45 protein-coding genes and 2 tRNA genes (1 of these 47 running past the window's edge) are annotated in these 57671 nt (G+C 41.3%); 19 read left to right on the top strand and 28 right to left on the bottom strand.

Annotated features, from left to right (window positions below; translation table 11 throughout):
- The 4 genes from ACLD5M_RS04000 to clpB all read right to left on the bottom strand — a co-directional run.
- A protein-coding gene (locus ACLD5M_RS04000) for a hypothetical protein (RefSeq protein ID WP_329503344.1) crosses the window boundary here: on the bottom strand, positions 1–600 show its 5' end (the start). Its footprint begins 957 nt before the window's first position; 600 of the gene's 1557 nt are visible here — the first part of the coding sequence; it begins with the start codon at positions 598–600; the stop codon falls past the left edge of the window.
- A gap of 71 nt (positions 601–671) precedes the next feature.
- On the bottom strand, positions 672–1439 hold the full coding sequence (locus ACLD5M_RS03995; protein ID WP_004136514.1) for an ABC transporter ATP-binding protein: 768 nt from the start codon (positions 1437–1439) through the stop codon (positions 672–674).
- A gap of 26 nt (positions 1440–1465) precedes the next feature.
- Positions 1466–1654 (bottom strand): hypothetical protein, encoded by a 189-nt coding sequence (locus ACLD5M_RS03990; protein ID WP_064622025.1) that lies wholly within the window; start codon positions 1652–1654, stop codon positions 1466–1468.
- 267 nt (positions 1655–1921) lie between these two features.
- The gene (clpB, locus tag ACLD5M_RS03985) at positions 1922–4516 is read right to left on the bottom strand and encodes an ATP-dependent chaperone ClpB (protein ID WP_004136517.1); all 2595 of its coding nucleotides are present in this window, start codon (positions 4514–4516) and stop codon (positions 1922–1924) included.
- Between the two features lie 315 nt (positions 4517–4831).
- Here clpB and ACLD5M_RS03980 point away from each other — a divergent pair, with 315 nt between their 5' ends.
- Positions 4832–5647 carry a fumarylacetoacetate hydrolase family protein gene (locus ACLD5M_RS03980; protein WP_119522357.1) on the top strand — a complete coding sequence of 272 codons (816 nt, stop codon included), beginning with the start codon at positions 4832–4834 and terminating at the stop codon, positions 5645–5647.
- Positions 5648–5685: 38 nt separating this feature from the next.
- Here ACLD5M_RS03980 and ACLD5M_RS03975 read toward each other — a convergent pair whose 3' ends face one another.
- The 3 genes from ACLD5M_RS03975 to ACLD5M_RS03965 all read right to left on the bottom strand — a co-directional run bounded on the left by ACLD5M_RS03975 (position 5686) and on the right by ACLD5M_RS03965 (position 8535).
- Positions 5686–6498 (bottom strand): YggS family pyridoxal phosphate-dependent enzyme, encoded by an 813-nt coding sequence (locus tag ACLD5M_RS03975; RefSeq protein WP_410314656.1) that lies wholly within the window; start codon positions 6496–6498, stop codon positions 5686–5688.
- 34 nt (positions 6499–6532) lie between these two features.
- Positions 6533–7582: a glutamyl-Q tRNA(Asp) synthetase gene (locus ACLD5M_RS03970; protein ID WP_032841656.1), complete on the bottom strand. Its 1050-nt coding sequence runs from the start codon at positions 7580–7582 to the stop codon at positions 6533–6535.
- A gap of 221 nt (positions 7583–7803) precedes the next feature.
- Positions 7804–8535 carry an MIP/aquaporin family protein gene (locus ACLD5M_RS03965; RefSeq protein ID WP_004136524.1) on the bottom strand — a complete coding sequence of 244 codons (732 nt, stop codon included), beginning with the start codon at positions 8533–8535 and terminating at the stop codon, positions 7804–7806.
- Between the two features lie 610 nt (positions 8536–9145).
- Here ACLD5M_RS03965 and ACLD5M_RS03960 point away from each other — a divergent pair.
- Complete coding sequence (locus tag ACLD5M_RS03960; RefSeq protein ID WP_004119572.1) at positions 9146–11383, top strand: RNA degradosome polyphosphate kinase; 2238 nt, start codon at positions 9146–9148, stop codon at positions 11381–11383.
- A gap of 153 nt (positions 11384–11536) precedes the next feature.
- Here ACLD5M_RS03960 and ACLD5M_RS03955 read toward each other — a convergent pair whose 3' ends face one another.
- Positions 11537–12904: an ATP-binding protein gene (locus ACLD5M_RS03955; protein ID WP_410314655.1), complete on the bottom strand. Its 1368-nt coding sequence runs from the start codon at positions 12902–12904 to the stop codon at positions 11537–11539.
- Between the two features lie 255 nt (positions 12905–13159).
- Here ACLD5M_RS03955 and ACLD5M_RS03950 point away from each other — a divergent pair, with 255 nt between their 5' ends.
- The 3 genes from ACLD5M_RS03950 (at position 13160) to upp (ending at position 15943) form a co-directional block, all read left to right on the top strand.
- On the top strand, positions 13160–14302 hold the full coding sequence (locus tag ACLD5M_RS03950) for an NUDIX hydrolase (RefSeq protein WP_410314654.1): 1143 nt from the start codon (positions 13160–13162) through the stop codon (positions 14300–14302).
- Between the two features lie 46 nt (positions 14303–14348).
- Positions 14349–15002 (top strand): thymidine phosphorylase, encoded by a 654-nt coding sequence (locus tag ACLD5M_RS03945; RefSeq protein WP_410314680.1) that lies wholly within the window; start codon positions 14349–14351, stop codon positions 15000–15002.
- A gap of 302 nt (positions 15003–15304) precedes the next feature.
- The gene (upp, locus tag ACLD5M_RS03940; RefSeq protein WP_004136544.1) at positions 15305–15943 is read left to right on the top strand and encodes a uracil phosphoribosyltransferase; all 639 of its coding nucleotides are present in this window, start codon (positions 15305–15307) and stop codon (positions 15941–15943) included.
- A gap of 148 nt (positions 15944–16091) precedes the next feature.
- Here upp and ACLD5M_RS03935 read toward each other — a convergent pair whose 3' ends face one another.
- The 7 genes from ACLD5M_RS03935 to ftsY form a co-directional block, all read right to left on the bottom strand.
- Positions 16092–17432 carry an ATP-binding protein gene (locus ACLD5M_RS03935; protein ID WP_410314653.1) on the bottom strand — a complete coding sequence of 447 codons (1341 nt, stop codon included), beginning with the start codon at positions 17430–17432 and terminating at the stop codon, positions 16092–16094.
- A 274-nt stretch (positions 17433–17706) separates the two neighbouring features.
- A complete protein-coding gene (locus tag ACLD5M_RS03930; RefSeq protein ID WP_116794536.1) occupies positions 17707–18501 on the bottom strand; it encodes a type 1 glutamine amidotransferase in 795 nt (264 codons plus the stop codon).
- A 5-nt stretch (positions 18502–18506) separates the two neighbouring features.
- Positions 18507–19925, bottom strand: coding sequence for a MurT ligase domain-containing protein (locus ACLD5M_RS03925; protein ID WP_410314652.1), 1419 nt, complete (start codon positions 19923–19925; stop codon positions 18507–18509).
- A gap of 6 nt (positions 19926–19931) precedes the next feature.
- Positions 19932–21404: a replicative DNA helicase gene (gene dnaB, locus ACLD5M_RS03920; RefSeq protein WP_308582801.1), complete on the bottom strand. Its 1473-nt coding sequence runs from the start codon at positions 21402–21404 to the stop codon at positions 19932–19934.
- 77 nt (positions 21405–21481) lie between these two features.
- Positions 21482–22843 carry an MATE family efflux transporter gene (locus tag ACLD5M_RS03915; RefSeq protein WP_410314651.1) on the bottom strand — a complete coding sequence of 454 codons (1362 nt, stop codon included), beginning with the start codon at positions 22841–22843 and terminating at the stop codon, positions 21482–21484.
- 277 nt (positions 22844–23120) lie between these two features.
- Positions 23121–24902, bottom strand: a complete 1782-nt coding sequence (locus tag ACLD5M_RS03910) for an ammonium transporter (protein ID WP_410314650.1) — start codon at positions 24900–24902, stop codon at positions 23121–23123.
- A gap of 93 nt (positions 24903–24995) precedes the next feature.
- Complete coding sequence (ftsY, locus tag ACLD5M_RS03905) at positions 24996–26102, bottom strand: signal recognition particle-docking protein FtsY (RefSeq protein ID WP_410314649.1); 1107 nt, start codon at positions 26100–26102, stop codon at positions 24996–24998.
- Positions 26103–26309: 207 nt separating this feature from the next.
- On the opposite strand from ftsY, the gene ACLD5M_RS03900 reads away from it, so the two are divergent.
- Entirely contained in the window at positions 26310–26567 is a 258-nt protein-coding gene (locus ACLD5M_RS03900; RefSeq protein WP_004126433.1) for a glutaredoxin domain-containing protein, read from the top strand.
- 72 nt (positions 26568–26639) lie between these two features.
- A tRNA-Lys gene (locus tag ACLD5M_RS03895) sits at positions 26640–26712 on the top strand.
- Between the two features lie 70 nt (positions 26713–26782).
- Here the strand turns inward: ACLD5M_RS03895 and ACLD5M_RS03890 are convergent.
- The 4 genes from ACLD5M_RS03890 to ACLD5M_RS03875 form a co-directional block, all read right to left on the bottom strand.
- Positions 26783–28198: a DUF4032 domain-containing protein gene (locus ACLD5M_RS03890; protein ID WP_032841644.1), complete on the bottom strand. Its 1416-nt coding sequence runs from the start codon at positions 28196–28198 to the stop codon at positions 26783–26785.
- Positions 28199–28500: 302 nt separating this feature from the next.
- On the bottom strand, positions 28501–29628 hold the full coding sequence (locus ACLD5M_RS03885; protein ID WP_004136571.1) for an ABC transporter ATP-binding protein: 1128 nt from the start codon (positions 29626–29628) through the stop codon (positions 28501–28503).
- Between the two features lie 376 nt (positions 29629–30004).
- Complete coding sequence (locus ACLD5M_RS03880; RefSeq protein ID WP_410314648.1) at positions 30005–30991, bottom strand: DsbA family protein; 987 nt, start codon at positions 30989–30991, stop codon at positions 30005–30007.
- Between the two features lie 97 nt (positions 30992–31088).
- Entirely contained in the window at positions 31089–32744 is a 1656-nt protein-coding gene (locus ACLD5M_RS03875) for a serine/threonine-protein kinase (RefSeq protein ID WP_375169188.1), read from the bottom strand.
- Positions 32745–32910: 166 nt separating this feature from the next.
- On the opposite strand from ACLD5M_RS03875, the gene ACLD5M_RS03870 reads away from it, so the two are divergent.
- The 4 genes from ACLD5M_RS03870 to ACLD5M_RS03855 all read left to right on the top strand — a co-directional run bounded on the left by ACLD5M_RS03870 (position 32911) and on the right by ACLD5M_RS03855 (position 36656).
- Positions 32911–32987, top strand: a tRNA-Thr gene (locus ACLD5M_RS03870).
- A gap of 440 nt (positions 32988–33427) precedes the next feature.
- Positions 33428–34903, top strand: coding sequence for a G5 domain-containing protein (locus tag ACLD5M_RS03865; RefSeq protein WP_410314647.1), 1476 nt, complete (start codon positions 33428–33430; stop codon positions 34901–34903).
- A 66-nt stretch (positions 34904–34969) separates the two neighbouring features.
- A complete protein-coding gene (gene rsmA / locus ACLD5M_RS03860) occupies positions 34970–35860 on the top strand; it encodes a 16S rRNA (adenine(1518)-N(6)/adenine(1519)-N(6))-dimethyltransferase RsmA (RefSeq protein ID WP_047923030.1) in 891 nt (296 codons plus the stop codon).
- A gap of 169 nt (positions 35861–36029) precedes the next feature.
- Positions 36030–36656, top strand: a complete 627-nt coding sequence (locus ACLD5M_RS03855; protein ID WP_004136581.1) for a LytR C-terminal domain-containing protein — start codon at positions 36030–36032, stop codon at positions 36654–36656.
- A gap of 1 nt (position 36657) precedes the next feature.
- On the opposite strand, the gene ACLD5M_RS03850 is transcribed toward ACLD5M_RS03855, so the two are convergent.
- Complete coding sequence (locus ACLD5M_RS03850) at positions 36658–38130, bottom strand: CCA tRNA nucleotidyltransferase (RefSeq protein WP_047923033.1); 1473 nt, start codon at positions 38128–38130, stop codon at positions 36658–36660.
- A 42-nt stretch (positions 38131–38172) separates the two neighbouring features.
- On the opposite strand from ACLD5M_RS03850, the gene ACLD5M_RS03845 reads away from it, so the two are divergent.
- The 5 genes from ACLD5M_RS03845 (at position 38173) to trxB (ending at position 46580) form a co-directional block, all read left to right on the top strand.
- Positions 38173–38949 carry an NUDIX hydrolase gene (locus tag ACLD5M_RS03845; protein WP_004136585.1) on the top strand — a complete coding sequence of 259 codons (777 nt, stop codon included), beginning with the start codon at positions 38173–38175 and terminating at the stop codon, positions 38947–38949.
- Positions 38950–39004: 55 nt separating this feature from the next.
- Entirely contained in the window at positions 39005–41371 is a 2367-nt protein-coding gene (locus ACLD5M_RS03840; RefSeq protein WP_410314646.1) for a DUF6049 family protein, read from the top strand.
- Positions 41368–43140 carry a murein biosynthesis integral membrane protein MurJ gene (gene murJ, locus ACLD5M_RS03835; RefSeq protein ID WP_047923039.1) on the top strand — a complete coding sequence of 591 codons (1773 nt, stop codon included), beginning with the start codon at positions 41368–41370 and terminating at the stop codon, positions 43138–43140. Before ACLD5M_RS03840 ends, murJ begins: the two co-directional genes overlap by 4 nt.
- Before the next feature lie 191 nt (positions 43141–43331).
- Positions 43332–45563 (top strand): kinase, encoded by a 2232-nt coding sequence (locus ACLD5M_RS03830; protein ID WP_410314645.1) that lies wholly within the window; start codon positions 43332–43334, stop codon positions 45561–45563.
- Between the two features lie 75 nt (positions 45564–45638).
- Positions 45639–46580, top strand: coding sequence for a thioredoxin-disulfide reductase (trxB, locus tag ACLD5M_RS03825; protein WP_308581560.1), 942 nt, complete (start codon positions 45639–45641; stop codon positions 46578–46580).
- Here trxB and ACLD5M_RS03820 read toward each other — a convergent pair.
- The 8 genes from ACLD5M_RS03820 to rpmH all read right to left on the bottom strand — a co-directional run bounded on the left by ACLD5M_RS03820 (position 46561) and on the right by rpmH (position 53297).
- Complete coding sequence (locus ACLD5M_RS03820) at positions 46561–47916, bottom strand: ParB/RepB/Spo0J family partition protein (protein ID WP_410314644.1); 1356 nt, start codon at positions 47914–47916, stop codon at positions 46561–46563. The two genes, trxB and ACLD5M_RS03820, sit on opposite strands and share 20 nt — an antisense overlap.
- Positions 47917–47937: 21 nt before the next feature.
- Positions 47938–48885: a ParA family protein gene (locus ACLD5M_RS03815; RefSeq protein ID WP_410314643.1), complete on the bottom strand. Its 948-nt coding sequence runs from the start codon at positions 48883–48885 to the stop codon at positions 47938–47940.
- Between the two features lie 788 nt (positions 48886–49673).
- A complete protein-coding gene (rsmG, locus tag ACLD5M_RS03810) occupies positions 49674–50384 on the bottom strand; it encodes a 16S rRNA (guanine(527)-N(7))-methyltransferase RsmG (RefSeq protein WP_004133914.1) in 711 nt (236 codons plus the stop codon).
- A gap of 190 nt (positions 50385–50574) precedes the next feature.
- Complete coding sequence (locus tag ACLD5M_RS03805; RefSeq protein ID WP_004133911.1) at positions 50575–51135, bottom strand: protein jag; 561 nt, start codon at positions 51133–51135, stop codon at positions 50575–50577.
- A gap of 135 nt (positions 51136–51270) precedes the next feature.
- Entirely contained in the window at positions 51271–52284 is a 1014-nt protein-coding gene (yidC, locus tag ACLD5M_RS03800; protein WP_004133910.1) for a membrane protein insertase YidC, read from the bottom strand.
- Positions 52284–52604: a membrane protein insertion efficiency factor YidD gene (gene yidD / locus ACLD5M_RS03795; RefSeq protein ID WP_004133909.1), complete on the bottom strand. Its 321-nt coding sequence runs from the start codon at positions 52602–52604 to the stop codon at positions 52284–52286. Before yidD ends, yidC begins: the two co-directional genes overlap by 1 nt.
- Before the next feature lie 42 nt (positions 52605–52646).
- Positions 52647–53141: a ribonuclease P protein component gene (gene rnpA / locus ACLD5M_RS03790; protein WP_004133908.1), complete on the bottom strand. Its 495-nt coding sequence runs from the start codon at positions 53139–53141 to the stop codon at positions 52647–52649.
- Between the two features lie 21 nt (positions 53142–53162).
- Positions 53163–53297 carry a 50S ribosomal protein L34 gene (rpmH, locus tag ACLD5M_RS03785; RefSeq protein ID WP_004114029.1) on the bottom strand — a complete coding sequence of 45 codons (135 nt, stop codon included), beginning with the start codon at positions 53295–53297 and terminating at the stop codon, positions 53163–53165.
- A gap of 421 nt (positions 53298–53718) precedes the next feature.
- Here rpmH and dnaA point away from each other — a divergent pair, with 421 nt between their 5' ends.
- From dnaA to ACLD5M_RS03770, 3 genes are all read left to right on the top strand, one after another.
- On the top strand, positions 53719–55341 hold the full coding sequence (gene dnaA, locus ACLD5M_RS03780; RefSeq protein WP_410314679.1) for a chromosomal replication initiator protein DnaA: 1623 nt from the start codon (positions 53719–53721) through the stop codon (positions 55339–55341).
- A 432-nt stretch (positions 55342–55773) separates the two neighbouring features.
- Positions 55774–56898, top strand: coding sequence for a DNA polymerase III subunit beta (gene dnaN, locus ACLD5M_RS03775; protein ID WP_004126500.1), 1125 nt, complete (start codon positions 55774–55776; stop codon positions 56896–56898).
- 108 nt (positions 56899–57006) lie between these two features.
- Positions 57007–57671: DNA replication/repair protein RecF (locus ACLD5M_RS03770; protein ID WP_410314642.1), on the top strand; the 665-nt coding region annotated here is incomplete at its 3' end.

Here is a 57671-nt window from a genome sequence, read left to right as displayed (position 1 = left end):
ATTATGCATTATAATGACACCATAAATACAGCACCAAATTATTGCAAAAGATAATAAAGCTGAGAATACAATTGCCCAACGATTGCCAATAATTACTCCTAAAGCAAAACCAATTGCAAAAAATGCACTTGGCGTCACGCCTCCACATAATAGTGGAAAATACGGAAAATTTGTAATATTTACATCACTCTGAATTACTGTTGGCAATATACTTACGCAATATAACAAACTGCACAGTATAGCGCCTTTTAGTATAGGAATAGCGTAACGACTGGCTGATTTTCCTGCACACCACGCAGAATTAACCAAACATCTAGGCGAGCAAGCTTTACATGAACACCATGCGCCAAAAATGCAAGCAACAATATCAGACAAACAATGCATCCACGTGACATCAATTCTTAACCAAAGCGCATAATTATTATTATGCGCTAAAAAATTTGCCACACCCAAAAAAATAGGATATGCAATCAAAAATAAGCTAAAAATACAACTGCTTATTAGAGATAATGGGTACATAATACGTGAAATAATTGTGCACTTCTTATGACTTTTCGTAAAAAATCTGAATTCAGTTAAAAAGTTAGAATATTGACGCATATTTAATCACATCCCTACTTGCTACCACATTAACGAAATAAGAAACTATACATATCTAGTTACTGCTACTACTAATTTTTATGAAATTTAGATAGCAAATGCCTATACCCTGATTCCCATGGAGTTACCATAAGATCTTCACGATTAGCATATTGAAGAAGATTATCCATTTTCCCATCAAGCAATATAATTCCTTCATTAAGAACTATAACCCGATCCGCAATTACTGCTAAATCTTCTACTAAATGTGTACTGACAATAACAGTATGCTTTTGCGAATAAGACTTAAGAAAATTACGAATATCAATACGCTGCTCAGGATCTAAACCAACAGTAGGCTCATCAAGTATTAGTACTGCAGGCTGACTAGCAATCACACAAGCAATACCAGCACGCTGACGCTGACCTCCTGATATTTTTGCAACTATGCGATGTGCTTGTTTTTCCAAGCCAACCTGTTTGAGAGCATTCCAAGCAGCTTGATACGCAGCACTCCACGATAGACCTCGCGCCCATGCGGCATATTGAACATTTTTTAACACACTCGATGCATTCATAAGTTCAAATGATTGTGGCAAATAACCAATATTTGACCGAGCTTTAGCCCTTTCCGCACGATCAGTTACGTCAAAGCCATGAACAAAAAGTTTCCCACTAGAGGGAGCATAAATCGTCGCTATAACGTTAAGCAGAGTAGTTTTCCCAGCACCATTTGGCCCCAAAAGACCACATATGCCAAAAGATAAATCTATAGAAAGATTATGCAAAATTTGTTTTTTCCCATACGAAAAATTCACATTAACAAGTTGCACATCTGAGCACGTATATGATTCTTGCATATCTCACCACTTAATAACTAGACTACTTACCTACAACTTCGTATATTTTCTCTGTCTATTCCAACTACAGAACCACTCATCTGAGCATAAGCTGACATTGGCATAGCATAAGCAATAGTAGAACGCGCAACTATTGCAAATCCTTCCTTTGCGAACATATTCGTATCTCCATTTTCAATCTGCTTCATAACGTATTCAGCCTTGAATACATACACGCATTTTATAATAATTCAATATAAAAAAAATAGATTTTTACAAAAACCAATTAAAATTTTAAAAGATACGCATATTCGATAATGCCAATTATCAGCAATAACTCGAAAAATTAAGGGGGAATTCCACCTTTTTATTTCAAGTTCATTCTACAAATATTTTTTATTTAGATAAAAAAATAGCGTGCTGTCTACTGGGGAATAATCCAACAAACAGCACGCTTTGTTTTATTTGACTACATTATTTGACTACATTAAAGAATGCAGGCACTACGCAATCTTTAGGGTCACATGGTCGCTAGTATTCTCACAATCTGCAACTACGCGAGCGCCATCATGCACCTTTCCAGAAAGCAACAATCGCGCAAGCTGGTCGCCAATTTCCGTTTGAACCAATCTGCGCAAAGGACGAGCACCATAAACTGGATCGTAGCCATGCTCCGCAAGCCAAGTGCGAGCAGAGTCACTCACATCCAAGCTAATGCGGCGGTCGCTCAAGCGCGCAGCCACTTGACGAACTTGAATATCCACAATTCCACCAAGCTCTTCACGAGTAAGCGGATGGAACATAACAAGTTCATCCAAACGGTTGATGAACTCTGGCTTAAACTCAGCGTGAACAGCGTTCATAACAGCTTTACGTTTAGCAGCATCGTCCAAGCCTTCTTGCACAAGGAATTGCGAACCCAAGTTTGACGTCATAATCAAAATCGTATTCGTAAAATCAACCGTTCTACCCTGACCGTCAGTCAAACGACCATCATCCAAAACCTGCAACAAAACGTCGAATACTTCCGGATGTGCCTTCTCAACTTCGTCAAAAAGCACTACAGAATACGGGCGCCTACGCACGGCTTCAGTAAGTTGGCCGCCTTCCTCGTAGCCAATGTAACCAGGAGCAGCACCGATTAGACGCGAAACGGAAGCCTTTTCCATGTACTCGCTCATATCAATGCGAACCATTGCACGCTCGTCGTCAAACAAAAAGTCAGCAAGAGCCTTCGCAAGCTCCGTCTTACCAACGCCAGTAGGACCCAAGAATAGGAACGAACCAGTTGGGCGATTAGGGTCTGCAATTCCAGCGCGGCTTCTGCGCACAGCATCCGCTATAGCCTGAATTGCTTCACTTTGACCAACCACACGCTTAGAAAGCTCCTTTTCCATGTTGAGCAGCTTCTCATTTTCGCCTTGCATCAAGCGACCAACAGGAATGCCCGTCCATTCGCTAACGACTCCTGCAATAGAATCAGCATCAACCTGATCCGGAACCATTGGCTCTTTCGCTTCACTCTTAGCGTTAGCAGCCTGCGATTCCGCTTCTTCCAAAGCTTTTTGAATGCTTGGAATTTCGCCATACAAAATACGGCTTGCTTGCTCCAAATTGCCTTCACGCGTGAATTTGTCGGCTTCTACGCGCTTAGCATCGAGCTGCGCTCGCAAATCACCAACCTTGTTATGGCCAGCCTTTTCCGCATCCCAACGCGCTTTCAATCCAGAAAGCTTTTCGCGCGAGTTTGCCAATTCTTCCTGCAACTTTTCTAAGCGTTCGCGCGCAGCAGCATCTTCCGCTTTCTTTAATTGCATTTCTTCCATTTCAAGACGCGTAACTTTGCGCTGCAATTCGTCAATTTCTTCTGGCTGTGAATCAAGCTCCATACGCAAGTGAGCTGCCGCTTCATCCACCAAATCAATCGCCTTATCTGGAAGCTGGCGACCGGTAATATAGCGGTTTGAAAGCGTTGCTGCGGCTACGATTGCATCGTCACTAATTGTCACCTTGTGGTGCGCTTCGTAACGTTGCTTAAGTCCGCGCAAAATCGTCACAGTATCTTCAACAGACGGCTCGCCAACAAACACTTGCTGGAATCTGCGTTCAAGCGCCGAATCCTTTTCAATATGCTCACGATACTCGTTAAGCGTAGTTGCACCAACCAAGCGCAGCTCACCGCGCGCAAGCATTGGCTTAAGCATATTGCCAGCATCCATTGAACCTTCTGCAGATCCTGCGCCAACAACAGTGTGAATTTCGTCAATAAACGTAATAATTTGACCGTCCGATTGCTGAATTTCCTTCAACACTGCCTTTAAGCGTTCCTCAAACTCGCCGCGATACTTCGAACCTGCAACCATCGAAGCCAAATCGAGACTGATAAGACGCTTGTTTTGCAAAGTTGTAGGCACATCTCCTGCAACGATTCGCTGAGCCAAGCCTTCCACAACTGCCGTTTTACCAACGCCCGGCTCGCCAATTAGCACAGGATTGTTCTTCGTGCGGCGAGAAAGGATCTGAATCACGCGGCGAATCTCCTGGTCTCGTCCAATTACTGGGTCGAGCTTTCCTTCGCGAGCGCGCGCAGTCATATCAACAGAATACTTTTCGAGCGCTTTGTAGTTGCCTTCAGCATCCGGACTCGTAACTTTCGCGCCACCGCGCACAGTTGGCACAGCCTTACGCAACGCGTCTGCGGAAACGTTGTGCTTTTTGAAAATATCCGCAACAGCGTTTGGTTCGCTTGCAACTATGCCAATAAGCATGTGTTCCGTAGAAACGTATTCGTCTCCCATTGCGCGCATTTCTTTTTCTGCCTGGCTTAGCGCAGCCAAAAGCTGACGACTTGCATCTGGCTTAGTTGTAGTTGAGCCAGTAGATGAAGGCAATGCCACTAATGCGTTACGAATTTCAGCACCGATTTGTTGCGCGTCCGCCCCCGCCTGAGCAATAAGCGCGCGAACGACGCCTTGCTCTTGGCGAAGTAAAGCATCCGCCAAATGCAGAGTGTCAACTTGCGCGTTGCCAGCAGCCGCTGCACTTTGCACAGCGTCGCTTAATGCGTCTTGCGCTAGGGTTGTAAACTTTTGTTCCATATCTACCTCACTTCCACGAAAGCTGTAGAAACCATTCCAGTTAAGTCAAATCACTGCAACTTTTATTGCAATTTCAAGCTTTTTGACGATACTTTCGAGTTCTAACGAGCTTTCAGTTTCATGTATCTGATACGTATAACAGATTTTCCTATAACTTTATTCCTAAAACTTGAGTGTACTAGACTCAAGTTTTGTTTTCAAGAACTTTCAATCGCAAATAATTTACGCAAATAATTTAATTAAGCAGCAAGCAAAGTTTAGTTAAGTATCGAGCAATGCTTAATTAAGTAGCAAATATGTCGTAATCTTAAAAGCATGAGAATTGCACGTTTTTCGTATAATGAAGTTCCGCAATACGCTTTCGTTCAAAAAGACGAAACCGACGGTAAAGATTATTTAGTAGCGCTTGAAGGGCATCCTTTAAGCCCGCAAGGAGTTAAGCCAACTGGTAAACGTTACGCGTTGGATGCGGATGGCGTGCGCTTGCTTGTGCCTGTAATTCCTTCAAAAGTTTACGGATTGGCAAAAAATTACGATACGCGTTCTGATGACGAGCGCGCTACTTCTCCTGCGGCTTCTTCGCATACCGCCGCAGATATGGTTATTTTTACAAAGCCGAGCACTTCTGTAATTGGTCCTGACGATCCGATTGTGATTCCTGCTTGCTCAAACGACATGAATTTTGAGCCTGAAGTGGCAGTTGTTATGGGCAAAATCGCCAAAAATGTGACTGCAGATACCGCAATGAATTACGTTTTTGGCTTTACTTGCGTAAATGACGTAACTTTACGAGATTGCGCAGGAAGCGACCCAATGTGGACGCGCGCAAAAGGTTTCGACACTTCTTGCCCACTTGGACCTTGGATTACAACCGAGCTAAATTGGCGCGATGCACATATTTCATTTACGCTTAATGGTGAAAATGTGCCAGAAGCCGACGGCACTACAGCTCGACTTATTCACAGTATTCCTGAGCAAATTGCTGCGATTTCAAGCTTCTCAACGCTTCTTCCAGGAGATGTGATTTTGACAGGAACTCCATACCCAGCTGGAACTTTACGCGCTGGTGACGAAGCGATTGTGCACGTAGATGGTATTGGCTCGCTGCGCAATGTGATTGTGCACGCGTAACTAAAATCATCAACTTAACTTGAAACTTTGACTTAAAACTACACAAATGCTCGTGGGCCAAAGATTGCCGAACCGATTCTAACCATTGTTGAGCCTTCGGCAATCGCCCACGCAAAATCACCAGACATTCCCATCGAAAGCTCTAATTTTGCAGAGTTTCCATCATAATCTTGCGCGAGTTGTTCACTCACACAATCTCGAATTTCTCGCAATGCTGCAAAACCGCTTCTCACTATTTTTTCATCATCCACGCGCGCTCCAAGCGTCATAAATCCGCGCAAATTAAGCGCCGGAAGACTAGATATAGCGAGCGCTTCGTCAATCGCGCATTCTGGCGCGCACCCCGATTTTGTAGCTTCTCCCGAAACGTTCACTTCCAGCATAACGTCTGTGCAAAGTCCCAAATTTTGCGCGCGAGCAGATATTTTTTGCGCAAGATCAATGCCGTCAACCGACTGAATACCATTTGCAAGTGGCAAGACTTTGTTTATTTTATTGCTTTGCAGCTGACCGATTAAGTAGAGCGGAATTTCGCTATTTATGCAGCCATTTACACCAACGCTTAAACCTTCTCGAGCAGCTTGTGCGCGTAAAATTTCTGCTTTTGCAACAATTTCTTGCGGGCGATTTTCCCCAATTACGCGCACTCCAGCTTTAAGAGCTGCCATAATTTCGCCAACATCTCGCGTTTTAGTTGCGGCAAGTAGCGTAACCGACTCAGCTTTGCGACCATAATGCGATTCGGCTTGAGCAATGGCGTCTTGCACGCTGTGCACGCCGTCGGCAATTTGACGCGCACGAACACAATCAACCTCAGTATTCGCTAAATCTTTTTGCGCCATATATGCCATTTATTGCCCCAATCTATCAATCTAAATACATAGTTTAGTCGAGGAAGGGCACGGATTTGTCGGCTAGGTTTGCGCGAACAGAACCCCACGGCGTGTCAAGGCTTTTAAATAACGCAAGCGCATCGTCGGCACTCATATCTACAGGCTGATTTTGACCAGGCTTTTTGTATCCCAAAAGATACATGCAATAGCCAATCATGCGCTCGGCACTCCAGCCAGATTCACGAAGAGCACCGACGTCTAGCGAGTGCTTACTTTTTGCAAGTCGCTCGCCTTGTGCGTTATCAATCAGCGGTAAATGCGCAAATTGCGGACGCACATAGTGCACGCCATAAGCCGCAAAAAATCCCGATTTTTCAAGCAGCTCACCAATCCAAATTTGAAGCGCTGCCGAACGAAGCAAATCGCGGCCGCGCACAATATCATTTACTCCGCTCAAAACATCGTCAACAACAACCGCAAGCTGATAAGAAAAAACGCCATCCGCGCGGCGAATCACCATATCTCCCAAATCGCGATTAATGTTAAACGATTGCGCGCCAAAAATCGCGTCTTCAAAACTCACATTTGCTTGCAGCGAATCAGCAGACGGCACTGCAAGTCGCAAAGAATGTTGCTGGTTATTTTGCAAACGCCTTTCGATTTGCGCCAAGCCTTCCGCAGTTTTGCACAGATTTCTGCACGTACCCGGGTAGCGTATAAAACCGTCGCCTTCTTGCGGAGCTGCGATTGCACGAATATCGGAACGCGAGCAAAAACACGGGTAAATCAACGAATTTCCGTCAGCATCTTGCAAAGATTCTAACGCATCAAGAGCTTCTTGGTAGATTGCAGTGCGCTTATGCTGATAAGTAGGCTCACCAACCCAATCAAGACCAGCCCACTTCAAATCGTCAATAACTCGCGCGCTAGCATCTTTCGGCATTCGCGCAATATCAAGATCTTCCAAACGCAAAAGCATGTGGCCACCCTGCGATTTTGCAGAAAGCCACGCAGCCAACATTGCTACCATGTTTCCAATATGCATACGCCCGGAAGGAGTCGGCGCAAAACGACCAATTGCAATAGTTGACTTTGAAAACATGATTTCGTCTTTCTTAAAATCTTTCTTAAAATCTTTCTTAAAATCTTTCTTAAAATCTTTCTTAAAATCTTTTCCAATATTTTTCTTAATAAGCACAAGCTTGCAAAGCATAAGCTTGCAAAATAAAAAGCGCGTAACGCATTCATACTAGCATTACGCGCTTCTTACAATCGCAATAAACCGCAATCAACCGCAATCAATCACAATCAAAGGCAACTACTTTATGCAAATAACGACTTATACATAACCACGCCCAATATTGCGCCGGCAATAGGAGCAACAACTGGAATCCACGCTTCACCCCAGCGAGAAGAACCCTTATGCGGAATTGGCAAAATTGCGTGAAGCAAACGCGGCATAAGATCACGCGCAGGATTCAAAGCAGGACCAGTTGGGCCGCCCATAGAAGTCACCAAACCCCAAACAACGAAGCCAACAACGATTGAAGCACCGGCCAAATTCTTCTCACCCCATGGAGACTTAAGGCAACAAAGAGCTGCCAAAACAAGCACAAGCGTGCCAAAGAATTCGTTAAGGAAGTAGTTAATTTTGTTGTTATACGCATCCGTAGTGCAGAAAGTGCCAAGAATAGCTCCCGGCTCCTCAGTTTCGTTGTAGTGCGGCAAATAAGTTACGTACACAATAAGCTGACCGACCAATGCACCCAAAAGCTGAGCGACAATATAAGGAGCTACATCCTTCCACGGGAACATGCCGTTTACTGCTTGCGCAATTGTCATAGCAGGATTGATATGCGCGCCGGAAATTCCACCAAACATGAGAACTGGGAACATCACACCAAAACCGTAACCCATGGCAATATTTAACCAACCGGCATGGTGTCCTTTAGTATTTTTTAATTCAACGTTTGCTACAGCACCGTTTCCGAAAATCATAAGAATAGCAGTGCCAATAAATTCTGCAGCCAACGTTGCCATAAACGAATGTTGCATGGTCCTTCGATCCTTCTTACCTGTTTCAAACTCCACACACGTAATCACGCGTAAATAAATTCACAACTCGCAATTGCGATTAGCACAGCATGGAACACAATACATCCTCATTTTCAAAGAAGCTAAGAAAATGAATTCCAACAATTATTCTTTGATAGTTTCCCTTATGCGCGCGACAGTCTTCGTAAACAGTAAAATCGCCCTCACATCAAAAGAGGCCCGCCACTTTGGCGAGCCTCTCATTTACAAAAACAATATCTGCGGTTTCATCTTCACAACATCCTCGTTGCAACGGTTAAAGTCTTAAATATCCCGTCCAACGTCCACGGATTCTATATCCATACACTTTTGTGGGTTACCGCTATCTCTTTTTTGTTTTTGTAATTATTATTATCATCGTTTTTTGCCTAATAGTAAAGCGCAAAATAGCATTTGTTCACATATTGTAAATACTGTTCAATTGCACTGAAAAAATCGTAACTATTGCACACTTTTGTGAATATGCAAAGGTTATCATGTGCGTTTGCGTTCGAATTAAGCAAATGACGGCGTGTCGAATCACCCGACACTCATTCGCGCACTTCCCTTACAGCGCATACAATTACAGAGTATGGTACAGATTTTTGACGCTCCCTCAAAGGCGATACTGCGCGGTCAAATTGCCGAACACATCGCCGAAGATGAAAAGGCAGAAAAGCGTGAAGCTCGTGAGGGCGAGCTACCGTTACCAAAAGATCGTTTCTTCGACCGCGAATTAAGCTGGCTGAAGTTCAATCGTCGCGTGCTTGAGTTGGCACAAAATACCGATTTGCCGCTACTTGAACGCGCTAATTTTGCTGCTATATTTGCGTCAAATCTCGACGAATTCTTTATGGTTCGAGTTGCAGGATTAAAGCGCAGAATAGATTCTGGAATAGCAGTAACTGCAGCATCCGGATTAAGCCCTCGTCAGCAATTGCGCGCTATTAGTGAGGTCACTCACCGCCGCCAAGATGAGCACGCTCACTATGTTATTGAGCACATTCTTCCTGAGCTTGCAAAGCAGCGCATTGTGTTGCTCAGCTGGGATAAGCTTACAGAATCAGAAAAAGCACGTTTGTCTGATTACTACAAAAAGCAAGTTTTCCCTGTTCTTACGCCTCTTGCAGTGGATCCTGCTCACCCATTCCCATACATTTCCGGCAAGTCTATTAACTTGGCTGTTATCGTCGAAAATCCAAATTCTGGAAAGTCGCATTTTGCGCGCGTAAAAATTCCAGATAATTTGAATCGCCTTGTACCAGTTGACGATTTAACAGACGAAGAAGGTCGCGAAGAGCGCTACGGCTTCATCACTATGGAAAAGCTGATTGCAGCACACTTGGAATCGCTTTTCCCAGGCATGATTATTAAGGAAGCCCGCTCCTTCCGCGTTACACGTAACGAGGATATTGACGTTGAGGAGGACGATGCAGAGAACCTGCTTAACGCTATGGAGAAGGAACTCCTTCGCCGTCGTTTTGGACCGCCTATTCGTTTGGAAATTTCTAACGAGGCCAGCCCATTCCTTTCTCAGCTTCTTGCAAATCAGCTTCGCGTAAGCCCTGAGGAGGTCTATCGCTTGCCTTCGCCGCTTGATATGACGGTATTGTTTGAATTGCAGGCGCTTGACCGCCCAGATTTGAAGTATCGTCCGTTCATTCCTACTACGAACCGTCAGATTGCGGAAGTTGAAACTAGCCACGCGCAAGATATTTTCGCTTCTATTCGCGAGCATGACATTTTGTTGCATCATCCTTACGATTCGTTCTCTACTTCTGTGCAGGCATTCCTTGCTCAGGCTGCTGCGGATCCAAAAGTGCTTGCAATTAAGCAGACTTTGTACCGTACATCTAGCAATTCGCCAATTATTGACGCTCTTGTTGACGCAGCTCACGCCGGCAAGCAAGTACTTGCGTTGGTTGAGATTAAGGCACGATTTGACGAGGACGCAAATATTGCTTGGGCTCGTAAGCTTGAGCGCGCAGGCGTTCACGTTGTGTACGGCATTGTTGGTTTGAAGACTCACTGCAAGCTTTCGCTCGTGGTTCGTCAGGAAGCAGAAGGATTGCGCCGATACTGCCACGTTGGCACGGGTAATTACAATCCTAAGACTGCTCGCCTTTACACGGATTTGGGTTTGCTTACTTGCGATCCTGTAGTCGGTCAGGATTTGACTCGCTTGTTTAATCAGCTTTCTGGTTATGCTCCGAAGTCGAGTTTCCACCGCCTGCTTGTTGCTCCTCGTACAGTTCGCACTGGTATTATTGCGCGAATTCAGCGCGAGGAAGCCGCGGCTCTTGCTGGAAAGGAAGCTTGGATTAAGATTAAGGTCAATTCTGTGGTTGACGAGCAGACTATTGACGCTTTGTATCGCGCTTCTCAAGCTGGAGTAAAGATTGATATTGTTGAGCGTGGAATTTGCTCGCTTAAGCCTGGAATTGAGGGATTGAGCGACAATATTCGCGTCCGCTCTATTCTTGGCCGATTCCTTGAGCACAGCCGCATTTATGCTTTTGCTAACTCTTGCGGTCCTCAGATTGGTGACGGCCCTGCAAGCGGCCCAGAAGTGTGGATTGGTTCGGCTGATTTAATGCACCGTAATCTTGACCGCCGCGTTGAAACTCTGGTTCGAATTAGTGCGCCAGATCAGGTTGAAGCTTTGATTCAGTACATTGATTTGCAAATGGCTGATTCAACTGTTTCGTGGTGGATGGATGGCGACGGCACGTATACATTGCATTCTCGCGATAAGGAAGGTCGTCCGCTCGTTGACAGCCAGGCTTACTTGATTCATACTCACACGCGTAAGCCTCGCGGCGCGAATTAAATAAAATAACTTGGTAGGTAACGTATTGCAAGTGCTGCATTGCAAATAACACGTTGCTTGCCATCCTGAATAAACATCTGAAGCCGGGCTCAAACTGTTTTGGGCTCGGCTTCGGCGATTCTAACACAAATAGACTGTAAGCTGTTATCTCCGTTAAATTTCAAGCGTTCCCGCGGCCAAATCGCCAGCCAAAAACGGCATGAAATAAAATGGCATGGTTGCAATTTTCTGATTTGCGTCATAACCATAATTATTTTTAGAAACTTTTATTGCAAACTCAAACTTATTATGCGTTGCAAACTTATTTAGAGAATTAAGTGTTCCTCTGCCTTTTTTAACATCAATCGGGAAAAGTTTGTTATTTGATTCAACTATAAATTCCAATTCTGAATCTGATTTTCCGCGCCAATAAAACAGTTTTAAACCATTTGCACTAAGTTCGTTCGCAACGTAATTTTCAAAGAAAATACCAGATAGTGTATTGTCTCTTTCGTTTGAAATAAAAGATGCTGCATTCACTCCGCTTTGATACGAAAACATGCCAATATCGCACAAAAATAGTCGGAAATTACTTTCGTTTTCTTGCATAAGCGGCATAGTTATATGCTCTTTGAGTTGGAACGACTGATTAATAATATGAGTCATAAGCAGCCACTGAATGGATGTTGCAAAATCTCTAGTCCTACCGCCTTTTCTAATAAGGCCGGCTGAAAAGTTTTTTGACTCCTTATTAAGCTCTCTAAAAATATTCTCAAATAAAAGTCGAGATCTTAAAATCGATTCGCTGCTTGCCTGATACAACTCCATGTCCGCAAGATAATTGTCATACAGCGAGCGCAAAATCTCACGCGTTTCTAGTAAATCTTCGCGCTCAATATACGCTTCTACTGCTTCTGGCATGCCTCCAATTAGCAGATATTTATACACCTCATTTAACGCAAGATTGTGAATTTCTGTAGGCAGCGCTTGCTTAGAATCATATGCTTCGCGCACCTTTGAATATAGAAGACTGTTGTTGTTTAGTAGGAATTCACCAAAAGTCATTGGATAGATTGTTATCTGGTCAATTTTTCCTACAGGAAAAAGGAATTGGTCTTTTGCTGTTTTGTCAGCATTCTGCTTACGAGATTCGCGATGCAATTTAATACGTACCATTGAGCCCGTTGCAATTACACGAATTTTTCTAAAATCTTGGCAAAAATATTTAAGCGACGAAATAATGTTTGGGCATTCTTGAATCTCGTCAAAAATCAGCAACGTGCTTTCATCTATAGGCTTTGAAAATCGCAAAGACAAGTATTCAATAATCTTTTCAGCATTTGCCGTGCTTTCGCAAAAGTTACGAACCTCATCTTCTTTTTTAAGATCGATGTAAATATAACTATTTTTATAATATTTTTCCGCAAAAAGTTCTTTTACTAGATATGTTTTCCCAACCTGACGTGCACCCCATATAATTAGCGGCTTACGATTCGGCTTGCTATTCCAGGCGATTAATTTTTGTAATGCTAGTCGTTCCATGGCTTACTCTTTTTATTGTTGATATTACAACGATTATAACACCATTTGCCAGTTTTAGGATGTTTTTATAGCAATTATTTGCCAGTTTTGGGATGTTTTTTACGCCACCATTTGCCAGTTTTGGGAAGTTTAAGGATTATAAAACAATAACAGCACTTTTGCTACGCACTTTTATCACAGTAATGACTGTGTACAAAATATAAAACATTAAAGCACAACTAAAATTTGCGAAAGAAAACCGCTAAAATAGTGAATATGAGTGCAGTAACGACGCAATACGTTGAAGCAGCTGGCGGAATAATCTATCGCAAGCGCAATACTACAAACAGCTCAAACGAAGGCGAAGAGGCAAAAATAGGCGGCAATGCAATAAAGCCTAGCGACGACGACTTCGAGCTTTGCCTAGTCTACCGTCCTAAATATGACGATTGGAGCTGGCCAAAAGGAAAGAATGAGCCGAAGGAATCACATCGCCACACAGCCGTGCGCGAAGTTGGAGAAGAAACAGGATATTCAGTCACGCTAGGCCCACACATTGCCAAAATAGAGTATCCGCTTGAGCGCGAAGGTAAAAAATCTTCCAAGAACAGCTCATCAAATAACAGCCAAAATCGCAATTCCCAGCCGGAAGTAATAAAGCGAATCCACTACTGGATGATGCGCTTAATCGACAAACCATCTGCAGCGAAGCGTCTTCCTGCTTTCGGACCAATTAAGCCAGCTAAGCCTACTGAAATTGGCAATGTTTTATGGCTTACTCCTTCTCAAGCGCGCAAAAAGCTTACTCACGACAGCGACCGCGAAGTGCTAGACGCTTTCTTAGAGAAGCTCCACGCAGGTCAAGGAGAATATAGCACGTTACTTCTGGTGCGTCATGGTAAAGCTGAGTCCCGAAAAACTTGGCAAGGAAGTGAAGCAACTCGACCAATCACGCCTCTGGGTGCTGCCGCTTCATACGCTTTAGGCCGCGAACTTGCCTGTTACGCACCGAATAAAATCATATCGTCACCTTGGAAACGTTGCGTAGAAACAGTTGCTGCTTTTTCGCACGATTCTTCACTTCCTATAGAACAGGTTGCGGAACTTACTGAAGATCATCACGAAAATCAACCAAAATCTACGTTATCTGTGCTGATAAACGAAATACAAAATCTTGAGCAAAATGAACAAAATGCGAACACAGTCAACAACGCAACCGTCATGTGCCTGCACCGCCCAGTGATTGGCACTTTCTTCGATTATTTGCGCGAAATAACAAAGCCTCGAGCACACAAACGCATACTCAGCCAAAAATCTCCATACATGCCTACGGGAAGCGCAATAGTTTTGCACATAATTAGTACCCCTAAGGGCGCTCGCATTATTGATATTGAAAAGGTTCTTCCAAGTGTCTACTAGTTTAAATTCGCAATCGAGTTCTATTCATTCAAGCAGATCTGCTTTTATGCCAAGCCCTACAGGAGCCGCCCGCCCAAGCCGACCTGCACAAATGGATCCTGCAATGCTCGCGCAGATTGAAGGGGGCACGGATCCGCAGGTCGTAAACGAAATTAGCCACACTTCCGCCGCCGTCCTACTTAACCGCGTTCATAAAACGCAGTCGCCGGAAATCGTTGAGCGCGTGCTGAATTTGGTTGAAAATGAAGGCATTGAGGTTATTGCAGATTTGTGGAGTCACGCGGAGGCTGAGTCTCTTCCGGGAATGTTGTGGCGACTGTATTTATTGCGTACGTCGCTACGAAAGCAGCGCGAAGCTTACGCCGAGTACTGGAGTCTTGGAGAGCCTGAGGCAACGAGCGCATCAGCTATTACAGGAATTGACGAAGCTCCTACCGGAGAAGATATTGCGCGACTTGCAGATTCTATTCTTTCCGGCGCTTTCACAGGCGATTTTGCCGTAGCGCTTTACCGCGCTTCAGCTTTTACTTCGATTATTGCGCACGGAATGCAAGTTTACGCAAAAAAGTTAGAAGAGCAAGCAAATACAATACACGCGCAGAAAATTGCAAAGGTTTTGCACATATCCGCAAATATGCACGTGCTTTCATTATCTTTTGCTCACGGAGCGAAATTGTGGCGAGCAGGAAAGTTGGAATAAATTATTTTCGATTAGATTATGCGGCGCGTGAAAACAGAAAACAAGGTATACTCAAAATGATGCTGGCTTGTGCTTAAGCCCCGGGCTCCATTTTTTGCCGCTGCGAGCGGCGTTTGCGCCGACAGGCGCTTTCGCAAGTCAGTATCGTTTCTGTTCTGAATTTTAGATTTTAGATTTTAGATCTTAATTTTGTTAGATAAGTTTAAATAAAATATACTTTTACTCACATTTGTTTATATTTCGCGCAAAAATAACGGCACGCCGATAGCTTAACATGCCGCGCTTGCACTAATCTAGAAGGTATGGATCTTCATGTTTTACATCATCCGCTGGTGGACCATAAGCTCACCGTTTTGCGAGATAAGAATACACCTTCTAACATTTTCCGCGAGTTAGTTTCCGAATTGGTAACTCTCGAAGCATACGAAGCAACACGCAATTTGGAAGTTAGCGATCGCGAGATTGAAACTCCTATTTGCAAGATGACTGGCAAGCATTTGAACCGTCCACGCCCAATGGTTGTGCCGGTTTTGCGCGCTGGCCTTGGCATGCTCGATGGCATGACTCGCCTTCTTCCAACCGCTGAGGTTGGATTCCTTGGCATGAAGCGCGACGAGCAGACGCTCGATATTGTGACTTATGCCAACCGTTTGCCAGAAGATTTAACTGGTCGTCAGTGCTTCCTTCTTGACCCAATGCTTGCCACTGGTGGCACTCTTATTGCCGCTACGCACTATTTGGCTGAGCGCGGCGCTAAGGATGTTACTGCTATTAACATTTTGGCAGCCCCAGAAGGCTTAGAGCGCTTGGAGAAGGAGCTTGATCCTTCTATTGACTTTAAGGTTGTTGTTTGCGCTGTAGATGAGCATTTGAACGACAAAGCTTATATTGTTCCAGGCCTTGGAGACGCTGGCGATCGCTTGTACGGCTTGATTGACTAATAGTAACTAGCTAAATCAAACGAAAACTAGAATCAAAAACTACAAAAAGCCTGCTGATTTGCAACACTTTGCAAGTTCAGCAGGCTTTTGTGTTTATCAATCAATAAAAACCTGTTTGTTGTCAGGTTAAAAGGTAACTCACACGTTATTACAGGTTGTTTTCTTTCAGCGCAAGTTCTATAAGCTTATCCGTATAATCAGCCATAAATAACGGAATATTCAACATATCATCATCTAGTTTTAGATTATTCAGCGAGAATCGTATACGTAATTTCGTTTGATTAGGGAATAATTCTTTAAACTTTTTCAAACTTCTACTATTAATATTTGCTTCAGATTTAACCTCAACAGGAAAAATATCATTTTCTAGTTGAATAAGAAAGTCCACTTCATACGGCGGATTTGTTTGAGACCAGTATCTAGGCATCACTTCAAATTGAGTAAGTAGCGCTTGCAAAACATAATTTTCTGTTAAAGCACCTTTAAACTCAGTAAACAGCCTATTGCCTTCCGCAAATGCAGTAGGAGCAAGTTGTGCTAATCGCCTTAACAAACCAACATCTGCCAGATAAATCTTAAAAGCAGATACATCATCATAAGCAGCAATAGGTAAACTCGGCGCAGTATTTCTATAAATTTTATACACCAATTGTGCCGATACCAACCATTGCAAAGCATCTTCATATTCTCTTGCTCGCGCACCATTTTTAACAACTTTATACAAGAATTTTTTGTTTTCACGCGCAAGTTGAGACGGAATAGAATTCCAAATCATTGATATTTTAGGAAACTCACTAACATTAGGATGTTTCGCAAAATCTCGTTCATAAGCTGTTATAATCTCAAACAACGTTTCTTGCATTGCGTTTACATCTCGCGCTTTAGTCCACATTAAAACTGACTCAGGCATTCCTCCTGTAACATAATACATTTTTAATTTATCGTATAGAGGATTAAAAAATGCGTCTGGAATCGGCTCTATTTTATCGATTTGTTCAATATACTTCGCTAGATTTTCATCTCCATTAGCAAGCAAAAACTCCGTGAAAGTCATTGGGTTTATTTGCATAAAATTAACTTTTCCAACTGGGAATGAAGATGGTTTTGCAAGCGTTATTCCAAGCAATGATCCAGCGCAAGCAACATGATATTGCGGAGCGTTTTCACAAAAATATTTCATCGAGTTTATTACTTCTGGACAGTCCTGAACCTCGTCAAATATAATCAGCGTATTTTCTGGTTCGATTTTTTGACCGCTTGCAAGCATTAGGTTTTGTAAAATTCGCTCCACATTTTTAGTGGTTTCAAAGAATTGCTTATATTCTTTGTTTTCGTCGAAGTTAAAATAAGCAATATTTTTGTAGTAAAGCTTACCAAATTCTTTTAGTATCCAAGTTTTACCAACTTGACGCACGCCTTTTAATATCAACGGTTTACGGTACGGCGAGTTCTTCCATGCTAAAAGTTTGCTCATAATCAGCCTTTTCATGATTACTCACCTTTCATCTTGCGTTACGCTATTAGATATTGCAGCCGTATTAACGCTTCGCTGTTTCTACGCTTAGCTTCTCTGATGTTCCGTTATATTTTGCGTTATCTTTTATCGTGTATCACATTATTATATATGTTTTGGTGCATTTAATCACATAATTATACATATTTTAGTGTTTTTTATCACATAATTCTACGCATTGAGTAACACTCAGCATGAAATAAAACGATCAATAAAATTTCTACTAAATCGCGTATACGCCTATGTTAATTTACCGCGGACGAGTTATGGCTACCTCGCGAGCGCGGTCTGCTAATTCGTCTAGTTTCGCAAGCTCCGTGCGTTGAGAATCAGTCTGCTTTGGCGCAAATTCACCGTAACGATTTTGTGCAGCCGTAAGAATTAAAAAGTCAGCCAGACGCGGATTTTTCGGCAAAACTGAGCCGTGCATATACGTTCCAATAACATTGTATTTGCGCGCTCCTTCCGTGTGATCTTTGCCATTATTACCGCAATTTTCACTATCAACCGAGCCAAGTGGCTGCGTTCCATCTTGCAAGCTTGTGCGTCCAGAATGGTTCTCGTAGCCCACAATATCGCCAAAATCGGCGCTATGCTCTACTAGATTTCCAATCATGCGCACATCTTGACCAACGGTATGCTCGCCAAGTATTCCAATTCCTTTAAGCTTTTGACCCTCAACGGTTTCAAAATACTCTCCAAAAAGCTGGTAAAGTCCGCAAATCATAAGCATTGGAACGCCATTTTCTGCAAGCTCACGAATCGCGTCTGCGCGCGCAAATAAATCTTCAGTAACTCTGCTTTGCCCATGATCTTGACCGCCGCCGCCAAGAATCATATCCACACGCTCTGGCCAATCGTCGCCAACGTTGTACTCGTGGAGCACGGGATTGTAACCGTATAATTCCGCTCGGCGCATAATCGTAAGCACATTGCCGTAGTCGCCGTAAATATTCATGTCTTTTGGATATAGCGACACAATATCTAGCACGCGATTTTCTTCACAAGTAGCATTTGCTTTACTAATATCACTGGAACCATTCATGACTATTACTTTCCGACTCCAACGTCTTTAACTTCCGCAAGTTGCGCTAAAGCCGCGCGCACGCGAAGCATGGCAGTATACGTGCAATATATACGCTTGGCGGTTTTAGCATTGCCACTAAAATCGCCGTTTACGAAAGATTTAACGTCTTCTTCCAAATCCGTATTCACATTGCGAGATGAGACCTTATCATATTGCAGACGCAAAGCCATATCCCACGCTCGAGTTCCAGAAACGCACGAAACTCCCGCGCTTCTAAAGCTTGCAAAATCAACGTCCCACAGCCAGCTCATGTCTCTACCGTCAGCGTATTCGTCGCAAATTGCAATCATGGTATCGTGATTTTGCGGATGATCCGAAGCAATCGCAAGCCTAAAACCAATAGGATTCTTCACTAAAACAAGTTCAACAGGAGCGCCATTAACTTCAATTACTTCGCCTCTACCAAAAGCAGGAGTTACGTGCGAAATCGCTTCCATAAGCGCATCGTCGTCGAATTTTTGCAGCGCAGAATTTTGTTTTGCAGCATCCGCTAAGATAGCGCGAACTACTGTTGCTGCAGCAGCAGCGTTGAAAATATTGTAAGCGCCGTCAAGTTTTACAGATGTGGTTTTACGCTTGCCATCAAGTATAAACTCAGCCTCATGGTCTCCAACTTTTGAAAGCACAACGTCTGCTTTAGGAAGATTGTTAGCCTTGCTTTCTGCAGCATCTTCGCAATTTTCGCTTTTTTCGGAACTATTGTGCAAATCATCATCCGTCGGGAACATGCTTTTTACAGCATCATCTAAACCAAAATATTGCACGCGAGCGCCGGAAGGAACAAAGCTTGCGAGCGCACAAATACGTGGATCCTCACGGTTTAGCACTACTGTTCCTTCGGTTGTGGCAGCTACGTTGCTTAATAGTTTTGCAGTTGTATCTATTTCGCCGAATCGGTCGAGCTGGTCTCGCATAACGTTTAGCAATAAAGAGTAGCGTGGCTTGATTTGATTTACAAAATGCACTGCATACGCTTCATCTAGCTCTAAAACTGCAATATCAGCGTCTAGCTTTGTACCAAAAGCAGGCATTGTTTTTGCAAGAGCTGCCACTACTCCTCTAGTAAAGTTTGAACCGGTTGGATTAGTAAATACGTTAAGCCCCGCCTCGCGCAGCATAGAAGTTACCATACGCGTTGTGGTAGTTTTGCCATTGGTTCCAGAAACAAGCACTATTCCGTATGGCAATGTGGAAAGAGTACGCGCTAAAAAGCCTGAATCGAGGCTCTCAATAACTTTACCAGGCAATGCGCTTCCACCATGATGAAGCAGCCTAGAAAGCGCGCAAACAAGTTTACCAACAGCAGGCATGGCAAAGCTGTACCAATGCTTATGCAAATCTTTGTGAAACTTTTTACGCGATTCATGGTCGCCGCTTGACATACTAAATCACACTCCCGCCTGCTGGTAATCTTGCGGCATATCCATGAACTTGGAAGTTGCACCCAAGAAGGCAAGATTAAACGTGTCAGTAGGACCATTACGATGCTTTGCCATAATAATATCGGCTTCGCCCGGGCGATCTTCCTTATTGTAAAAATCAGGGCGATGCACTAGGAACACAACGTCAGCATCCTGCTCAATAGAACCAGATTCACGCAAATCTGAAAGCTGCGGCTTTTTGTCGTTTCGCATTTCCGGTCCACGATTAAGCTGGCTCAAAGCCACAACTGGCACTTCAAGCTCTTTAGCGAGAAGTTTTAGCGCACGCGAGAATTCCGAGACTTCCTGCTGACGACTTTCTACGCGCTTGCCGGAACTCATAAGCTGAAGGTAATCAATAACTACAAGTTTCAAATCATTCGTCTGCTTGAGCCTTCGGCATTTTGCACGAATTTCCATCAAACTCATATTTGGGCTGTCGTCAATAAAAAGCGGAGCATCCTGCATTTTTGTCCAGAAATTATTGAGAGTATTCCAACGATCTGGAGTAATATCTTCCGCTCTTCGCATAGCAGCGAGTGGGATATTAGTCTCTGCAGCAATAATGCGCTGAGCCAATTCCACTTTGCTCATTTCTAGAGAGAACACAATAGATGTCATATTGTGGTGCAGTGCAGCCGAACGAGCAAAATCAATGCCAAGTGTTGACTTACCCATAGCCGGACGACCAGCAACAACAATCATTTGACCAGGCTGCAAACCCTGCGTAACTTCGTCAATATCTCTAAATCCAGTCGGCACACCTTGTTCAAGTTCGTGATTTTGCATTTTATCTAACTGATCAAGAGTATTTTGCAAAACTGGACCAATGGCAACGTAATCTTGACGCACTTTGCCTGCACTCATCTCATACACTTCTGATTGCGCAAGATTTACAATATCTTCTGCCTGAGCCCCGGATGCAGAATAGCCCATTTGCGCAATTTTTGTTCCAGCAGTAATAACGTTACGAAGAACAGCATTTTGGTGCACAATATCTGCGTAGTACATTGCGTTTGCGGCCGTTGGCACAGAAGCTACTAGGCTGTGCAAATAGTCAGCTCCGCCAACTTTATCGAGATTGCCATCCTTCATTAATTCGTTAGCTACAAGCACAACATCAACAGGCTGAGAGCCTGCAAAAAGCGTAAGAATAGCATCGTAAATAGTTTGATGCTGAGGCTGATAAAAATCTGCTGTTTCTAGCACTTGCGATACTTCACCGATAGCATCTTTGCTCATAAGCATTCCGCCAAGCACTGCCATTTCGGCGTCAACATCGTGCGGAGGCACACGATCAAACAGTGTAGTACCGCTTGTTCCTTCAGCGTTACGAGTAGCTCCAGAACCATATATCGGTGCGCCAACATTGCCGCCACGATTGCTTCCTGCGCGACCAGTATTGCCATTAGTAGACTGCCACATATCATTATCTGCCATAAAAACGAGTATAAACGCGCGCACGTATTTAAGAACAAAAACTTCAAAATATTTGCGCAAGTAATATTACAAAATATTTATAGTTTTAGTGCAGCATTCATCCACAAATCGTTTCTAATGCGCAAACTATTTCCCAGCGCACGACCGCCAATATACACTGAATTTAGCACAATCCACAATGTGATTGTTCTTATTACATCGTTCGCGTTAAAAGCAACGTCAAAACAGCTTGTACAAATAAGTACGCCTAAATACACAACTGCCGTAGCTGAGCATGATTTTGCTAAGTAAGAATGATCACCAGCTCCGATCAATACTCCATCTAGCGCCCACATCCATCCAGCAAGAGGCAAGAACAAGCCAAGAATTGTCATGCCTACAGAAATTAAAAGCTGAATATCTGCGCGCGGACTAAACAGTGACGAACAGCTCCACCCCACTAAAATCATGAATAAACCGACTCCTAAGCTGCTTACAGCACCAACTTGAGCACAAATACGTGTAATAATTCCAGCACGTTTACGTAGGCCTGCTCCTAGCACTGAGGCAACAATAGTTTGTGCCGCAATACCAATAGCATCGAGAATATTCATAACAAAATTCCAGCAAGAATTAGCAACTTGATACGCAGCAAGCGTATTTGTACCAAGACGAGTTGCAGCAACAACCGTAGCAACCATGCACACGCGCAATGCAAGTGTTCGCACGAATAGTGGTATGCCAGTTCCTGCAGAATGTAAAATATGTTGAAAATGAGGTTTAAGACGTGCTCCACTTTGCATAGCCCAAATAACAGCTGGAATACTGAGCACAAGCCCCATATACCATTGAGCAATCATTGTTGCAATTCCAGAGCCGGCAATTCCCATGTTTAACCCAAAAACTGCAATCACATCGAGAATAGTATTAAGCACAGCGCCACTAGCAGCAGCAAATAAAGTTATACGGACTTTTCTAAGCCCTCGAAATATTCCGTTTGCAGCATACACAAGAAGCATTGCTGGAAGGCCTGGCATAACCATTTGAGTGTACACAATAGCATTTTGCAACGTAGAGCCACGCGCGCCTATTGCGTAACATAGCGGCTCAGCGGCGAAAATAAGAAATGCTGTAAGAATTACACCAAGAAATAATGCAAGCCACAAGCCGTCCATTCCAACACTAAAACCTTCTCGATGTTTCCCCGCGCCTAAAAGACGAGCAACTTGAGAAGTTGTGTTGTATGCCAAAAATAAGCAAAGACCTGCAACGGTAAGAAGTACTGTTGAGCCAATAGAAAGTCCAGCCAACGCGTTTTTGCCAATATGACCAATAATAGCAGTGTCAATAAGTACGAACGCAGGTTCAGATATAAGCTGTCCAAAAGTTGGTACAGCAAGTATCCAAATATTGCGAAGTACCTCTTTTTTATTCTGATTATCCAACTCTTGATTCGTCATAATGCTTCATTTCACTGCTATCTAGCGAATCGCAGCAAATGCAATATTGTGCAAATACTACATAAAAATATTCGCGATTGAGCTAACACAAATATGAGTAAAGTGCAAATAAAAATATGATTCCGTAAAGTTATTCGCAATATATCCACATTGTTATCCCCAACATGTGGATAATTTTGTAAGATGTCCACTTAGACACGCCTTAAATGTGGATAACTTATCTTTTTATCCACATTTAATAATTCGTGCGTGTCTTACGGAATCTATTTTTCCAGCTTTACTTACCGTTATCTTCGCGAGATTTACTAGATTTTTTATTGTTTTTATTAGATTCGTGTTCTTCTTCTAATGTTTTTTCGTCTAAATTAACTTCAGATTGACTCTTTTCGGATTCGCCATTAGTTTCAGAATCTGATTCCTTACCAGCTTCCAAAACTGTTTGCTTATCTGCACTAGTCGATTCAGACTCCAGAGAATTGTCATCAACTGCAATATCAACCGAAGTAAGAACGGCCATCTGAGTTTTACTTGACGCATCGTCAGACACTGCAACAACAGCACCTTCATGACTTTGAGCAATGGCAGAGAAATCATAAGCACGTTCGCCTTGATCGGCTAAATCAACGCCCTTACGTTCCTTAGCTTCAGAAATACGCCATCCAAAAAGCTTTTCGAGAGCAAAAGCAACAATAGCTGTTACAGCACCAGAGTAAAGCACTACAATTCCGATTAAGCAAAGTTGCGCAACAAGCTGATGCCAATCTCCAACAGAAAGCAAACCAGAACCATCTGCAAAAAGTCCAACGGAAATTACACCAATAAGAGCTGCAACACCATTTACACTTACAACATGCAAAGCTCCGTCATAACGTGCAAAAGTGCGAGAATGAGTCACAAGTGAAGTAATAACGCCAGAAAGCACACCCAAAACCAAAGCCCACAGCGGCGCAATAACGTCTGCTGCAGCTGCGCTAGCAGATAAACCTGCCATAACGCCGGACGCAGCACCCAACGCCGAGAAGCATCCAGAACGCAAACGTTCGGTCACACCCCAAGCCAACATTGATGCAGATGCGGTTATTGTGGAACTTACCCAAGCATAACCAGCAACACCTGGAACACCGGCGGAAGAGCCAATCATTAAGCCAAGCCATCCGAACCAAATCAAGAAAATTCCAAGCATAACAAATGGGACATTATGCGGATGACGAACAGAACCATTTTCAACAGATGACTGAGAAGAAGTTTCAGCAACTTCAGCCACAGTAGCTACTGAAGAAACAACAGATTCGGTAGAAGAATTATCCTGAGCCTTTGCAACATCAGCCCACAACGCTCGAGATAAACGGCTCTTTGCATTACGAGAATTAGTTTTAGCAGATGCCGAGCCAGCTCCTGTTCCAGCATGAGCAACATTTTTAATATGCAATACCAAACGCTTCAATGGGAAATGAGCATGTCCGCCAATAATCATAACAATTGCAAAAGCTGAAACTGCAGCAGCAATATGTAGTAAAGATCCGCCTGCAAAATCATGCACTTGAATGCCCAAAGCTTGCGAGATAGCTCCATTAGGAGACAGCAATCCGCCGCCACAAACCATATGAGCAAGCGGAGCAAATACTAAAGTAACCCAAACAGCCACGAAAATAAGCCAAATAGAATAGCGCACACGCCCAGCCAGTGCTCCCGTAATTAAAGCAACTGCAACAACTGCGCAAGCTAAACGGAATGCGGCAGGAATGCCTCCAGCTAATCCGGAATTAGCATCCATAGACGTAAATACACCATGGTCTGCAACCATAGAATCGCGGAATAGTAGACCGCTAAATGGGTCGCCAACAACTCCGCCAGCCATATCTTTACCAGCAAAAGCCAGTGACCATCCCCACAAAGTCCATACAAGCGTTGTAACAGCGATAGCGCCAGCGGATAACATCATCATATTTACCATAGAAGTAGCGCGTTCGCGGCCGCCATAAAATAGGGCAATACCCGGCGTGATAATAAACACCAATGCGCCGGCCAACAACGCCCACTGCGGATCCATTGTGGTCATTTTTCACCTCAATTATTTCAAACAGTGCAAGGAATAACCATTGCAGCTGATACATCACTTTCTACCTATTGTAGTCGGAAATTCAAATATATCTTATGCCAACAAACCTTCAACAAAACTTTGCGGATCAAATTGGATTAAATCATCCGGCCCTTCTCCTAATCCAACAAGTTTTACAGGAACACCAAGTTCTTTTTGAACTGCAACAACAATTCCACCTTTAGCAGAACCATCAAGCTTTGTAAGCACAACTCCAGTAATGCCAATCGCTTCAGCAAATATTTTTGCTTGAGCCATTCCATTTTGCCCAGTAGTAGCATCCAGCACAAGCAGTACTTCATCTACCGGCATAGTTTTTTCTACTACCCTACGAATTTTCCCAAGCTCATCCATTAAATTCGCTTTATTTTGTAAACGTCCAGCAGTATCAATAATAAGAACATCAGTTTTATTTTCTTTAGCTTTTTGTGCGGCTGTAAAAGCTACGGACGCAGGATCAGCACCATCTTTATCTGCGCGAACAACTGGCACATTTACTTCAGATGCCCAAGTTTCAAGCTGATCCGCTGCTGCTGCTCTGAATGTATCTGCAGCAGCCATCATTACAGATTGCTTTTGAGCAACAAATAGTCTTGCTAGCTTGCCTGCAGTTGTTGTTTTTCCAGTTCCGTTTACGCCAACCATCATAATAACGCCTGGATGATGCGCATCAGGCTTATTTTCGTTCAAACGACGATCAGTATTTTCACCAACCAGTTCCAAAAGTTTTGCACGCAAAGCCTCACGCACATCTTCTGCACTAGAAGTTCCAGAAATACGAGCATCTTGGCGCAAAGAATCAACTAATTCCTCACTAGCTTTTGCGCCAACATCAGCCATCAATAAAGTATCTTCTACATCTTCCCAGTCTTCCTTAGACAGATGGTCTTTGCTTATGATATTGAAAAGTGTGAGACCGAATGGATTTGCGCTATTAGATAAACGTTTTCGAAGGCGCTGTAAACGAGAAGTTGTTGATTCTGGAATCTTAGATTCGTTCTTGCCTACTTCAACTGAATCATCAACACTTGCTGGAATTTCAGGGCCTCGACTATGGCTGCAAATTCGCAAGATTACTGCAACAGCCACTAGCAACACAGCAATAACTATGGTCGCCACCACAAACCAGATCACCATATTCATATCTAAAACCATGTTCATGAAATTAAGCCTATGAAAATCAAGGGACACTAGCAATAGATTTCACTATTTTTTCTCATCTTCGTCACACTTTAAAATCTAACTACCACAACACAATAGATTCCATTACACTGATAAAAGCAATATATTGCGCAAAAATAAGCAATCTAAATGTTCTAATAATAATTAGTGCTGATTAGAAATAATTAGTAGTTTTAAGGAGATTTTATGGCAGATAAATCTATAGAAGTATATGGTGCTAATTGGTGCGGCGATTGCATAAGAGCAAAAGCTGCACTTAACAAGTACGGCGTAGATTTTATTTGGCACGATATAGAAACTGAAGAAGGCGCTGCCGAAAAAGCCGTAGAGATTAGTGGTCAAAAGCATATTCCGGTAGTTACTTTTGCCGACAATACTTTTATGGTTGAGCCATCCGCTACACAAATTAAGTCAAAGCTGGAAACATTAGGAATACTGCAATAATTTGTTTATAACACGCACAACAGTACACTAGTTTCACTTCGTCTCTTGAATGTAGTATACTGGGCGTTTGTTGCCCCTTTAGCTCAATTGGCAGAGCAGAGTCCTTTTAAGTCTTGGGTTGTGGGTTCGAGTCCCACAGGGGGCACTTTTTTATACCCAAATTTAGACTTATGCTTTAATGCGCTACTTAATAGAACAGTAATTATATTAAAAAATCAACTTGCCCAAACGCTTGCGTCTTGATCATCTTCGTCAATATTAGCGCCAGAATTATTTGCTTGCGAGTAAGTAGATTCATCATCTACTACTCCAGAATCAGCATCCGCATTAATTGCAGCAAGCACGCGTTTGTCCATTTTGTACTGAGGAAGCACATTTTTAATATAGCTTGTCACAGCATCTTGCATAGCAACGTCGTGACCAACTTTTTCTGCCATAAACCAACGATGATCCAAAACCTCATGGAAGAACTGCGCTGGTTCAATTTGCGAACGAAACTCAGGAGGAATCATACGAACTGTTGGCTCGAAAATTTCACGCATCCAATCAGTCGCGACGATTTCAAGCTCTTCACCTTGACGCCATGTAGAAGTGCGGTATGCATCCAAATCGTTTAACAACCTTCGAGCCTGATTTTCTTGCACGTCCAAGCCTGTCAAACGTAGCAACTTGCGCGAAGCATAACCAGCATCCACAACTCGAGGACGAACAAGCACTCTGCGACCATCCTCGGAAGTTTTCATTTCTAACTCGTCAACGTCAAATCCCAATTCATTAAGACGATTAACGCGGCGCTCAATTCGCCACATCTCATCAGGACTGAACTTATCGACGTCTGTAAGCGTGCTCCAAAGTGAATGATAGCGATCCACCAAACGATTGCCTATGCTAATTTCATCTACTTCCGTAGGCAAAAGCTGACCGGAACTCAAATCCATAAGCTCGCCAATAATATTGGTTCTAGCTAAATCAATATCGTATTCTCTCTGTCCTTCTGTTAAACTTCCGTGCAAATCACCAGTTTCTGCGTCAACCAGGAATGCGGAAAACGCATCAGCATCTCGCAAAAATAGTACGTTAGAAAGTGAAACATCGCCCCAATAGAAGCCAGAAAGATGCAGGCGCACCATCAGCACAGCCAAAGCATCAATAAGTCGTTCAGCCGTGTCTGGTCGCAATGTGCGAGCAAATAAAGCACGATACGGCAGAGAGAATTTCAAATGCTTCGTCACAAGTATTGCTTCAAGCATTTCGCCATTAGCGTCTCTGCGGCCTGCAACAACTGCTATAGGCGTTACAGTCGGCAACTCAAGCTTGCGCAATCTACGCAAAAGTTCGTATTCTCGTTCTGCAACTTGACGAGTGATTTCCTTCATGGCATAAACTTCATCGCCAACATGAACAAAACGCACAATATGTCGAGAAATACCACGAGGAAGGTTTACAAACAAATCAGCCGGCCATTGAGAAAGTGGCAGCTCCCATGGCAACGTAAACATCTTAGGATTTGAACTAGCTGCAGTAATCTTAAGCGCAGTAGGCTCCTGAGACAACGCACTCTCGTCCTGTGCAGATACAGAAGTTGCCTGCACAGCACGCGGATCCAATTGAGGAGCGTCATTCCATTCCATAGTTTCCATTTACCAATCAAGCTCGTGCCAACAATACAATCTGCAATAACTATTAATCGCAAATCAACCACTGGCTAATTATTGATAACAACTATACATAATAAAGCATGTTCAGTAATGTACAAACTTTTGCTTGCTTTTATTTTGTTTTAAATTCTGTTTTTGCTTTTATTTTTCTGCAAGTTTTTACCGATTTTTACCGATTTTGCTGGCAAAAACGGGGTTCGCTTTCATTGCGAACCCCGCCATACCTTTATACCGAAAGTTTGCTTATTTTGCTTTTGTAAAGCAAACCTACGCTTTTAGTTCAAACGCAGCTCAGTAGAAGGTGCAAACAGATGCATCTTAGATGGATCAATCTTAATCTTGACAGTATCGCCAACCTTCGGCAAAGCACGTGGATTCACGCGGATTGTCGTAAGCTTGTTCTGATCAGACATCATAGTAGATGCCTCTTCAGGAGAACCATCAGTTATGATATTGCCGTAGATGTAACCATCAGAACCGAGATCTTCTACGTTCATAACCTTCAAGGAGAACGCATTTGGATCATCGAAAGTTGCCAAGCTTGCATCTTCTGGACGGAAGCCAACAATAATCTGTCCGCAATCTTCTACAGTGAGCTTATCAACAGCTTCGCTTGGAAGAACAATAGAATCCTCACCAATCTGAGCACGTCCATTAACCACTGGATGCTGGTTAATGTTCATAGATGGAGAACCAATGAAGCCTGCAACGAACACGTTTGCTGGGCGATCATAAAGCTCGGTTGGAGCACCAACCTGCTGCAAAACGCCAAGCTTAATAACGGCAATACGATCACCCATTGTCAAAGCCTCAGTCTGATCGTGGGTCACGTACAGAGTAGTAACACCAAGCTGACGCTGCAAGGCAGCAATCTGCGTACGAGTCTGCACGCGGAGCTTAGCATCGAGGTTCGAAAGAGGCTCATCCATAAGGAAGACTTTTGGTTCACGCACAATTGCGCGGCCCATAGCAACGCGCTGACGCTGGCCACCAGACAAAGCCTTTGGCTTACGATCCAAATACTCTGTCAAATCCAAAACTTCAGCTGCTTTTTCAACACGCTTGCGGATTTCTTCCTTAGGAACACCAGCAATCTTCAAAGCAAAGCCCATGTTGTCTGCAACTGTCATATGTGGATACAACGCGTAGTTCTGGAAGACCATTGCAATATCGCGATCCTTTGGCTGCATTGTAGTAACATCTTGACCGCCAATGAGGATACGTCCTTTGTTAACCTCTTCAAGGCCTGCCAACATGCGCAAAGTAGTAGACTTACCGCAACCAGATGGACCAACAAGTACGAGGAACTCGCCATCTCTAATAGTCATGCACAAATCGTCAACCGAAGGCTTATCGTTGCCCGGGTATATACGAGTCACATGATCAAATACAACTTCTGCCATGATATGTCCTTTCATCGGCAGGTACGTGCCGAACGATCCGTAGTGAAGGGTGTGCACTCATGACCCCAATTCCTACATCGGCGGGTATCAATCGTCCACAGTTTACTTACCTGGTCCATTGAAGGTTTCTCTTCGTTGAGCCAAGCCTTAATATACCATGTTTATCTTAGAAAAACAGTAAAAAATCAGTATTTTCCAAAGCTTCGGCGTGTCGAGTGCGTAGAAAGTTATTACTAAATATCTAAACAATAGTTAGTTTTCGCAATAAAAAATACGAAATTATGTAATCGTTTGTTTATATTAAAAAGAAATGTTAAAAAGAAAACGGACGTCAAGCATAAGCCTAGCGTCCGTTTTAGTTAAATATTTTATGTAACTACAAGTCAATAGGAGAATCAGTGCTTGAAACTTTAGGCATCTGACCTGCAACTCCAACTTGCTTCTTATCCAAGCCAATACAATGCAGCAAAGCATCAAGAGTGTGCATATTCTTGCTACTAGCAGCATTAATATCTAGCAACTTTCCATTGATAGTTACGGTTGGTGTTGTCATCGAACCTTTGTTAGAGCCAGAAACGTTTAACAGCTCCATAAAATCAGGAGTATATTTGTTAATCAAATTCTGCCACTCTACGTATTGGAGATCAAAAGCCTTACTAGCAACAGAATCATTTACCCCAGCTTTTTTAGCTTGTTCAATCAACTTTTCGTTGCTTACAGGCTTATAATCATCACCCTCTTCTGGCTGGAAGTCTTTTGCAAAGATGTTATTAATAAATTGCAACAAATGCTCTGGATCGCTGTCATTATTAGCAATGTAGGCAATAGCGCCAGATACACGAGTTGAATATTTATCAGTAGAAATCTTATCCAAGAATGACATTGGGTGTATTTCCAAATTAATTTGGCCTGCGCGAACCATTGCAGCCAACACTCTATCTGCTTCGCGATTAAAGTTTCCACATCCAGGGCATAAAGGATCAAAATAAGTTGCAACCGTTGGAGCCTTAGCAACAGGCTTGTTGTAGCCAAGTTTGCTTATAAGAATTCCGCCCTTAGAATTGACAACTTCCGGCTTATATTTAGCACCAAGTTTCTTTAGTTGATTTTTAGCTTTATTAGAACGCTCAATTTGCGTTCTTTCAATATTGGCTTGAGGCGACTGGTAAAAAGCTTGATAAGCTGTAATGCCAACTGCAGCTACCATAGCCATAACAATCAGCACTACAACAATTCCAATAATTGTTTGCTGACGACGCTCACGAGCTTCACGCAGTGCACGCTCACGCTTCTCAATGTTTTTTTCCAGACGAGTAGAAGATGAATTCCCCTGCTGATTGTCCTGTATCTGAATTTTAGGCATTTCTATCCTTCAAACCCTTTATTTTGCAAACTAAGCCTTAGTCCTAGCGCATGTTTGTAAATAAAACAACAACTTCACTATAGTCTAATAGATGCCATCAACGGAAACGTAAAAATGAACCAAGACCTATGCGAAACATGTCAGTACCCTTAAAAATGGCAAGAATAATCCACGCAATAACGAAACCTATGGCATATCCAGCAGAAGTATACGAAAGAATAGTCGGCAAATAAGTTGGAAAAATAATACGAATTGACAAAATATTAAAAGCCATAAATTCTGTAGAGCTGCTAAACAGTAGTGGATACACACAAGCACCAATAACAGCACAAATCAAAATAATCACAATTCTTGGCAATGTATACGCAAGCCCACGAATAATATGCCACGGAAGAGCTGCAACTCTCATAAAAGTATCCCCGCGAGGAGAAACGCCATTATTAAGCTCTTTTCTACGCAATCGCGCGGAAATATTGTATCCAGCTGTTGAGCTAGCCCACATAATAAATATATTTAATACAACCGCAGATAAGAAATTCAAACAACAGATAACTGCACAAATAGACACAAATAGCAATAAAATCCAAGATCCGCGAGTTAAATAACCATACTTGCTAGTTTCTAAATCTTCATAAGGCTTATCTGCGGCATCATCAGCTTCTTCGTCAGAAGATTCATCATGCTCCACATAATGCTCTTCGTCACAGTCTTCATAAGTTTTATTATTATTTATTTCGTTAGAAGATTGTTCCATAACTGTAGTCGAGCCACTTTGAATAGTTGACGCAACAGTTTCTTCTTCACCAGCTGTTTCGCTAATTGTTTCACAAGTTGTTTCACGCCACATTTCGCGCATAGTTCCGCGTGTAGCGTCTCGATCAAAAGGGTGGTTATCTGGCCACGCTAAAGGATTTATTGAATCTTCACTAATTGCTCGCTCAAGAACAGCAGGGGAGCAGCGTTTTTCGCGATTAGGATCAAGGGCTTTCCTAAAGGCTTCCATAGTTTTTGCAGGTAGACCACTTAAATTCGCATTACCAGAAGCTGCACGCTCCAAAACAGCCATCAAAGGCTTTGTGCCAAAAACAGGTTTACCAGTTGCAGCAAATGCCAACACTGCCACAAGCGACCACCAGTCAGTAGACTCATCGGAATCTTTGCCCTCAATAATTTCTGGAGCAATAAATCCCGGAGTTCCCATTACTAACCCAGTACGCGTAACATGACTTTCACCTTCACCCATAGCAATACCAAAATCTACAAGAACAGGTCCATGAGCGGAAATCATAACATTCGTCGGCTTAATATCGCGATGTATAATCCCAGCTTCATGCACCGCTCTAACAGCTTCAATAAGCTTATGCGTTAATCTTTCCAAATCGTCAGCAACATATGGACCATTCTCTGCAACGTCTTCTCGAAGATTTTTACCCTCGATCAACTCCGTAACTATAAATGCTACTGAAGCGTCAAGTTCCATATCTACTATTGAACACACTCCAGGATGATGAATCCTCTGCAACGCTAAAGCTTCACGCTTTAAACGTAAACGTTCTCGCTCCTGCTCAGCATATTCTTTTTCGCTTTGATTAGCATTTATGCAAGCTCGTAATATTTTCATAGCATATTGATTGCCGCCATCGTCTTCAACACGCCAAACCGAGCCCATTGCACCGCCGCCAAGCCTAGAAATAAGCGTGTATCCACCTACATTATTCCCTGGCTGCAAATCGAACATGCTCATATCTTCCATACTGCATTATGTTAATGCCTTATATTGCCAAATGCGCAAATATGAACAATAAAAAACACGCCGTTCCTACATTCAACATCGCCGTAATTTTGTAATGACGTGGCATATGGTACACTAATCAATGTTCTGCTTAGCATTGCTTAATAGTTTGCATGGCAAAACATTCGCCTCCTTAGCTCAGATGGCCAGAGCGGCCGCCTTGTAAGCGGCAGGTCGCCGGTTCGATCCCGGCAGGAGGCTCCATATTATTTGCGTATTTTATTTATTTTTTAGTTGATTTTAATTCGCTATATTTCTGCAAGGTTACTTATAAATATTAGTAGCCCCGATATTATCTTTCGTTTCATTTATAATAACGGCAATAGTTTAAGTAACTACCAAAAGGGACTGGCGTATTTTTCACAATTAGTGCAAAAACATATCGTATGATATAAGAAACACCATTATTCCTTCGGTTGCATAATATTTATAACAAAACTTTTCGCGAGTAAGAACTCGGAAACCTTCCCCCAACTCAGGGTTTCCGGGGTGAGAGTGGAGCGTCCCCCAACCAGCTCCACCTCATAGGGGGCGGGAATATCCCCTTCTCTCCCGCCCCCATTTTATTTGTTATGCATTTTTAAAACCCAATGCAGAATAGAAGGTATAATAAAAGTTGGTCTTACAGTGAATGGAGTGATTACATGGCACGTCGATGGACACCTCGACGCCTGATTATAATGCGGCGCTCTCGTATTATTGCATGCGTCTTGTCTCTGTCTATTGCCGCAATAAGCATTTTTGCATTTACATCTCAGAAAGCAGTAGCTTTAGTTGTAAATGGCAAAGCAACCATTGTCAACACTTATGCCACAACTTCTGCTCGCCTACTACAAGAACAACATGTGCCTGTAAAAACGCACGATCAGGTTATATCTTCTTCCGGCGATATTCTTTCAAATCATGCTACCGTTACCGTGCGAAGCGCGTATCAGACTTCTATTACTGTAGACGGCGTTACTATACCATTTTGGACAGTTGCAACCAGCGTTGATCAGCTTATTGGATTCTTTAAAGCAAACGCTAAAAACGCTAAACGAATTACCGTAAATTTGCAAAATATTTACGATAAACTCACCTGCGGGTTAGCAATTAATAAAAAAGGCCCAATAACTGTTATTGCGGATGGAAAATCTCGGATTGCTCCGGACGGAAGCTTACCTGCAAGCGCTATTCTTGACGCGCAAGGAATTGTATTAGGAAAAGAAGATCGAGTTAGCGTTGAAGATGACGAAGGTAATACTGTTTTGCGTATTTCCAGAGTCACGCATGGTAAAGAAACTAGAACAGTTTCATTGCCTTTTGCTACACAAACCGTAATCGACCCTAAGCTTCCAGCAAATTCTCGCGTTGTGCAACAAGCTGGCGTTAATGGCGAGCGAGAAGACGTATATAACGTAACTTATGTTGACGGCAAAGCTGAAAGCTCTACTCTCGTTTCGCAAAATGTATTAAAGCCTGCTATTAATCAGGTTATTGCTGTTGGAAAAGCAGCTCCAATTCAGCCGAAGCCTGCCAACAAGCCAAAGCCTGCTGCAAAACCTGCGCCAAAGTCGGAGCCAAAGCAGGAACCAAAATCTGAATCTCAAGCATCTAAAACTAAGAATACAAATTCACAAAACCCGCAGCCTTCAAAACAAGGCCAGGAGCAATCACAAGTAAAACAGGGGAACGACGCACAAAAGTCTACACAAGAGGCTTCAGCGCAATCGCAGGAGAATCAACAAGCTCAATCACAAACGCAACCTGCTGCTCCGGAATCAAATCCTCCAGCTCCTGCTCCTGAGTCAAACCCAAATAGCCTTGTTCACGCTACACCAGAGCAGGCAAAGCTTTTTGCGCAAGGAGCTGCTGCACAAATGGGCTGGACTGGAAAACAGTGGGAAGACCTTGTTTGGCTTTGGAATAGGGAATCTGGATGGCGCTGGAATGCAGAAAATCCAAGCTCACACGCGTATGGCATTCCTCAAGCTCTTCCTGGAAATAAAATGAGCAGCGCAGGAGCTAATTGGCATGAAGATGCTGCAGTGCAGATTAGCTGGGGAATTAGCTACATAAAGGGAAGATACAAAGATCCTAGTGGTGCTGTAAGGCACTCGCACGAAGTTGGTTGGTACTAAAAACAACGGCGTGTTTTAACACACTTTTTCAACAGATTAATTGTTACGAAATTTGGGCGGTAAAATTTGACAGAAATCAGCATTGAAACTGAAGGCCAGCTTTTAGGTGCAGCAGATATTCGACGTATTGCTGCAGAAGAAGGTATTACTCCTACTAAAAAGTTTGGTCAAAATTTCGTTATTGATCCTGGTACCGTGCGAAAAATAGTAGCGGCAGCTGAAGTTAAATCTGGCGATACCGTTATGGAGGTAGGCCCAGGACTTGGTTCTCTTACTCTTGCAATACTGCAGACTGGAGCTAATCTTACGGCTGTGGAAATAGACCCACCTCTTGCACGCCGTCTTCCTAACACTGTTGAAGAATTTATGCCAAACGCTTCTAAACGTTTTAACGTTATCTTAAAAGATGCTTTGACCGTAACAGCAGACGACGTTCCGCAACTTTCAAGGGCAGATAAGTTCACGCTTGTTGCAAATCTTCCATATAATGTTGCAACACCAATTGTGCTTACTTTACTTGAAAAATTTAGTAATTTACAACATTTTTTGGTTATGGTTCAAAAAGAAGTAGCAGATCGACTATGCGCTCAACCAGGAAATAAAGTGTATGGAACACCTAGCGTAAAACTTGCTTGGTACGGTCAATCTCAGCGCGCGGGCCTTATTGGGCGTAACGTTTTTTGGCCAGCGCCAAATGTTGATTCTGCACTAGTATCTTTCACTCGCTATTGCAAAACTAAAGGAAATAATAGCGAACGCGAAGGTGTATTTACTTTAATTGACGCCGCTTTTCAGCAAAGACGAAAGACCTTACACGCAGCTCTTAAACATTTAGTTAGTGACGAAGCATACGAAAAAGCTAATATAGATCCTACAAGACGCGGAGAAACGCTTACATGCGACGACTTTATTGCGTTGTATCGCGCTTGTAAAACTTTAGAGTTGCAGCAAAAATAGTTTTTTATTCGAAATTTAAAATAGCAATTTCGCCAAATAACAGTTTGCTAATAAACGCTTATACGCGTCAAAATCAGTCATACATAGTCAGTAAAATGCGATTTATATTACGCTTTGCAGATTAAGAAAATGGCTGCAAACAAAATAAACTTACAGATCGGAAGTGAACATGACGCAAGAATACGATGAACGTATTGCTCGTAAGGCTTTCATGTATCAAAAGAAGCGATCTGTTATTACTACTGTTAGCATAGCTTTGGCAGTTACGTTTGTATTTGCGCTGTTAATACAATTTCATGTTTTCGGGATTAATTCAATAGTTGCGCCAAAAGATAATCCTAATTTCGGCATAACAGCACCATGTGCAACCAAAGGCAAAGAAGGCTCTAAAACTCCTTATGTTGATAATCGTGCTGTGTCAATTCGAGTATTAAACGGTACGAAGTTCCGAGGATTGGCAAGAGCAGTAGGAGAAGCATTAAATGCTCGAGGCTTTAATCTTACAGAAGTAAATAATAACAAAACAAGTAATGTTAAAAGAACAACTATTTATTTCGGCAAGAACGCTATTAATGAAGCATACACAGTAAATTCTAATTTTGCTGATGCTGTTATGCGCATGGACGATCGCCAAGATAAGCTCGTAGATATTGTTCTTGGCTCGACTTTTAATAATCTTCGCCAGAAAGTTGATGTTCCAGCTGCAGGAGCCGCAATACAAGAAGTCCCTGGATGCGTTAAAGCAAAAGATATGAAGGAACTTCCTAAAGCAGATTCACATAAAGCTGTGAAATAATCTACTTTTTATACGTTTCTTCGTACCAGCGCTGTAATTCTGCAACAGCTATATCGTGAGCTACAGGCCCGTTATCAAGACGGTAATCAAGCATATGTTTATAAGCTTCACCAACGATTGGCCCTGGCTGTAAATCTAGCAGTTTCATGATTTCATTTCCGTCAACATCTGGACGAATAGCATTAAAATCTTCTTGCTTCTTCAATTCGCGAACGCGCTGTTCCATCTCGTCCATTGCGTGCTCAAACATCAAAGATTTGCGACGATTCTGCGTAGTTGCATCAGCTCTAGTAAGTCGATTCAAACGCTCATATAAGTGCCCGGAATCCTTAACATAACGTCGTACTGCAGAATCAGTCCAAGGTTCATCAACATAACCGTGAAAACGCAGATGCAGATTTACTAATTCGCTTACATCTTCAATAAGATGATGGTCAAAATGCAATTCTTTCAAACGCTTACGCGTCATTTTTGCACCAACTACATCATGATGGTGAAAACTAACTTTGCCACCATCTTCAAACTTTCTAGTACGCGGCTTGCCTATATCGTGCAACAAGGCTGCTAATCTCAAAGTTAGATCAGGAGATGGCACAGGACCTTCATCATCGGTTTCTAAGGCAATAGCGCGCTCAAGAACCATCATTGTGTGCTCAAAAACGTCTTTATGACGATGATGCTCATCAATTTCAAGCTGTAAAGCTGGAATTTCCGGCAAGACTCGCTTTGCAATACCAGACTCAACAAGAGCTTCCAAACCTTTACGCGGACGGTCCGAAAGAAGAAGTTTGGTAATTTCGTCACGAATACGCTCAGCTGAAACAATATCAAGGCGATCTACCATATCTACAATTGCTTCAGCAGTATTAGTTTCGATAGTAAACCCAAGTTGTGCAACGAAACGAACTGCTCTCATCATTCGCAAAGGATCATCATCAAAAGATTGACGAGGATCAACAGGCGTTCTCAACACTCCTTTAGCTAAATCACTAGCCCCACCAAACGGATCTACAAATTCCAAATCTGGAACACGCAAAGCCATTGCATTAACTGTGAAATCTCTCCTAGAAAGATCACCCTCAAGAGTATCCCCATATTGCACTTCGGGTTTACGAGAATCAGGATCGTATGCGTCTGAACGGTATGTAGTAATTTCAACTTTTACTTCCGTCCCATCCGGGCGTCGACGAACAGCACCCAAAGTGCCAAATTTACGACCCATATCCCAAAAACCGTCATGACCCCAACGCCTTAAAATAGGTTCAAATTCTTCTGGACGAGCAGAAGTGCAGAAATCAAGATCATGCGACACGCGATGCAACAACATATCGCGCACAGGTCCACCAACTAATGCAAGTTCATAATCGTGTTCAGCGAAAAGTCGCCCCAACTCTATAGCTTCAGGCCAAACTTTGAAGTTCTCAGTCACCCTTACCGACACCCTTTCAGCAAAAATTAATCTATATTCCAGCATACAGTTACCCCAATGCACAGCGGATTGAGTAAGGTGGAGTGTATGGTTACTCCTGCAGATTTACGACGTATGCTCGCCAAGCTTGCGGATAATCATGCCCAAAATCAGTCTGCGCCTCAAATAACGCCTCTTGATTTATCTAAAATTCATAGTAAAAAATCTTTAGAATCAAACGAAGAAAAATCTCAGATTTTCGTTGATATTCCAATCTTTTCAGAGCTTGAGCAAGAGTCTCAAGAAGTGGTTGAAAATGAGGATGTTCTTCAAAAAACTTCAATAATCCCTGGCGCATCTCCGGCTATTATGCCACAGCGTAGACTATCAGATACGCCTGCTACTTTCGCCTCTTTAGACGCTCAAGATTTGCCAATTATTCGTGAATATTCCGCAGGCGGACTTGTATTCGACACACTCGGGCGTGTCGCAATTATTGCTCGACATTCCAGAAGCGGACATCTTGAATGGTGTCTGCCAAAAGGTCATATTGAGAAGGGTGAAACACCTCAAGAAACTGCTGTTCGTGAAATTCATGAAGAGACTGGAATTATAGGCGAAGTGGTTGATTCAATTGCCACAATAGACTATTGGTTTACAGGAACAACTCATCGAGTTCATAAACTAGTTCATCATTTTGCGTTACGCTACGTAGGCGGCGATCTTTCTGTATTAGGAGATCCAGACCATGAAGCAGAAGATGCAATATGGGTAAATTTCAAAGAACTGAGCGCGATTTTAAGTTATCCAAATGAGCGTAAAGTTGCATGGCTTTACGCAAAAAAAGCAAACAGGCGGTCTCACAGTGACGAATCTCACGCGTAAGAACCATATAGCGCACGAAGCGCACAATTTAACATGCCACAAGCCATGTTTTTACATGCGTAATTTACTGCAATCCGCGCGAGCTTTGTGCTTAAAAGTTTTGCATTTTACTATTATTTTGATTACGTCTCTTGCCATTCTTCTTGCAATAACTAATATGCAATGCGCAAAATATGTGGGATTGTTGCGTACAGCAAACGCTGTTACATCTAATACGACTTTAGAAGATAAATCCGGTAAAAACACTAAGAAAAAAGAAAACGATTACGAAAATCCTCACACAAAGGGAATTGATCTTAATATTCTTCAAGCCACACCGGTTGTGACCGATAAAAGCGGCTACCATCTTACTGCAACAGTTAAATCTACAACAGAAGCACTTCCTGAAGGCCTTTTGCAACTTTCTATTAATTCCAACTACACTTTTGTTTCACGAACAGATTTGCAAAATTGGGCTCAAGGAGAATCTCTTATACCAACTCCGCAAATACTTGGCTCAATAAAAATTGGCGAAGTTGCAGCAGGAAAAACTTCAACCTTCCATTTTGATATACCCTCAGACTCTCAAGAACTTAAATCTATTTGGCATTGGGGTCCAAAACCTTTAAAAATCACGTATTTTTCTAAGGATTCTTCACGATATAAATCCATTCGTTCCTTCTTAACAAGATCGAACGCAGGCTTTAATGTGCCTGAATCTCCAGCAATAAAACTTACGGCAGTTATGCCAATTCTTGCAAATAAGCAACATGTTTTAAAAGATAATTTCACAAGCACAAATAGTAGAGTTGTAGCGAATTTGCAAGCAAATAAGCAGGATACGCACTATGTGCTTGAGCAGGCAGATTTAGTTAACAAGCATAATAAATTGCAAACTATTGCCGATATAAATACGCTTCAAGCAGCTCGATTATTATTTGTTCCTAACGCTTTTATGCAAAAATCAGGTTTTGATATTAGCGCTTATGCAGATGATCACAATTCTAAAATGTATCGTTCTGCTGGCATTAATGAAAGCACATGGTCTGCTAAAAATTCAAGAATTCAACAAACTTCAAAAATTCCACAATCTTCGCAGATAGCTGAAACTTCTAACTCCTATGCTCATCCTCATGAAACGAAGCAGATTTCGAAGGTTGACAACAGATCACAAAACACATACGCTTGGCAAACTCGAGGAAAATGGACACTTTCAGCACTTGAGCTTGCAAAACGCAACGGTTATAACACTGTTATTTCCACAGATGAATTTGATTCTACAGCTTCACAATTTGCTATTAGCAACGGCATATACGATGTTGAAACTCCCGCAGGAGACGTACGCGTATTATCTGCTCAATCTGTTCTAACAATGCTAGCAAACGGCAAAGCAACAAGCTCTACAGCTCTTAGCGAGCACACTCAGGCCGGTAGAATAAACCGTTTAGTTGCACAAAGCGCGTTCTACCAAATGGAACAACCTTACGTAGACCGCAATATTCTTATTACTTTTTCTAACAAAACAGACGTAAAAAATATTGATGGCGTTATGAGTGCATTGGAGCAATCGCCTTGGCTGCAACTAAGCGACTTAAATACAATGGCACAAATTAAACAAGAAAAGCTGCCTTCTTGGAAAAATAATGATCTTATGCACTCAATGCCTCACAGTAGTGCAATTAACGCAGTTTCAGCCAAAGAAAGACGATTAGAATTAAAGAATTTAATTCTTTACAGGCAAAAAGTTTCGCGTTTTGTTAAAAATATTCTTAATTACGAGCAGGATACGAAATTACGCAATACGGAAGGCGACGCTCAAGCTCTAGCTAAACAGGCTGCTAAAGCAAAAAATAGGATTAGCGCTAAAGATTGGGGATTGTATTTATTACGCTTGTACGACGATATTGCGTTGCAAGAATTAACAAATAAAACAAGCAGTCTTCCGACTAAAATAAAAAAATACGCAAATCGTAAACAACAACAAACAGCTTATAACGAAAATAGCACAGCGAAATACTTTGTAAATAAGCTACTTTCTGGGATTCGCATAATACCTCCAAAAGATATTACTGCAGTTAGTGAAACGGCAAGCATACCGATTACTATCAGCAATACTTACGCTTATCCAGTAAAAGTGTATTTATCTGCAGATACGCACGTTATGGAAATTGTTACTCGTAGAAAGACTTTAGTTAAAGTTCCAGCAAATAGCGAAGTGCAAGTTACTTTACCTTTGCGAATTACGACTTCTCTTCACACTAAAGCTACTTTCGTTTTGGAAGATAATCAGCATCAAGCATTTTCCGCCACTCAGCACACGCTTATTACTAGTACTCTGCAAATTAGTGATAAAAGCGGTACGATTATTATAATATTCGCTTTCATGCTTGGTCTTCTTGGACTTTGGAGACAATTTAACCGTAAGAAGGATTCAGACGAATGAGTTCAGTAGGTAGAAATTCCGTTATTATGGCTAGCGGAACAGCCGCATCTAGAATTACAGGGCAAATACGTACTATTCTGCTAGCTGCAGCCCTTGGAACCACGGGACTTGCTGCAAACGCGTATCAAGCTGGATCTATGATTCCTCAGCTTATTTACACTCTTGTTTCAGGTGGAATTTTTAACGCTGTGCTTGTTCCGCAAATTGTACGCACGCTGGAAAAGAAGAATGCAGAAGAGCGCTTAAATAAGCTTATTACTTTTGCTATTGGTTTACTTCTTGCAGTTACAATTCTTATGGCTGCAGCAACGCCTGTACTCACAATGCTTTACGCAGGCGGAAGTCAAGAAATGCAAACGCTTACTTGCGCTTTTACGCTATGGTGCATGCCACAAATCTTCTTCTACGGCTTATACACCGTGTTAGGGCAAGTTCTTGCCGCTAAGGGTCGTTTTGCAATGTATGCGTGGAGTTCTGTAGCTGCGAATATTATTAGCTGCTTAGGTTTTGGCGTCTTCATTTTTATTTTTGGAAAAGCTAATAGAGAGCCTCTGAGTTTCTGGAACGGAAATACTCTTCTTCTTACGGCAGGTTTTTGGACTCTTGGTGTTGCTGCTCAAGCTTTAGTTCTATTCTGGCCGCTAATGAAAAGCGGAATACACTACCGCCCAAGTTTTGGAATACGAGATATTGGCTTACGTTCCATGGGCCCTGTTGCAGCGTGGAGCATGGGCATTGTTGTTGTTACGCAAATAGTTGTTATGATTACTACGCATATAACAACAAGCGTCCCATTTGTTGCAGAACAGCGTTTAGGATTAGACCAGTTTGAGGTAGCTGGTAATGCCACATACCAAAATGCTTACACGATGTTTTTGCTTCCTTATTCATTAGTTGCAGTGTCTGTAGCAACAGCTATTTTCCCTAAAATTTCGCTGGCTATTGCAAATCATGATTTAAATGACGCACGAAAAGATTTAAGCGAAGCGCTTAGGCACGTAAGTTTAATAATGTGCTTCTTTACGGTTGTTTTTATTGTTATCCCAACTCCTATTTCGTTAGCTTTGATTCCGTCTATAAGTTTGCAAGAAGCTAATCTTATGGCTGCTCCTCTTACAATGCTTGCGTTCGGATTACCACTTACAAGTAGTTACTTGATTATTCAACGCACGTTCTTTGCGTTTGAAGATGGCAAAAGCCCGTTTATTTTTGCTTTTGCTCAGCTTTTTACTGAGATTATTGCGTTTGTATCTTGTGTTAATTTGCTTCCTCCTACATGCTGGGTAACAGCTTTAGGAGCTTGTGTTTCAATAAGTTATTTCCTAACTTTCCCATCTCTTGTTCACATGTTGCGAAATCGTTTTAACAAGGATTTAGACGAAAAAAGACTTGTAACTACACATGTAAAAATTGTTGTGTCTGCACTAATTTCTGTTTTTATAGGTCTTTTTGTACGAGAACCTCTTTTACAAGTTTTTACTATTAATTCCCCGCATTTGCACGGAGTGTTGAGGTGGTTCAACGCTTTACTTGTTTGCGCAATTACAACAATTATTATTGCGATTATTTATCTTGCGGTACTTCTTCTTTTGAAAACTAGCGAACTTATTGATTTATCTTCACCAATAATTAGCAAACTTTCTAAGAAAATTCCTGCGCTTATTCCTCTTGCAAAGATTTTTGAAGACACTGCTCGCAAACAATCTGAGCAAAAGCAAGCTAATCGTACTGCACGAGTAGTTCGATCCGGTAAGATGCCAAATAAGTAAACAGACAAGCATAATTTGTAATATTTCTATTTACAATCAAACTTTACTATGTAATTCTGTAGTTGTTTTAGAAATTATTACAATATCAACAAAATTATTGTACATAAGTTGTCATTTCATAAGTACAATTAGATTGTAGTTAAAAAATGTTGTCATTGTTTATTGCGCACGCGTAGGAAGATGAGTAGCAAATGGAACCTCGGCTCGGAGATATTGTACTAAACCGATACGTTTTAGTATCGCTTTTGCGCAATGAGGCTGGACTACAAGTATGGCAGGCGAACGACCGCATACTTACTCAAGATTGCCAACTATTTATTGTGCGCGATTCTCGTTTTTTGCCAGAAGTTAATACAATTGCTTCTACTTTGGCGTTATCTCGCAGCACTAAATTCACTCAGGTTTTGCAGCTTCAACATCATGATTCGATTGCTCTTATTGTTACAGCTCTCGATCGCGGTATTACAGTTAGCGATTATTTAGCTAAAAAAGAAACCCCATTAAGCTACGAAGCTATAAGAACAATTGTTGCCGAAACAGCTCAAGCATTAAGCAAACTTCTTTCAAATAACATAACTCATCATGCTGTTTCAAGCGACACTGTGCGTATTACTCCTAACGGCATTGAACTTGCAGACACTGCTGTAAGCCCACTTTTAGAAGACATAACTAAATCGCAAAATAGCGAAGAAACTACAGCAAGCGAAGGCATAGAGCACGCTGCTACTCGTCAACTGGCTTCTTTACTTTATGCTCTTCTTACTAGAACTTCTTCGCGCATACAAGCGCATTTTGACGCTTCTATGCTTGCCAATGACACTCCTTCAGAATTTAGGATGATTTGCACACGAAGTTTAGACGTTAACGCAAATAATCACATAGTTCCTATGGCTTCTATTGCTGAGTTGATGGCGCTTTTGGGTTCATACACGCCTATTTCTAAGCTCTCTAATAAAGATATTGAGTTTAGTAATAAAACAAGTGCTGCATCTATTAGCAATGCTCGTTTACTTAGCGCAAAAGATGATGTAATTCTTCCTTTGCCAGAAGGTTTAACACAAAGCGAAGAACAGTTTGACGCTCAGTTTATGCAGCAAGCAAACGAGCAAAATGCTAATTCTCTTAATTTGCAAGACTCGTCCAACAATTCTGGATCTGCCGAAAATAGTGGAGCTGCAAAGATTAGTAGCAGTTTTAAGAACGCTGGCAGAACACTTGGCTCACTTCTTAAGCGAAATAATGCTAATTCTTCCAACAAAAAAGTTGATGATGATTTTGACGAAGATACAAACACAAATACTGACATTGATTTTCACGATATTGCAGCTGCAGAAATGGCAAGTATTCTTGCTCCTACGGATTTAGATACTGATGACGCTATTTTCCCAACTTTATCTGCATCATATAAGCATTTTCCTGAATCTGCTACTTCTCGAAATGTTCTTAATCGTGCTAATAATTCTCGCAATCAAAGTCAAAGAGATGATTTAACCGAAACTGGTGTTGCTGCTAGCTTTGATTTTGAACATTTACTTGCAGAGAATGCTCAGCATACAGAGCTTATGTCAAGACCGCAAAGCTTAACTTCAGAAGCTGAATCTACTGGTCGCGTACCAGTAGTCGATACCCGAGGTAGGTTTATTGCTCCTGGCGAAGAATCTGCGCGAGCACTGCAGAATGAAATTAATAATAATCAAGCCGAAGATGCTCTTAAAACAAGCTCCCCTTCATTGCCGCCTAGCTTCCAGCCTCGCGAGAAATCTGCTGATTTACACAATAAAAATAAGAATAATCCAAATGGTACAGATGCCATTGCTAATGCAAAAATATGGTTTGGTCTTTCAACAAAAGTTATTGCAATTGGCGCCGTATGCTTGCTTCTTATTATTGGATTAGCTTTAGCAATACATGGTTTATTTGGAACACATGAAAGCCAAGACAGTCTTAGTAATAATGGTTCTTGGGATAGCACAACCGTTGAAAATGTGCCTTTTGGAAGCCAAGGAGTGCTGCCACAAGAAAAGCAGCAGGCAAAGAAGCACATAGGAAGAAAACAGGTAAAGGCTGTTCCAAAACCTAAAATTCCTACGAACACTGTTGCCTATAAGGCAGATCGCTATCAGTTCCTTAGCTTCCCTGCACAACAACCTGGATACGGCTACTACATTCACTTAACAGAGCCTCAAACTGTGTATCGTTTTGTTATTTCAATACGAACCTCAGGCGGACACGCCTTCTTGCTTGCAAATACAAAAGATGATCCTAGAGAAGGCACGCAGCTTGCAGAATTTACTTTTGATGAAAGCGGAACAACTGATGTGAAACTTAAAAAGATTGTAAAATCGCAAGACTTTATGCTTTGGGTTCCAAAGGATACTATGCCTAAGAACAGTCTTTATATTAATTCTGTAAAGCTTTACTAATTTTGCAATAGTCAAATAAATATAAATAATTAACCGAATAAACCCCTGTGAATAACAAGTAAGGATAAATAACGAATGGAAAATAAAATTCACAAAGTTGTTATTATTGGATCCGGACCTGCTGGATATACTGCTGCAATATATTTGGGTCGCGCTGGATACAATCCACTTGTTATAGCTGGAGCCTTAACCCCTGGCGGCCAATTAGTTAATACTACAGAGGTAGAAAATTATCCAGGATTCCCAGAAGGAATTTTGGGACCAGATTTAATGGACGCAATGCAAAAGCAGGCCGAAAAATTTGGTGCTGAAGTTATTTTAAGCGACGTTACTTCTGTAGACTTTAATAGCCCTGTAAAGCGCGTTACAACCGAAGATGGTATAACTTATGAGGCAGAGGCTGTTATTGTTTCTACGGGCTCTACAGTGCGTAAATTGGGCGTGCCTGGAGAGCAGGAATACTCTGGACGAGGAGTTTCATATTGTGCAACCTGCGATGGATTCTTCTTCCGCGGTAAACCAATTACGGTAGTTGGCGGCGGAGATTCAGCCTTCGAAGAAGCACAATTCCTTTCTCGATTTGGATCTTCTGTGACTTTAATTCATAGACGCAACGAGTTTAGAGCTTCTAAAATTATGGTTGATCGCGCAAAAGAGAACGAAAAAATTAGTTTCATACTTAACAGTGTTGTAGAAGAAGTGCACGGCGACAGTAAAGAAGCAACATCTTTAACTATTAGAAATGTTGCTACGGGAGAAACGCAAGAGATTGAGTCTTCAGGATTATTCGTTGCAATAGGGCATACTCCCGCAACAAAGTTCCTTAATGGCGCATTAAGACTAAATGAAGACGGAACCATTGCGGTTGACGGCGCTTCAACTAGAACCTCTGTAGACGGAGTTTTTGCTGCGGGAGATGTTGTAGATAGCGTGTACCGACAGGCTATTTCTGCAGCCGGCATGGGGTGCAGAGCAGCTCTTGACGCGCAGGCGTATCTTAATGAGAAAGAAGATTAATAATACGCTTCATTTCTTCCGGAGATGAGAATACTATTTCAATTCTGCCGTGGTTCTGCGTGCCTTTAATAGCAACTTTCGTAGCAAAACGCTCCTCAAGCTGCTGACGAATAGGCGAAGAAGACCAGTAGTTATTTCTTCTAGCGCGCGTACGAGTCACACCGTTAGCAGGATGCTCTGTTTTTAATGAAACAATTTCCTCAGTACTTCTAACCGACAACCCTTCAGAAATAATACGATTAGCAAGCTCCTCCATATCTTCCGGCTTTTCTAATCCAAGCAATGCGCGAGCATGGCCTGCAGAAAGAACTCCGGAAGCAACATGCTTTTGAACACTAGCAGGCAAATTAAGAAGCCTTAAAGTATTGGCAATTTGCGGACGAGACTTTGAAACAGATTTAGAAAGCTGAATTTGTGTCAATCCAAAATCGTCAATCATTTGAGAATAAGCGGCAGCCTCTTCCAAAGGATTCAAAGCTACGCGGTGAAGATTTTCAAGAAGCGCATCGCGCAACATATTTTCATCAGACGTAGTTCTAACGATTGCTGGCACTGTGTCAAGTTGCGCAATTTGAGAAGCTCTCCAACGACGCTCGCCCATAATAAGTTCGTAATGTGCAATTTCTTTATTATTCTTATCAGCGTTTTTAATTGGTCTAACAACTATAGGTTGAAGCACACCGACTTCTTTAATTGAAGATGCAAGCTCTCGCAATTCATCTTCGTCAAAAATAGTTCTAGGCTGATGCGCATTAGGAACAATATCAAGAGGCTTCAAATAATCTAAATAACCGCCTTTAATTGGCTTTAATTGTTGATTTTCTGCGCCTTTTTCAAGATTATTAGACTCAGCATTTTTTTGCTTATCCAGCTTGAAATTAGGTGAAGTTGAGTCAGAAAAGAAGAAGTCAATTGGGCGAGTTACATCTCCAAGAGATGGCATTGCAGAACGTTTATGAGCATGCTTTCCAACATGCTTTTCACCTTGTTCACTACCCTGCAACAACTGCGCAGTTTCACGTGAAACATTCTTTATTTTATTGTTATCTACATTCGCGTGTGGCGAAATAGAATTTATCATGCTAGGGACTTTTGTTTCATGTGAAACACTTTTTTCGCTAATGCTATCTTTTTTTACAGTTTCACGTGAAACATGTTCTGTGTTTTTATTCTGCTTTTCTAAAGAATTCTTTTTTTGCGAATCATTTTCGGAAGATGTTTCATGTGAAACACTATCTTGCAGTTTTATAGATGAATCAACAAGAGCATCTTCGCCAGGTAAAGCTGGGAATAATGCACCTAAGCCTTTGCCTAAACGAGACTTACTTACACTCATTATTATCTCCTCTTGTTGTTCTTATTTATTATTATCTTGTTTTTCCGCAATAACAGATAATACAGTCTCGGATCGCTTAGCAATTTCTAATGCTGCTTCACGATACGATATTGCGCCAGCTCCATGAGGATCATAAGTTATTACGCTTTGATTAAAGCTAGGAGCCTCAGGTATTTTTACAGTGCGAGGAATAGTCGTTTCAAGAACAATATTCGGATAATGTTTTTTAACTTCTTGAAAAACTTCACGCCCTAATAATGTGCGCTTATCAAACATTGTTACCAGCATAGTCGAAACAGTTAAAATAGGATTATAATGCTGTTGCACCAATCCAATTGTTCTAATAAGCTGACCTAAACCTTCCAAAGCATAATATTCTGCTTGAATAGGAATAAGCATTTCCTGTGCTGCACACATAGCGTTAATAACCAACAAACCTAGTGAAGGAGGGCAATCGATAAACACATAATCGTAAGGCTCTTCACAATTATTAAGATAATCAGAAAGAGCATTCTTCAAAAGATTGTTGCGATTATCCATTTCAGCAAGCTCTAATTCAGCACCGCTTAAATCAATAGATGCTGGAACTACATCAAGACCTTCTACGTCCGGACAAGCTTTTTTTACTTCAGCAATAGTTTTACGACCTTCAATTACATCATAAACTGACAAATCTCCAGAAGAATGTGGAGTATTTAATGCAGTAGACGCATTGCCTTGCGGATCCATATCAATTAGTAACACGCGAGATCCGCCAACTGCCATAGCTGCAGCAAGATTAACAGCTGAACTTGTTTTACCAACACCGCCTTTTTGATTTGCAACTGCAATAAAACGAGTTTTTTCCGGCTTAGGATACTTCACTTTTTCGAGGGCATGAAATCGCGATGTTAAATTTGCCAATTCAATACCTAAGGAAGATTTTGAATCTCCAAAAATGCGTTGAATCGTTTCTTCAGCTGATTCCACGACAATCACCCCCGCATAGTAATGAAAATGCCTAAAAATACGATACGTCTATTAAGTTTCCTTGTTTCTATGGACATAAAAAACTAAAATCACGTAATGTTTCACATGAAACATCAACACCTTATTCCATAACTAACTACACATTTTTCTAATCATAGAACACTAACATCCGTGCTGCTGCACACTCCGCAATAGACACAATCAATACCTCAACCTATCGCAAAATCTAATTGAACAATTTATATTCACGTGATGAGATTTTTCGATTTTTCACATTGATTAGATGTTTGCACGTTTATGAAGCTTTGCACCAATGCTCTGCAGACGCTGCGTATGAAGCTTTGCACCAATGCTTCTGCGAAAAGTGGTTTTGTAGCTTTGCACCAGTGCTTTGCTAACGTTGATTCCTGTTGATCAGAGAACACTAACATCCGTGCTGCCGCACACACCACACCAAGCACTCTTCCTACCACACCAAAAAACAACGGTGGGTGGAATTTACGAGTGAGAGATAGGAATTGCTTGTCGAGCAATATAAAAGCGGAGCGATAGTAATATCTTGTTGAGAAATAACTATTTTTGAAAGAAAGTAACTAAAAAACTAAACTTAACTATGCAACCGCTAAGTCCAAATAAGGTATAAGAGCGTAGCGCTGCGAGACAAGTAATTCCTATCTCTCACAGCACTTCAGAAAACACGCCAGCCAAACACCACCCAAAACTCGCGCCACAATAAGTAAGGAACTACCAAAACTCGCCCAGCATCAAACACAAATTTTAATTAAAAATCAAGCCTTATCGATTAATACGACTGTAGTCGGCTGCAAACCAGACGCAACTGGCGCTTCAAGAATTCGAGGATTTGCGCCACCAGCTTTGCGAATCATTTTTGCAGCTTTTTCTACTTCTGCTTTAGCAGACTTACCTTTTAAGGCGACTAAACTTCCATGCGCTCTTAATAAAGGAATAGTCCATCCGGCCAATTTTGTCATAGGAGCTACAGCTCTGCACGTTACTACATCAAACGCAGGAATTTCATGTGATTTAATTTTTTCAATAACTTCGTCTGATCTGCCGTGAAATATAGTAACGTTTTTTAACCCCATAAGCGCAATACACTCGCGCAACCAATCCACGCGACGCTCCATTGGTTCAATTAATGTAACGTCATAGTCAGGTAAACAAGCAGCTAAAACTAAACCAGGAAATCCTCCGCCGCTGCCAACATCAGCAACTCTTTTTTGCTTACTTTTTTCCGCAACTTTGCGAACAAAAGGCACAACTGCTGCAGAATTTAATATGTGACGCTCCCATAAAATTCCCATGTCTCGAGGGCCAACAAGTCCTCGTAGCAAACCTTCTCTTTGCAGTTTCACGTGAAACATGGAACATTGAGGGAGTGCGCTACCAAGAACGTCATTTAGTAATGGAGAATTTTCTAATTCATCAATTACAGGCTGAGTGTTTTCTGCCATCTGAGTAGATTGATTATCGGCCATTTTCCCCACACTTATTCGTATCTTGATATTTTCAAAATATCTAAATCTATTAAAATATAAAGTAACATAACTAAACATTTTTTGTTCAAAAATGTTACTTTATGCTGTTTTATAAACACTTTCTTCTAAATGCTTTTTCAAAACTTACATTTAAAAAGCAATAGAATGTTTTAAAATGCAACCTTTAAAATTATTCCTCTACATATTCGTCATCAGAAGAAAGTGCATCATTCATATCATCAACCACATCTTCATCAGACCTAGCAGGCAAATAAACAGTAACATAGCGATGTGGTTCTTCACCGTGGGAGCGAGAACGCAAACCCTCATCTCGAACAGTGTCATGAATAACCTTGCGTTCAAAGGAATTCATTGGCTTCAAATCTACAGATTCACCAGTTTCGCGAACTTCATCAACCGCATCCAAAGCAATATCGCGCAAATGCTGACGCTTACGCTTCAAAAAACCATCAACATCGACAATAAGATGGGAACGATCACCAGTTTTTTGCTGAACCGCAAGCCTGCTTAACTGTTGCAAAGCATCAACAACTTCGCCTTCACGACCGATTAAATGCTTAATATCAGTGTCATCATCTGCAACAATCTGAATCATTGGACGATTATTGCGAATGCCCATCTCAATATCGCCTTCATAATCAGCAATATCAAGCAAACCTTCTAAATAATCGGCAGCAATATCAGCTTCTTCGTTGAGCTGGTCAACCGTCTTCTTATCGTCTTGTACCATTACTTACTCCTTATCGTGACTTAAAAATTCACGTTGCAAAATTCTGAAGTCTAGTTTAGCGGATAATAAAGCCAAATAAATAATTTTTAAAGAGTTATTTTCTTACCTTTATTAAGCGCTTAACATATTTAATTACTACTTTTTTGATACTTTACGCTTGCGCTGTGGCTGCTTACGCTGGAATCCTTCATTTTCCCTGCGTTCAGCCTCTTCGCGAGCTTTCTGAAGATTTTCTTCTTCAATAGAAGGCAAACCTTCACGCTTTCTGCGCTCTGTTTCTTTTTTGTAATCTCGCTTCTCTTTCTCTTCAGCTGCAGGAGAGCCAGGAGTTGGGAAAGCATATACCTGCCAAATAGAGCGAAGCATATTCATAATGTTGTTAACCAACCAATAAACAAGCATTGCAAACGGAAGCGCAAAAGCAGAGAAAACATAAATCAGCGGGAAGCCCCACATCATAAGCTTTTGCATTGTATATTGGCTGCCTTGCTTAGACTCTGGAGGAAGATTTTTACGAATATTGTTAAATTGCATATACCACATTGCTGCACACATAAGTACAACAAAGATTACGATTACGATTTTGCCCGTTAGTTCGACCGTCATAAATGTGTCTGCAACACCTACTCCAAATACGTGAGTTTTTATAAACTGTTGAGCTGTTGCAGTATCAAAAGCGCCAAGAGCAGCATGCTTTCCGCGAGCGATAAAAGGAATAACCGAAAGCGTGTACCAAATGCTCATAAATGCAGGACCTTGAATCATCATAGGCAAGCAACTTCCTGCAGGATTTGCATTGTTATCCTGATACAGCTTCATCATTTCTCGCTGCATTGCTTCCTTGCTTGCAGCGTCGCTTTTGCCCTTATATTTTTGCTGAATTTTCTTCATTTTAGGCGCAATAGCCTGCATATTACGCATACCTTTAATGCTTTTAATAAAAGCAGGGAATATGCACGCGTGCACAACAATCACAAGGAAAACGATTGAAAGAACCCAAGAGAATCCAATTTCGTTCATACCAATAAGAACTAGGAACTTATGACACAAAGACATTACCTGAGTCATAAGCCATTCAATTGGGGTAAGAATCTTATAGAACCATCCTAAGAATCCATTATCAAGTAAGAAGTGATCTTGATTAAACATTAGTTTTCCTTGTCTTCTTCAGCCAAGGGAGTTAGCCGTGGCTCTTCATGCGCTTTAGACCAAGCACAACGATAAAAGATTGAATATTTACGTGGCACATCATCAATACTGCAGCTGGTCCATGGTCTGCAGCGAAGTAGCCTCAATACTGCAAGAATACCACCTTTAAATGCACCATAGCGAGAAACAGCTTCTATAGCATATCTAGAACATGTGGGGTAGTACCTGCAGCAAGCTGGTCTATTTGCAGAAATTTTTTTCTGATACCAGCGTATGGCGCAAATTATTCCGCGAGCAATATAGCTTTTCTTGCTACGCATCATAATAGTCACCATACCTTTATTAAAAATCAGTTATTTCTGTCAATTATTTTTAACTGCTTCGTGAAAATCATGTTCATGCACAGTTTTTAATAATTCACTAATTTTAGCAAAAAGTTTTTCTATCTGCCTATGCAGCGAATCAAATGAGGATTCTGCTGCAGTAGGTTTTGCACGCAACACAACATCACAGCCATAAGGTAGTAATGATTCACAATCTTTAGCAATAACCCTAAGTCTGCGCTTCACTTTATTGCGAATTACAGCTTTACCTACCGATTTAGATACAGCAAGACCTAACCTCTTGGCATCCTCACTATTTTGAGAAGGCATTAAGGTATCAGAAAATGCCGCGGGAATACTATTTCCAAAACCCGTGGCAATATAATCTAAAACTGCACTTCTATCTTCGTTAGGTGTGTTCTTAAGGGCTGTATCGTCACGCATCACATAATGCGCGACGATATCTCGCGAACTCACTTTGCGTCGCTTCTTTAGAACCGCAACAAAATCGCGGTGGCTTTTCAGCCTTTCCATGTTTTACGACGCTACCTTAACTCAGGCAGACAGTGTCTTGCGACCCTTGGCACGACGACGATTGATTACGGCGCGGCCAGCACGCGTACGCATACGAACGCGGAAGCCGTGCTTCATGTGACGACGACGGTTATTTGGCTGGAATGTCCTCTTCATAAATATGCTCCTGTATTCAACCATGCAAAAGCATGGCCCCGTATGAGTCAAGCTCTACTAAAATACTCTTACCCCTCACCAATAGTCAAAACTCCATATTTTTTGAGCATTTTATTTAACTTGTTTAAATGCGCTAAAAAATATTTTGTTCACATTTTTATCACATTTTATTATTTATTAAAAACGTTGGAAAATAGCCAAAATCTCAACACTAACTTATCCACAAATTACACACATGTTATTCACAATTGAGCAATTTCAACACGCTAGACGGTGGATAACTTCGTAGGGTCAGAGTAAACATGATTTACTGACACTTTGAAAACACGTGCGCGCGAAGTTGGAAAAAGCTACGCACTAATCACAGGTTGGGGGTGAAATGGCTGATACATTAGGCGAACCTAAATCGGAAGCTGAATCAATTTGGTCTAATACGCTTACTGTCTTGCAGCATAATGCCCTTTTAACCGCTAGGGATAAGGGTTGGTTTGAAGGTGTAACGCCGGAAGCAATCTTTGGAACAACTATTGTTTTGTGTGTGTCAAATGCGGAAGCACAGCAGGCTTTGCAAAATGAGCTTAATTCACCACTTTTAACAGCTCTAAAAATTTGCACAGGCAAAGACATGTTCCCTGCTTTTAAAATTGTTCCTAACTCTAATGTTCAGAACAATTCTGTAGCAAATGGAGCATCTGAATCATCTCAGCAAAACAATCGTGCAGCTAATTTAAATAATAATATTTCAACTGCAGCTGTTCCTCCTGTTGTTACTGTTCCAAGCCAAGATTCTGAAAATTTGTTATCAAAATCTTCTAACCTTACTTCGCCTGAATTTGTTAATGAAATAGTTAATAATAAAAAAATTTCAGCAAATTCTACTTTGCAACCAGATTTTGATAATGCTACTGGATTATCAACTCTTAAACAAACACAAATTTCTTCGCCTTCAGCACAATCTGCACAACAAACTGTTTCTGTGCAGAGAGATGCGATTACGCATTTAAATACTTGCGCAACGTTTGACACATTCGTTCCGGGAGATTCAAATCGTTTTGCAAGAACGGTAGCACTTGCTGTTGCCGAAGGATCCGGACGTGATTTTAATCCTTTATGTATTTATGGCGGATCTGGCCTTGGTAAAACTCATTTGCTTAATGCAATTGGCAATTACGCTTTAGTAAAAGACACTTCACTTAAAGTTCGTTATGTTACTAGCGAGGAATTTACTAACGAATTTATTGAAGCTCTTCAAACACCTAATCAAAGTCAAGGTCAAATAGCTGAGTTTAATAGGCGTTATCGCGAAGTTGATGTTCTTCTTATTGACGACATCCAATTTTTGGGTGGAAAAGAAGCAACTCTTGAACAATTCTTCCATACTTTTAATTCCTTATACCAGGCAAATAAGCGAATAGTTATTGCTTCTGATGTTGCTCCAAAAAATCTTAAAGGCTTTGAAGCTCGTTTAATTTCCAGATTTGAATCTGGTCTTACCGTAGACATTAAGCCGCCAGATTTGGAAACGCGTATTGCAATTTTAAGAATGATGGCTTCAATGAATCACTGCAATGTTCCAAGCGACGTGCTTGATTTAATTGCAGAAAGATTTACTGAAAATATTCGAGAACTTGAAGGTGCTTTAACTCGTGTTACAGCTGTAGCATCCTTAAGTAATCAGCCTGTTAGTAAAGCTTTGGCAGAACAAGCTTTACAAGACTTTTTTGCAACAGATATTGAAGTAAGGCCAACTGACATTATTAGTCAGGTAGCTCAGTATTTCCACATGACTTTTGATGAACTTGTTGGTCGTCAGCGCACAAAGAATGTTGCTCTTGCGCGCCAAATTGCTATGTATCTTGCTCGAGAGATGACAAGTATGAGCTTAGTTGATATTGGCGAAGTTTTTGGCGGTAGAGATCATACAACTGTAATGCACGCTTATACTCGTGTAAGTGGAGAGATGCAGGAAAAGCAGGAAATTTACAATTATGTTATGGAATTAACGGTTAGATTAAAGCAAAATCCTGCAGATCATAGAAAGTAAAAACAACTTTTCCACTGTTTTATGAAGATTTGTTTATAAATTTTTTTAAAGTTATCCACATACTTAATAACAAATGTGGGTAAAAGCTGAGTATAACTCGTGGAAAACGCCGTTTTTAAATGTTAATAAGTAGTGTATAAGAGCTTTAAAAATGTTAATACATTAAAAAATAGCTTTTATTGTGGATAACTCGACAACTTGTACACATTATTATTAGACACTTATTAACAGCTTTAAAATGTTAATAACCTATAAATTGCGCGCCTAAATAAGAGTTTTCCACATATACACAGCTTTTATTATGACTACTATTTTATTTACTTATTTATTAATAAAATTTATAAATCTTTGCACTCTTATAAATTTTAAAGACTACAGATATGTGCACTAATACTGTAGAATGATTGCAGACTTTAAACGAAAAGAGGAAGCATGAAAGTAGAAGTCAACTCTGCATCATTTGCTGATGCTGTAGCTTGGACTACACGCGTTATAGATTCTAGGCCTGCAAACCCTATTCTTGCAGGTCTAAAAATTGAAGCAACAAATGGAACACTGCAACTTTCTGCCTTCAACTATCAAATTTCTAGCCTAAACCATATTGAAGCTGGCATTGATGAAGAAGGTAGTGTACTTGTACTAGGCAAATTAATGGCCGATATTACAAAGTCCCTTCCTGCAGAAAATACTTATTTAAGTTCAGAAAACAATTTATTAACTATTACTTCTGGAAAATCAACATTTACTCTTCAACTTATGCCTTTAGGAGAATATCCTGATTTACCTGCTCTTCCTAATAAGTTGGGTCAAGTTGATGCCCCAACATTTATTCAAGCAGTTAATCAGGCTTCTGTTTCTATTTCTAGAGAAGAAAATAGACCAGTTTTAACAGGCATCCGAATGCAGTTTGAAGATGACACTGTTACTATGACTTCAACTGATAGATTCCGTTTGTCTCGTTCTACTTTTAAGTGGACTCCAGAAAATGAAAATACTAATTCTGTAACTCTTGTTCGTGGTACTTTATTACGAGATATTGCTCGTTCTTTTGACGATCATCAGAACGTTATTATTGATTTTGACGAAAAAGATCCAACATTACTAGGTTTTGAAAATTCTGGTAGAAATAGTACTTCACAACTTATCGATGGCGAATTTCCTTCTGTAGATAGGCTTTTTGTTGATGACTATCCAATTCACGCTGTTATTAATAGACAAGATTTAATTAATTCTATTAAAAGAGTTTCTTTGGTAGCAGAAAAGAATGCTCCTATTAGAATGACTTTTGCAAATCAAGAATTAACTTTAAGTGCTGGTGCTGCTGACGAATCTCAAGCAAAAGAAGTTCTTGACATTGACATGGATGGTGAAGAAATTACTGTTGCTTTTAATCCTTTATATTTGATTGAAGGTTTAAGTGCAATTACTGAACCATTCGTTCATATGAAAATGGCAACTGCAGTAAAACCTGTTGAATTTAATGGTCAACAAGAATCAGACGGTGACGAATCTATGAATTACCGTTATTTGCTTGTTCCTATGCGTTTTAATAATTAGTTTTTAATATTAGTTGTGATATTACATTTTGTTGCAGCATCTTTTTACTGTAGAATGTAATATCACAATTTTTTATGTTTTATTTTTAAAAGAAAGGGTAATAAAGAAATGTATATTTCGAGAATTGCCCTTGATACTTTTCGTTCTTGGAATCATATAATTTTTGATTGCGAACCAGGAATTAATATTATTTACGGCAACAATGGTCTTGGCAAAACAAATATTGTTGAATCTCTCGAATTTGTTGGTACTGGAATAAGTCATCGTACTTCTTCAACATTGCCTCTTATAAGAAAAGGATATGAAAAATCCACTATAAGACTAAATACGCGTAAAAATGATGAAGAAACAACTTATGAAGTTAATATTTTTTTAAAAGGAACAAATAGGGCTCGTATTAATAACGGAAAATCCCTTTATATGAGAGATATTTTAGGCCATTTACCAGTAGTTTCTTTTACGCCTAGTGATCAATTACTTATTTCTGGAGATCCAACTGTTAGACGTACTTTTATAGATCAAGCAGGATTATTACTATTACCAAACTATTCTCAAATTTTGCAAAATTTTAAGCATATTTCTAAACAGCGCGCTGCATTATTAAAAAGTATTAGAGAATTTTCAAATAATAATCAACCAATTTCATTATCTGGTTTAGAAATTTGGACTGGTAAATTTATTGAATCTGGAATTATGCTTACACAAGCTAGACAAAAAGTAGTAAATATTCTTAATAAATATTTTAATAAAATTATTAAATATCTTACTAATAG

It is taken from the genome of Gardnerella sp. Marseille-Q9185 (genome assembly GCF_046508745.1).
Classification (GTDB): Bacteria; Actinomycetota; Actinomycetes; order Actinomycetales; family Bifidobacteriaceae; genus Bifidobacterium; species Bifidobacterium greenwoodii.
The sequence above is the reverse complement of the archived record's forward strand: the minus strand, read 5'-3'. Positions and strand labels throughout refer to the sequence as shown.

Coding starts and splice junctions, on each gene's coding strand:
- ACLD5M_RS03995 (WP_004136514.1), bottom strand. CDS start 1,439: ATGCAAGAATCATATACGTGCTCAGATGTGCAACTTGTTAATGTGAAT.
- clpB (WP_004136517.1), bottom strand. CDS start 4,516: ATGGAACAAAAGTTTACAACCCTAGCGCAAGACGCATTAAGCGACGCT.
- ACLD5M_RS03980 (WP_119522357.1), top strand. CDS start 4,832: ATGAGAATTGCACGTTTTTCGTATAATGAAGTTCCGCAATACGCTTTC.
- ACLD5M_RS03975 (WP_410314656.1), bottom strand. CDS start 6,498: ATGGCATATATGGCGCAAAAAGATTTAGCGAATACTGAGGTTGATTGT.
- ACLD5M_RS03970 (WP_032841656.1), bottom strand. CDS start 7,582: ATGTTTTCAAAGTCAACTATTGCAATTGGTCGTTTTGCGCCGACTCCT.
- ACLD5M_RS03965 (WP_004136524.1), bottom strand. CDS start 8,535: ATGCAACATTCGTTTATGGCAACGTTGGCTGCAGAATTTATTGGCACT.
- ACLD5M_RS03960 (WP_004119572.1), top strand. CDS start 9,146: ATGGTACAGATTTTTGACGCTCCCTCAAAGGCGATACTGCGCGGTCAA.
- ACLD5M_RS03955 (WP_410314655.1), bottom strand. CDS start 12,904: ATGGAACGACTAGCATTACAAAAATTAATCGCCTGGAATAGCAAGCCG.
- ACLD5M_RS03950 (WP_410314654.1), top strand. CDS start 13,160: ATGAGTGCAGTAACGACGCAATACGTTGAAGCAGCTGGCGGAATAATC.
- ACLD5M_RS03945 (WP_410314680.1), top strand. CDS start 14,349: ATGCCAAGCCCTACAGGAGCCGCCCGCCCAAGCCGACCTGCACAAATG.
- upp (WP_004136544.1), top strand. CDS start 15,305: ATGGATCTTCATGTTTTACATCATCCGCTGGTGGACCATAAGCTCACC.
- ACLD5M_RS03935 (WP_410314653.1), bottom strand. CDS start 17,432: ATGAAAAGGCTGATTATGAGCAAACTTTTAGCATGGAAGAACTCGCCG.
- ACLD5M_RS03930 (WP_116794536.1), bottom strand. CDS start 18,501: ATGAATGGTTCCAGTGATATTAGTAAAGCAAATGCTACTTGTGAAGAA.
- ACLD5M_RS03925 (WP_410314652.1), bottom strand. CDS start 19,925: ATGTCAAGCGGCGACCATGAATCGCGTAAAAAGTTTCACAAAGATTTG.
- dnaB (WP_308582801.1), bottom strand. CDS start 21,404: ATGGCAGATAATGATATGTGGCAGTCTACTAATGGCAATACTGGTCGC.
- ACLD5M_RS03915 (WP_410314651.1), bottom strand. CDS start 22,843: ATGACGAATCAAGAGTTGGATAATCAGAATAAAAAAGAGGTACTTCGC.
- ACLD5M_RS03910 (WP_410314650.1), bottom strand. CDS start 24,902: ATGACCACAATGGATCCGCAGTGGGCGTTGTTGGCCGGCGCATTGGTG.
- ftsY (WP_410314649.1), bottom strand. CDS start 26,102: ATGAACATGGTTTTAGATATGAATATGGTGATCTGGTTTGTGGTGGCG.
- ACLD5M_RS03900 (WP_004126433.1), top strand. CDS start 26,310: ATGGCAGATAAATCTATAGAAGTATATGGTGCTAATTGGTGCGGCGAT.
- ACLD5M_RS03890 (WP_032841644.1), bottom strand. CDS start 28,198: ATGGAATGGAATGACGCTCCTCAATTGGATCCGCGTGCTGTGCAGGCA.
- ACLD5M_RS03885 (WP_004136571.1), bottom strand. CDS start 29,628: ATGGCAGAAGTTGTATTTGATCATGTGACTCGTATATACCCGGGCAAC.
- ACLD5M_RS03880 (WP_410314648.1), bottom strand. CDS start 30,991: ATGCCTAAAATTCAGATACAGGACAATCAGCAGGGGAATTCATCTTCT.
- ACLD5M_RS03875 (WP_375169188.1), bottom strand. CDS start 32,744: ATGGAAGATATGAGCATGTTCGATTTGCAGCCAGGGAATAATGTAGGT.
- ACLD5M_RS03865 (WP_410314647.1), top strand. CDS start 33,428: ATGGCACGTCGATGGACACCTCGACGCCTGATTATAATGCGGCGCTCT.
- ACLD5M_RS03855 (WP_004136581.1), top strand. CDS start 36,030: ATGACGCAAGAATACGATGAACGTATTGCTCGTAAGGCTTTCATGTAT.
- ACLD5M_RS03850 (WP_047923033.1), bottom strand. CDS start 38,130: ATGCTGGAATATAGATTAATTTTTGCTGAAAGGGTGTCGGTAAGGGTG.
- ACLD5M_RS03845 (WP_004136585.1), top strand. CDS start 38,173: ATGGTTACTCCTGCAGATTTACGACGTATGCTCGCCAAGCTTGCGGAT.
- ACLD5M_RS03840 (WP_410314646.1), top strand. CDS start 39,005: ATGCGTAATTTACTGCAATCCGCGCGAGCTTTGTGCTTAAAAGTTTTG.
- murJ (WP_047923039.1), top strand. CDS start 41,368: ATGAGTTCAGTAGGTAGAAATTCCGTTATTATGGCTAGCGGAACAGCC.
- ACLD5M_RS03830 (WP_410314645.1), top strand. CDS start 43,332: ATGGAACCTCGGCTCGGAGATATTGTACTAAACCGATACGTTTTAGTA.
- trxB (WP_308581560.1), top strand. CDS start 45,639: ATGGAAAATAAAATTCACAAAGTTGTTATTATTGGATCCGGACCTGCT.
- ACLD5M_RS03820 (WP_410314644.1), bottom strand. CDS start 47,916: ATGAGTGTAAGTAAGTCTCGTTTAGGCAAAGGCTTAGGTGCATTATTC.
- rsmG (WP_004133914.1), bottom strand. CDS start 50,384: ATGGCCGATAATCAATCTACTCAGATGGCAGAAAACACTCAGCCTGTA.
- ACLD5M_RS03805 (WP_004133911.1), bottom strand. CDS start 51,135: ATGGTACAAGACGATAAGAAGACGGTTGACCAGCTCAACGAAGAAGCT.
- yidC (WP_004133910.1), bottom strand. CDS start 52,284: ATGTTTAATCAAGATCACTTCTTACTTGATAATGGATTCTTAGGATGG.
- yidD (WP_004133909.1), bottom strand. CDS start 52,604: ATGCGTAGCAAGAAAAGCTATATTGCTCGCGGAATAATTTGCGCCATA.
- rnpA (WP_004133908.1), bottom strand. CDS start 53,141: ATGGAAAGGCTGAAAAGCCACCGCGATTTTGTTGCGGTTCTAAAGAAG.
- rpmH (WP_004114029.1), bottom strand. CDS start 53,297: ATGAAGAGGACATTCCAGCCAAATAACCGTCGTCGTCACATGAAGCAC.
- dnaN (WP_004126500.1), top strand. CDS start 55,774: ATGAAAGTAGAAGTCAACTCTGCATCATTTGCTGATGCTGTAGCTTGG.